The organism is Parvibaculum lavamentivorans DS-1 (assembly GCF_000017565.1).
Taxonomy (GTDB): Bacteria; Pseudomonadota; Alphaproteobacteria; order Parvibaculales; family Parvibaculaceae; genus Parvibaculum; species Parvibaculum lavamentivorans.
The window spans coordinates 3,038,252-3,094,490 of record NC_009719.1 but is presented as its reverse complement, the minus strand read 5'-3'; the positions used below and the strand labels follow the sequence as shown (position 1 = coordinate 3,094,490).

The 56,239-nt window shown below is 61.9% G+C and carries 59 protein-coding genes and 1 tRNA gene (2 of these 60 cut by a window edge); 22 read left to right on the top strand and 38 right to left on the bottom strand.

Annotated elements, in window-relative coordinates:
* Both PLAV_RS14680 and PLAV_RS14675 read right to left on the bottom strand, forming a co-directional pair.
* Positions 1-310: the 5' portion of an ExbD/TolR family protein gene (locus tag PLAV_RS14680; RefSeq protein ID WP_012111814.1), read on the bottom strand. The gene continues 98 nt to the left of window position 1, outside the view; the window shows 310 of its 408 coding nt (coding positions 1-310); its start codon is at positions 308-310; its stop codon lies beyond the left edge, outside the window.
* A gap of 21 nt (positions 311-331) precedes the next feature.
* Entirely contained in the window at positions 332-1,105 is a 774-nt protein-coding gene (locus tag PLAV_RS14675; protein WP_012111813.1) for a MotA/TolQ/ExbB proton channel family protein, read from the bottom strand.
* A gap of 253 nt (positions 1,106-1,358) precedes the next feature.
* Here PLAV_RS14675 and PLAV_RS19080 point away from each other — a divergent pair, with 253 nt between their 5' ends.
* The gene (locus PLAV_RS19080; RefSeq protein WP_012111812.1) at positions 1,359-1,862 is read left to right on the top strand and encodes a MarR family winged helix-turn-helix transcriptional regulator; all 504 of its coding nucleotides are present in this window, start codon (positions 1,359-1,361) and stop codon (positions 1,860-1,862) included.
* A gap of 6 nt (positions 1,863-1,868) precedes the next feature.
* Here the strand turns inward: PLAV_RS19080 and PLAV_RS14665 are convergent, their stop codons facing one another.
* Complete coding sequence (locus PLAV_RS14665) at positions 1,869-2,387, bottom strand: flavin reductase family protein (RefSeq protein ID WP_012111811.1); 519 nt, start codon at positions 2,385-2,387, stop codon at positions 1,869-1,871.
* A 273-nt stretch (positions 2,388-2,660) separates the two neighbouring features.
* Here PLAV_RS14665 and motA point away from each other — a divergent pair, with 273 nt between their 5' ends.
* From motA to PLAV_RS14620, 9 genes are all read left to right on the top strand, one after another.
* Positions 2,661-3,524, top strand: a complete 864-nt coding sequence (gene motA / locus PLAV_RS14660) for a flagellar motor stator protein MotA (RefSeq protein ID WP_041536041.1) — start codon at positions 2,661-2,663, stop codon at positions 3,522-3,524.
* Positions 3,525-3,539: 15 nt separating this feature from the next.
* Positions 3,540-4,436, top strand: a complete 897-nt coding sequence (locus PLAV_RS14655) for a flagellar motor protein MotB (RefSeq protein ID WP_012111809.1) — start codon at positions 3,540-3,542, stop codon at positions 4,434-4,436.
* A 79-nt stretch (positions 4,437-4,515) separates the two neighbouring features.
* Entirely contained in the window at positions 4,516-4,995 is a 480-nt protein-coding gene (locus tag PLAV_RS14650) for an RDD family protein (protein ID WP_041536040.1), read from the top strand.
* Between the two features lie 98 nt (positions 4,996-5,093).
* Positions 5,094-6,953, top strand: a complete 1,860-nt coding sequence (locus tag PLAV_RS14645) for an SLC13 family permease (protein WP_012111807.1) — start codon at positions 5,094-5,096, stop codon at positions 6,951-6,953.
* 32 nt (positions 6,954-6,985) lie between these two features.
* On the top strand, positions 6,986-7,711 hold the full coding sequence (locus PLAV_RS14640) for an arginyltransferase (protein ID WP_012111806.1): 726 nt from the start codon (positions 6,986-6,988) through the stop codon (positions 7,709-7,711).
* A 118-nt stretch (positions 7,712-7,829) separates the two neighbouring features.
* Positions 7,830-8,903, top strand: coding sequence for a TRAP transporter substrate-binding protein (locus PLAV_RS14635; protein ID WP_012111805.1), 1,074 nt, complete (start codon positions 7,830-7,832; stop codon positions 8,901-8,903).
* Between the two features lie 14 nt (positions 8,904-8,917).
* Positions 8,918-9,457 (top strand): TRAP transporter small permease subunit, encoded by a 540-nt coding sequence (locus PLAV_RS14630; RefSeq protein ID WP_012111804.1) that lies wholly within the window; start codon positions 8,918-8,920, stop codon positions 9,455-9,457.
* A 10-nt stretch (positions 9,458-9,467) separates the two neighbouring features.
* Entirely contained in the window at positions 9,468-11,042 is a 1,575-nt protein-coding gene (locus PLAV_RS14625) for a TRAP transporter large permease (RefSeq protein WP_012111803.1), read from the top strand.
* A gap of 5 nt (positions 11,043-11,047) precedes the next feature.
* Positions 11,048-11,539, top strand: a complete 492-nt coding sequence (locus PLAV_RS14620; protein ID WP_012111802.1) for a hypothetical protein — start codon at positions 11,048-11,050, stop codon at positions 11,537-11,539.
* Positions 11,540-11,621: 82 nt separating this feature from the next.
* On the opposite strand, the gene PLAV_RS14615 is transcribed toward PLAV_RS14620, so the two are convergent.
* From PLAV_RS14615 to folK, 13 genes are all read right to left on the bottom strand, one after another.
* Positions 11,622-11,909 (bottom strand): GIY-YIG nuclease family protein, encoded by a 288-nt coding sequence (locus PLAV_RS14615; protein ID WP_012111801.1) that lies wholly within the window; start codon positions 11,907-11,909, stop codon positions 11,622-11,624.
* A gap of 159 nt (positions 11,910-12,068) precedes the next feature.
* On the bottom strand, positions 12,069-14,315 hold the full coding sequence (parC, locus tag PLAV_RS14610) for a DNA topoisomerase IV subunit A (protein WP_012111800.1): 2,247 nt from the start codon (positions 14,313-14,315) through the stop codon (positions 12,069-12,071).
* A gap of 185 nt (positions 14,316-14,500) precedes the next feature.
* On the bottom strand, positions 14,501-15,229 hold the full coding sequence (gene recO, locus PLAV_RS14605; RefSeq protein ID WP_041536039.1) for a DNA repair protein RecO: 729 nt from the start codon (positions 15,227-15,229) through the stop codon (positions 14,501-14,503).
* A gap of 87 nt (positions 15,230-15,316) precedes the next feature.
* Complete coding sequence (gene era, locus PLAV_RS14600) at positions 15,317-16,273, bottom strand: GTPase Era (RefSeq protein WP_012111798.1); 957 nt, start codon at positions 16,271-16,273, stop codon at positions 15,317-15,319.
* A 40-nt stretch (positions 16,274-16,313) separates the two neighbouring features.
* The gene (gene rnc / locus PLAV_RS14595) at positions 16,314-16,994 is read right to left on the bottom strand and encodes a ribonuclease III (RefSeq protein ID WP_012111797.1); all 681 of its coding nucleotides are present in this window, start codon (positions 16,992-16,994) and stop codon (positions 16,314-16,316) included.
* Positions 16,982-17,734: a signal peptidase I gene (gene lepB, locus PLAV_RS14590; RefSeq protein WP_041536770.1), complete on the bottom strand. Its 753-nt coding sequence runs from the start codon at positions 17,732-17,734 to the stop codon at positions 16,982-16,984. The genes rnc and lepB overlap by 13 nt, the downstream gene beginning before the upstream one ends.
* A gap of 92 nt (positions 17,735-17,826) precedes the next feature.
* The gene (gene acpS / locus PLAV_RS14585) at positions 17,827-18,228 is read right to left on the bottom strand and encodes a holo-ACP synthase (protein ID WP_012111795.1); all 402 of its coding nucleotides are present in this window, start codon (positions 18,226-18,228) and stop codon (positions 17,827-17,829) included.
* A complete protein-coding gene (locus PLAV_RS14580) occupies positions 18,225-19,046 on the bottom strand; it encodes a pyridoxine 5'-phosphate synthase (protein WP_049767797.1) in 822 nt (273 codons plus the stop codon). The genes acpS and PLAV_RS14580 overlap by 4 nt, the downstream gene beginning before the upstream one ends.
* The gene (locus tag PLAV_RS14575) at positions 19,019-19,645 is read right to left on the bottom strand and encodes a DUF2062 domain-containing protein (protein ID WP_012111793.1); all 627 of its coding nucleotides are present in this window, start codon (positions 19,643-19,645) and stop codon (positions 19,019-19,021) included. Before PLAV_RS14575 ends, PLAV_RS14580 begins: the two co-directional genes overlap by 28 nt.
* A gap of 12 nt (positions 19,646-19,657) precedes the next feature.
* Positions 19,658-20,242: an orotate phosphoribosyltransferase gene (gene pyrE, locus PLAV_RS14570; RefSeq protein WP_012111792.1), complete on the bottom strand. Its 585-nt coding sequence runs from the start codon at positions 20,240-20,242 to the stop codon at positions 19,658-19,660.
* Between the two features lie 35 nt (positions 20,243-20,277).
* Complete coding sequence (locus tag PLAV_RS14565; RefSeq protein WP_012111791.1) at positions 20,278-22,437, bottom strand: RelA/SpoT family protein; 2,160 nt, start codon at positions 22,435-22,437, stop codon at positions 20,278-20,280.
* Positions 22,438-22,584: 147 nt separating this feature from the next.
* Positions 22,585-23,010 (bottom strand): DNA-directed RNA polymerase subunit omega, encoded by a 426-nt coding sequence (rpoZ, locus tag PLAV_RS14560; protein WP_012111789.1) that lies wholly within the window; start codon positions 23,008-23,010, stop codon positions 22,585-22,587.
* Between the two features lie 103 nt (positions 23,011-23,113).
* Positions 23,114-23,677, bottom strand: coding sequence for a 2-amino-4-hydroxy-6-hydroxymethyldihydropteridine diphosphokinase (gene folK / locus PLAV_RS14555; RefSeq protein ID WP_012111788.1), 564 nt, complete (start codon positions 23,675-23,677; stop codon positions 23,114-23,116).
* A 139-nt stretch (positions 23,678-23,816) separates the two neighbouring features.
* Here folK and PLAV_RS14550 point away from each other — a divergent pair, with 139 nt between their 5' ends.
* Positions 23,817-24,434 carry a LabA-like NYN domain-containing protein gene (locus PLAV_RS14550; protein WP_049767880.1) on the top strand — a complete coding sequence of 206 codons (618 nt, stop codon included), beginning with the start codon at positions 23,817-23,819 and terminating at the stop codon, positions 24,432-24,434.
* Between the two features lie 11 nt (positions 24,435-24,445).
* Positions 24,446-25,117, top strand: a complete 672-nt coding sequence (locus PLAV_RS14545) for a uracil-DNA glycosylase (RefSeq protein ID WP_012111786.1) — start codon at positions 24,446-24,448, stop codon at positions 25,115-25,117.
* On the opposite strand, the gene smpB is transcribed toward PLAV_RS14545, so the two are convergent.
* Positions 25,114-25,611 carry an SsrA-binding protein SmpB gene (smpB, locus tag PLAV_RS14540; RefSeq protein WP_012111785.1) on the bottom strand — a complete coding sequence of 166 codons (498 nt, stop codon included), beginning with the start codon at positions 25,609-25,611 and terminating at the stop codon, positions 25,114-25,116. The genes PLAV_RS14545 and smpB overlap by 4 nt on opposite strands.
* Before the next feature lie 26 nt (positions 25,612-25,637).
* On the bottom strand, positions 25,638-26,513 hold the full coding sequence (gene dapA / locus PLAV_RS14535; protein WP_012111783.1) for a 4-hydroxy-tetrahydrodipicolinate synthase: 876 nt from the start codon (positions 26,511-26,513) through the stop codon (positions 25,638-25,640).
* Positions 26,514-26,846: 333 nt separating this feature from the next.
* Here dapA and PLAV_RS14530 point away from each other — a divergent pair, with 333 nt between their 5' ends.
* Positions 26,847-29,099 (top strand): lytic transglycosylase domain-containing protein, encoded by a 2,253-nt coding sequence (locus tag PLAV_RS14530; protein WP_168713207.1) that lies wholly within the window; start codon positions 26,847-26,849, stop codon positions 29,097-29,099.
* Positions 29,100-29,177: 78 nt separating this feature from the next.
* Positions 29,178-30,050 carry an alpha/beta fold hydrolase gene (locus PLAV_RS14525; RefSeq protein ID WP_012111781.1) on the top strand — a complete coding sequence of 291 codons (873 nt, stop codon included), beginning with the start codon at positions 29,178-29,180 and terminating at the stop codon, positions 30,048-30,050.
* A gap of 1 nt (position 30,051) precedes the next feature.
* On the opposite strand, the gene PLAV_RS19075 is transcribed toward PLAV_RS14525, so the two are convergent.
* The 6 genes from PLAV_RS19075 to PLAV_RS14495 form a co-directional block, all read right to left on the bottom strand.
* Positions 30,052-31,716: a Na/Pi cotransporter family protein gene (locus PLAV_RS19075; RefSeq protein ID WP_012111780.1), complete on the bottom strand. Its 1,665-nt coding sequence runs from the start codon at positions 31,714-31,716 to the stop codon at positions 30,052-30,054.
* 60 nt (positions 31,717-31,776) lie between these two features.
* The gene (locus PLAV_RS19535) at positions 31,777-32,556 is read right to left on the bottom strand and encodes an SAM-dependent methyltransferase (RefSeq protein ID WP_143710233.1); all 780 of its coding nucleotides are present in this window, start codon (positions 32,554-32,556) and stop codon (positions 31,777-31,779) included.
* 168 nt (positions 32,557-32,724) lie between these two features.
* The gene (locus PLAV_RS19920) at positions 32,725-33,564 is read right to left on the bottom strand and encodes an SAM-dependent methyltransferase (protein ID WP_012111778.1); all 840 of its coding nucleotides are present in this window, start codon (positions 33,562-33,564) and stop codon (positions 32,725-32,727) included.
* Positions 33,551-34,360: a glycine/sarcosine N-methyltransferase gene (locus PLAV_RS19915; RefSeq protein ID WP_012111777.1), complete on the bottom strand. Its 810-nt coding sequence runs from the start codon at positions 34,358-34,360 to the stop codon at positions 33,551-33,553. The genes PLAV_RS19920 and PLAV_RS19915 overlap by 14 nt, the downstream gene beginning before the upstream one ends.
* Positions 34,361-34,707: 347 nt before the next feature.
* On the bottom strand, positions 34,708-35,832 hold the full coding sequence (locus PLAV_RS14500; protein ID WP_012111776.1) for a mechanosensitive ion channel family protein: 1,125 nt from the start codon (positions 35,830-35,832) through the stop codon (positions 34,708-34,710).
* A 219-nt stretch (positions 35,833-36,051) separates the two neighbouring features.
* Positions 36,052-36,753 carry a trimeric intracellular cation channel family protein gene (locus PLAV_RS14495; RefSeq protein WP_168713206.1) on the bottom strand — a complete coding sequence of 234 codons (702 nt, stop codon included), beginning with the start codon at positions 36,751-36,753 and terminating at the stop codon, positions 36,052-36,054.
* Positions 36,754-36,826: 73 nt separating this feature from the next.
* Here PLAV_RS14495 and PLAV_RS14490 point away from each other — a divergent pair, with 73 nt between their 5' ends.
* Positions 36,827-38,284, top strand: a complete 1,458-nt coding sequence (locus PLAV_RS14490) for an MFS transporter (protein WP_012111774.1) — start codon at positions 36,827-36,829, stop codon at positions 38,282-38,284.
* 22 nt (positions 38,285-38,306) lie between these two features.
* Here the strand turns inward: PLAV_RS14490 and PLAV_RS14485 are convergent, their stop codons facing one another.
* The 12 genes from PLAV_RS14485 to gatC all read right to left on the bottom strand — a co-directional run bounded on the left by PLAV_RS14485 (position 38,307) and on the right by gatC (position 47,501).
* Entirely contained in the window at positions 38,307-39,200 is an 894-nt protein-coding gene (locus PLAV_RS14485; protein ID WP_012111773.1) for an alpha/beta hydrolase, read from the bottom strand.
* Between the two features lie 55 nt (positions 39,201-39,255).
* Entirely contained in the window at positions 39,256-39,870 is a 615-nt protein-coding gene (locus PLAV_RS14480; RefSeq protein ID WP_012111772.1) for a TetR/AcrR family transcriptional regulator, read from the bottom strand.
* A 37-nt stretch (positions 39,871-39,907) separates the two neighbouring features.
* A tRNA-Ser gene (locus PLAV_RS14475) sits at positions 39,908-40,000 on the bottom strand.
* 67 nt (positions 40,001-40,067) lie between these two features.
* The gene (gene tesB / locus PLAV_RS14470) at positions 40,068-40,958 is read right to left on the bottom strand and encodes an acyl-CoA thioesterase II (protein ID WP_012111771.1); all 891 of its coding nucleotides are present in this window, start codon (positions 40,956-40,958) and stop codon (positions 40,068-40,070) included.
* Positions 40,959-41,064: 106 nt separating this feature from the next.
* A complete protein-coding gene (locus PLAV_RS14465; protein ID WP_012111770.1) occupies positions 41,065-41,334 on the bottom strand; it encodes an SEL1-like repeat protein in 270 nt (89 codons plus the stop codon).
* Positions 41,335-41,510: 176 nt separating this feature from the next.
* Positions 41,511-42,143 carry a glutathione S-transferase N-terminal domain-containing protein gene (locus tag PLAV_RS14460; RefSeq protein ID WP_041536038.1) on the bottom strand — a complete coding sequence of 211 codons (633 nt, stop codon included), beginning with the start codon at positions 42,141-42,143 and terminating at the stop codon, positions 41,511-41,513.
* Between the two features lie 124 nt (positions 42,144-42,267).
* On the bottom strand, positions 42,268-42,609 hold the full coding sequence (locus PLAV_RS14455) for a hypothetical protein (protein WP_012111768.1): 342 nt from the start codon (positions 42,607-42,609) through the stop codon (positions 42,268-42,270).
* A 111-nt stretch (positions 42,610-42,720) separates the two neighbouring features.
* On the bottom strand, positions 42,721-43,512 hold the full coding sequence (locus PLAV_RS14450) for a glutathione S-transferase N-terminal domain-containing protein (protein ID WP_012111767.1): 792 nt from the start codon (positions 43,510-43,512) through the stop codon (positions 42,721-42,723).
* Positions 43,513-43,521: 9 nt separating this feature from the next.
* Positions 43,522-43,998, bottom strand: coding sequence for a histone H1-like repetitive region-containing protein (locus PLAV_RS14445; RefSeq protein WP_012111766.1), 477 nt, complete (start codon positions 43,996-43,998; stop codon positions 43,522-43,524).
* A gap of 219 nt (positions 43,999-44,217) precedes the next feature.
* Positions 44,218-45,735: an Asp-tRNA(Asn)/Glu-tRNA(Gln) amidotransferase subunit GatB gene (gene gatB, locus PLAV_RS14440; protein WP_012111765.1), complete on the bottom strand. Its 1,518-nt coding sequence runs from the start codon at positions 45,733-45,735 to the stop codon at positions 44,218-44,220.
* Positions 45,732-47,210, bottom strand: coding sequence for an Asp-tRNA(Asn)/Glu-tRNA(Gln) amidotransferase subunit GatA (gene gatA, locus PLAV_RS14435; RefSeq protein WP_012111764.1), 1,479 nt, complete (start codon positions 47,208-47,210; stop codon positions 45,732-45,734). Before gatA ends, gatB begins: the two co-directional genes overlap by 4 nt.
* A 3-nt stretch (positions 47,211-47,213) precedes the next feature.
* Positions 47,214-47,501, bottom strand: coding sequence for an Asp-tRNA(Asn)/Glu-tRNA(Gln) amidotransferase subunit GatC (gene gatC, locus PLAV_RS14430; protein ID WP_041536037.1), 288 nt, complete (start codon positions 47,499-47,501; stop codon positions 47,214-47,216).
* A gap of 208 nt (positions 47,502-47,709) precedes the next feature.
* Here gatC and ruvX point away from each other — a divergent pair, with 208 nt between their 5' ends.
* The 3 genes from ruvX (at position 47,710) to PLAV_RS14415 (ending at position 50,249) form a co-directional block, all read left to right on the top strand.
* Positions 47,710-48,180, top strand: a complete 471-nt coding sequence (ruvX, locus tag PLAV_RS14425) for a Holliday junction resolvase RuvX (protein ID WP_041536036.1) — start codon at positions 47,710-47,712, stop codon at positions 48,178-48,180.
* Between the two features lie 24 nt (positions 48,181-48,204).
* Complete coding sequence (locus PLAV_RS14420) at positions 48,205-49,119, top strand: AEC family transporter (RefSeq protein ID WP_012111761.1); 915 nt, start codon at positions 48,205-48,207, stop codon at positions 49,117-49,119.
* A 101-nt stretch (positions 49,120-49,220) separates the two neighbouring features.
* Positions 49,221-50,249 (top strand): IS1595-like element ISPla1 family transposase, encoded by a 1,029-nt coding sequence (locus PLAV_RS14415; protein WP_012110165.1) that lies wholly within the window; start codon positions 49,221-49,223, stop codon positions 50,247-50,249.
* A 37-nt stretch (positions 50,250-50,286) separates the two neighbouring features.
* Here PLAV_RS14415 and PLAV_RS14410 read toward each other — a convergent pair whose 3' ends face one another.
* Both PLAV_RS14410 and PLAV_RS14405 read right to left on the bottom strand, forming a co-directional pair.
* Entirely contained in the window at positions 50,287-51,129 is an 843-nt protein-coding gene (locus tag PLAV_RS14410; protein WP_012111760.1) for a DUF429 domain-containing protein, read from the bottom strand.
* Positions 51,130-51,132: 3 nt separating this feature from the next.
* Positions 51,133-52,824 (bottom strand): isovaleryl-CoA dehydrogenase, encoded by a 1,692-nt coding sequence (locus PLAV_RS14405; RefSeq protein ID WP_012111759.1) that lies wholly within the window; start codon positions 52,822-52,824, stop codon positions 51,133-51,135.
* Positions 52,825-52,936: 112 nt separating this feature from the next.
* Here PLAV_RS14405 and PLAV_RS14400 point away from each other — a divergent pair, with 112 nt between their 5' ends.
* The 4 genes in view from PLAV_RS14400 to dprA are tightly spaced (at most 25 nt apart) and all read left to right on the top strand, a layout consistent with a single transcriptional unit that may run on beyond the window.
* Positions 52,937-53,920: an aspartate carbamoyltransferase catalytic subunit gene (locus tag PLAV_RS14400; protein WP_041536035.1), complete on the top strand. Its 984-nt coding sequence runs from the start codon at positions 52,937-52,939 to the stop codon at positions 53,918-53,920.
* Entirely contained in the window at positions 53,917-55,218 is a 1,302-nt protein-coding gene (gene pyrC, locus PLAV_RS14395; RefSeq protein WP_012111757.1) for a dihydroorotase, read from the top strand. Before PLAV_RS14400 ends, pyrC begins: the two co-directional genes overlap by 4 nt.
* A gap of 25 nt (positions 55,219-55,243) precedes the next feature.
* Positions 55,244-55,888, top strand: coding sequence for a glycerol-3-phosphate 1-O-acyltransferase PlsY (gene plsY / locus PLAV_RS14390; protein WP_012111756.1), 645 nt, complete (start codon positions 55,244-55,246; stop codon positions 55,886-55,888).
* A 6-nt stretch (positions 55,889-55,894) separates the two neighbouring features.
* On the top strand, positions 55,895-56,239 hold the 5' portion of the coding sequence (dprA, locus tag PLAV_RS14385) for a DNA-processing protein DprA (RefSeq protein ID WP_012111755.1). Its footprint extends 774 nt past the window's final position; 345 of the gene's 1,119 nt are visible here — the first part of the coding sequence; its start codon is at positions 55,895-55,897; its stop codon lies off the right edge, out of view.

The window sequence follows — 56,239 nt, the reverse complement described above, 5'->3', positions numbered from 1 at the left end:
CCTTTTCGGCGAGGATCGTGACGGTCATGTCCTTGCGCTCGCCGATGGCTTCGCGGAGAGACGCCGTCAGCGCCGTCCGCTCCACGGGCTTGCCGTCAAGCCTGAGCGTGCCGTCGCCCATCAGCCATATTTCGACAACGCGCGCATCGGTGGGCAGTTCGTCCGCGCTCGGCGCCGGCGTCACCACCGACAGCGATTGCGTCTGCATGAACGAAGTCGTCAGCATGAAAAAGATGAGCAGCAGAAACACCACGTCGATAAGCGGCGTCAGACTGGCCATCCCCCTGCGTCGAACGGGTTCCTCGAACATGGGTTTTGCTCCCTTTCGAGGCTACTGCGCCGCCTTCGACTGTGTCGGCCCTTGCCGCGCATGCAGCGCCGCAATCACACGGGCCGAGGCATCGCGCATCGACAGCCGCACCTGATCGATCTTGCCTTCGAGCAGGTTGAGCGCGGTGATGGCCGGCAACGCCACGATAAGGCCCACGGCCGTCGTCAGCAGGGCCACCCAGATGCCGCCCGAAAGCAGCGCCGGGTCCACCTGCGTTCCCGCCTCTTCGAGGCTCTGGAAGGCGTTGATCATGCCGATAACCGTGCCAAGTAGGCCGAGCAGCGGCGAGATATTGCCGATGACTTCGAGCCAGCGGAGATAGCGTTGCAGCGAACCGATCTCCATCGTGCCGACACGAACGATTTCCGACGCCACGTCCTCGTCGCGCAGGTCGCCGCGCATTTTTGCGCGCACCCCCGCCGCCATCGCCCGGGCAAGCGGCGTCCGCTGCTTCTTCAGCACCTCAAGCGAACTGGCGAGGTCGCCGCTTTCGATCTTGTCGAGCGCCGGCTCCACAAAAGCCCGCTTGGAAAGCCCGGCGGACCAGAACTGGAAGATCTTGAGCAGGATGATCGCCGCCGAAATGACCGACAGCACAAGCAGGATGGCCACGATGGGGCCGCCCTTGTCGAGCAGCGAGCCCAATGAATACCAGGTATCCCCGCCCCCGGAGGTGGCGATGATATCGGCCGCGTTGGTCATCGTGTCGCCCGCGCCTGCGGCCGCTTCCGGCGCGCCATTGGCGCCGCCGACTGTCGATTCTTCTTCCGGCATACTACGCTCCCTCCCGAAAGCAACTGTCCCCTCCCAGCTCTTCGCTGGACTCCGGTCTTGTTTTTATCAATGACCCGAGATCGTCTTTTTAGTAAATTTTCGTTACGAAATCACCGCTGCGCTCCAAGGTCAAGCGGTTCGCTCGGCCCGGCGTCATTTTTAATGTTGGTAAATACACTGGGGCGCCGCACTGATACCCTCGATATACATGCATCCGGCAGCAGGCGGGTGAGACAACAGGGAATGGTGGGGCATGTCGCAAACGAAAAATACCGCCGTAGAGGTCGCGGACACCGCCGGAGACGATCTCTTTCTTCCCGATCATTTCCTGAAGGCGATCAACGATGTCGGCACAATGCTGGCAACCATCTACGACCGTCGCACTGGCCTCACCCGCAACCAGACACGAATCGTCATCGCACTCCTCGAAACGGATGGGCAGACGCAGACCGAGCTTGCAAACGCGCTCAGCATCCACAAGGTCTCCGTCGGGATCTATCTGAACGAGCTGGAATCGCTCGGCCTTGTCGAACGTCGCATCCATCCGACGGACGGCCGCGCCAAATGCATTTATCTCACGCCCCTGCTCCACGCGAGCAAGCACATCGCGCGCGATCACTACGCCGCTATCCATAGTGAGGCGATCGCGGGGATCAATGAGAAGGACTACATCGCCATGCTGAGATGCATGGACAAGATGCGCAAGAACCTGGAAGTGCTCGATACGAAAGACCGCAAGGCCCGCCGCAAGGGGTGATGCGCCTTATATGACCGGCGGCAACATCTGATAGGCGCCGCGGTGATAGAGCAGCGGCCGCCCTTCTTCCACATAATCGAACTTCACGACACGCCCCACCATGATGACATGGTCGCCCGCATCGTGCCGCGCTTCGATTTCGCATTCGAAATGGGCGAGCGCCTCGGCAAGCGCGGGGCTGCCGCTTTCGCCTTCCCGCACGTCCATGCCGGCAAGGCTGTGATCGCCTTTCCGTGCCAGCCGCGCGGAGAGGTCCTGGTGCTCCTCCCGCAAAACATTGACCGTGAAATGCGTCGCCTGCTCGAACGCCGCCAGCGTGTCTGACTTCTTGTCGAGGCACCAGAGCACGAGCGGCGGATCGAGCGAAACCGATGAAAACGAGTTCACGGTAATGCCGAAGGGCTCGCCGCCCTTCACACGTGTCGTGATGACGGCAACACCGGTCGCGAACCAGCCAAGCGCATTACGGAACTTGCGAATATCGTGGGCGCCGCCCTGCTCTATCGTCTCTTCGCCGCTCGCCATGGCGCGCCTAACTCCTCGAAAATGCGGGTTCCCGCCTTCGTCCGCGCCCGCCGGTGGCCCATTTCGTCAACCGGTCGTTAACGTCCATGCCCGGTTTAAGCCACGCGGCCTCGCCCGCGCAACACCATCTGGCGCAAATCCAGAGATTTTCACGCAAAACAGATTGGTTAAACCCGCTGTTAAGACGCGCGCAGCAAGATGGCGGCTGAGGCGGGGCGGGCCTGCTGCGCGGCTGGATGGCCGTGGATCACGTACAAGAGAGTGCTTGGGCATATGCGGCTCATTGTCGGCATCGCGGTAGTATTGTTGAGTGTGTTCGGGGGCTACGCCGCTATGGGCGGCCACCTCGAGGTACTTTGGCAGCCATTCGAGGCTGTCATCATCCTCGGTGCCGCCTTCGGCGCATTCTGCATCGCCAATCCGCCTTCTGTGCTGAAGGCGGTCGGCGGCATTTTCGGCACCCTTTTCAAAGGCCCCCGCTACGACAAGGCCGCCTTCCTTGAACTGCTCGGCCTTCAATACACCCTCTTCAAGCTCGCCAAGAGCAAAGGCAACCTTGCCCTCGAAGCCCATGTCGAAAACCCCGGCGAAAGCACCATCTTCGCCCAGTTCCCCAAATTCTCCGCCGACCATCACGCCGTTGAATTCATGTGCGACTACCTGCGCATGATCACGCTTGGCACCGAAAACGCGCATGAGCTCGAGTCGCTGATGGACGAGGAACTCGAAACCCATCACCAGGAACGTGAGCGCATCGTCAGCGCCATGCAGGCGCTCGCCGACGGTACACCCGCTCTCGGCATCGTCGCCGCCGTGCTCGGCGTCATCAAGACCATGGGCTCGATCGACCAGCCGCCCTCCGTTCTCGGCGGCCTTATCGGCGGCGCCCTTGTCGGCACCTTCCTCGGCGTCTTCGTCGCCTACGGCTTCTTCGGCCCAATGGCGCAGTCGCTCCGCAATACCTACGAAGCGGAATCGAAATATTTTCTCTCGATGAAGGCGGGCCTCCTCGCCCACATGGCCGGCTACGCGCCGGCCGTCTCCATCGAATTCGCGCGCAAGGCGCTGATGTCGGAAGTCCGTCCCACCTTCATCGAAGTGGAACAGTCCACCGCCGCCCTGCAGCCCGCCGCCTGACGGAGCTGACAAAAAATGGCGACGCCAAACCAGCAGCCGATCATCCTCAAGAAGGTCAAGAAGGTCGTCCACGGCCATCATGGCGGTGCGTGGAAGATCGCCTATGCCGACTTCGTGACGGCGATGATGGCCTTCTTCCTGTTGATGTGGCTCATCAGCATGACGACGCCGGAGCAGAAGCAGGGCCTCGCCGATTATTTCGCCCCCTCGAATGTCAGCCGCTCCACAAGCGGTGCCGGCGGCATCATGGGCGGCACCGCCTTCGACGAGGAAGGTGCGCGCATGCCGGGCACCAAGCCGCAGGTCGTCATGACCATCTCGACGCCCGCCCAGCCCAAGAGCCCGGAGACGGCTGAAGAGAAGGCCGCCGCTGCGCAGGTCGACAAGCTCCTTAAGGAAAAATCCGCCCGCGACGAAAGGAACTTCCGCAGCGCCGCCGAAAGCATCCGCCAGGCAATGCGCGAGAACCCCGACCTCGCCGAACTTTCCCGCAACGTCATCATCGACGAGACGCCGGAAGGCCTCCGCATCCAGATCGTCGACCAGGACGGCCGCTCCATGTTCCCCTCCGGCAATGCGGAACCATACGAGCGCACCCGGCAGTTGATCGAAGAAGTCTCGAACATCCTCATCAAACTGCCCAACCGCGTCAGCATCTCGGGTCACACGGATGCGAACCCGGTCGAAGGCCGTCCCGGCTATTCGAACTGGGAACTCACCGCCGACCGCGCCAATGCCACCCGTCGCATCCTCGCGGGAGCGGGCCTTTCCAACGACCGCATCTATCAGGTCATCGGCAAGGCCGATTCGGAGCCCCTCTTCCCCGAAGACCCCTATATGGCCGCCAACCGGCGACTTTCGATCGTCCTTCTCCGTGAAGCTTCGGTCACACCGCCCGGCTTCAGCCCCTGATCCGGCAGACACTCCGCTTGCCTTCCGCTTTTTGACGTCTTATGTGAAACGGGCTGGTTTTCACAGGGACGGGAAAAACATGAGCGAAAGCAATCAGGTAGCGCCAACAGGCCTCTCCGCCTCGGAAAGCTTCCAGTGGCCCGCGGGTTCCTTTGACGGCGTTATCGCCGCACGTTGCCTCGCCTTCCTCGCCGACCTCCTCGCCGTCTGCATCCTGCTGGTGCTGGCGACAATCGCTTTCGGCGTCCTCGGTATCCTGACCTTCGGCCTCCTCTGGCCCGGCGCCGCGCTCTCGCCCCTCATTGCCCTTGCCTATTTCACCTTCACGCTCGGCGGCCGTCATTCGGCAACGCCCGGCATGCGCTGGCAGGGCATCGAACTCCGCGCCTGGAACGGCCGCCGTCCCGGGTACCTTCAGGCCGCGCTGCAAACCATCCTCTTTTACGCGAGCGTCGCCATCGGCACGGTCCTTGTCCTGCTGGTGCCCTTCTTCAACGAGCAGCGCCGCTGTCTCCACGACTATCTTTGCGGTACTGTCTTCGTCCGCCGTTCCGTCTGAACCGAGGCCGCTTCGCGTAACGCCTGCTGATCCTTTCTTTTAATCTCCGGGCGCACCGCCGGCTTGCCGTGCTGTGCGCTCCCTGACTAGATGCGCGCATGGAAATCGCTTTCGCCTGGCAGATGTGGGTGACCTATGGCCTGATCCTGGTCGCGGTCCTGCTTTTCAGCATTGAACGGATTTCGCTCGAGCTCTCCGCGCTCGGCATTCTCGTTTTCCTGCTCGTCTTCTTCTATCTCTTCCCCGTCACCGGCCCGGCGGGACAAAACCTCTTGAGTTCCACCGCATTGCTGGCGGGCTTCGCCAATCCCGCACTCATCGCCGTCCTCGCGCTCCTGGTCGTCGGCCACGGCATGTTCCAGACCGGCGCGCTCGATGGCGCCGCGCGTTCCGTCGCCGATCTCGGCTCCACGCGCCCTGGCCTCACCATCTTCTGCACCTTCCTTCTGGTCGCCGTCATCAGCGCCTTCCTGAACAACACCCCGGTCGCGGTGATGTTCATCCCCGTCCTCGCCACGCTGGCGGGCCGCTTCGGCCAGCGCGCGCCGAAGGTGATGATGACCTTGAGCTTCGTCTCGATCCTCGGTGGCATGACAACGCTTATCGGCTCCTCGACAAACCTCCTCGCGGCGGGCGTCGTGATGACATCGCACCTCCCGCCCATCGGCATTTTCGACTTTGTCGTCCCCGGTATGTTTCTCGCCGCGATCGGCTTCCTCTACGCCACGCTCGTCGTGCCGCATCTCCTGCCGGATCGCGGCGGCGCCGTCGATCTCTCGGGCCCTGAAGCCGGGGGCGGCAAGCAATATATCGCCCAGCTCGAAATCACCTCCGGCCATCCCCTTGTCGGCGTCAGTTCCGTTGCCGGCCTCTTCCCGCCGCTCCGCGACATGACGGTCCGCATGATCCAGCGCGGCGAACACCCGATCCTGCCGCCCTTCGAGGACGTGACGCTCGTCCCCGGCGATGTCGTCATCGTCGCCGCCACCCGCCAGACATTGACCGAAGCCCTGAAGTCCGGCTCGCGCATATTCGAAGGCATGCTTGAGGAGCGTTTCGCCGAAGGTCTCGACACGAGCGAAGGCCCCGCGAAGCCCGGCGGCGAGCTCGTCCTTGCCGAAACCGTGGTCGCGCCCGGCTCCCGCATGATCGGCCAGACCATCGAGCAGATCGCCTTCCGCCACCAGACCGGCTGCATCGTTCTCGGCATCCAGCGCCGCAGCCGCATGATCCGCACCCTGCTGAACGACATTCGGCTCGAAGCGGGCGACGTGCTGCTCGTTCTCGGCAAGGGCGCCCAGGTGCAGGACCTCCGGCACAATCGCGACGTCCTCCTCCTCGAATGGTCGGCAACCGAACTGCCGGACCCGAAATTCGCCCGCCGCGCCCTCGCCGTCTTCGGCATCATGGTCGCCACCGTCTTGACCGGCCTTGTCCCCATCGAGATCGCCGCCGTTGGCGCCGCCGCCGCCATCATCGCAACCGGCGTCCTCAACGTGCGCCAGGCCGCCCGCGCGATAGACCGGCGGATATTTCTCATGGTCGGTGCCATGCTCGGCGTCGCCGCCGCCCTCGACGCGACAGGCGGCGCCCGCGCCATCGCCGAGGCATCGGTGCTGGTCTTTGCCGGCTACGGCGTCCCGGTCATTCTCTCGGCCTTCTTCTTCGCCACCGCCCTCACCACCAACGTCCTCACCAACAATGCCACCGCCGTCCTGTTCACACCCATTGCCATCAGCACGGCAACGCAGCTCGGCGTCGATCCCCTGATCTTCGTCTACGCGGTCATCTTCGCCGCCAACTGCTCCTTCGCCACACCCATGGGCTACCAGACCAATCTTCTGGTTATGGGACCTGGCCATTATGAATTCAGGGATTTCGTCCGCGCCGGAACACCCCTCGTCATTCTGCTCTGGCTGGCCTATTCTTTCTTCGCGCCCTGGTATTATGGGCTCTGAACCGGAAATGTGACCGCGAGCGCGAGAAGGCAGTGACAGACCAGTCCCGCACGAGATTTCCGCAGTTCTACATCACGGCGCCGCAGCCGTGCCCCTACCTGCTCGGCCGCTACGAAAAGAAGGTCTTCACCCACCTTCTCGGCGACGAGCCCGTCTCCCTCAACAACGCGCTCACCCAGGCCGGCTTCCGCCGCAGCCAGAACATCGCCTATCGCCCCGCCTGCGACGATTGCCAGGCCTGCGTCTCCGTCCGTGTCGTCGTGAAGGATTTCCAGCCCGGCCGCACGTTCCGCCGCATCCTCGCGCGCAACGCCGATCTCCGCTCCACGCCGCAGCCTGCCCGCGCCACCGATGAGCAATACACGCTGCTGCGCCGCTACCTCGACGCCCGCCACGCCGAAGGCGGCATGGCCGACATGTCGCGCCTCGATTACGTCGCCATGGTCGAGGATACGACCATCGCCACCCGCCTCTTTGAATATCGCCGCCCGGACGGCACGCTCACCGCCGCCGCCCTCACCGACATGCTCGATGACGGCCTGTCGATGGTCTACAGCTTCTACGAACCCGGCGAGCCGGGCCGCAGCCTCGGCACATGGATGGTCCTCGAGCATATAGAGAGGGCCCGCGCCCTCAGCCTCCCTTACGTCTATCTCGGCTACTGGGTCGATGGCAGCCGCAAGATGGCCTACAAGACCCGCTTCCGCCCCCTCGAAGCCCTGACCATGGAGGGCTGGCGCGCGCATCCCGCTTCCTGAGCGGTCGCTGTTGCGCCGCGCGCCCGCGCGCCTATACTGGCCGCAAATTGTACCCCTTCAATCAGGGGTCAGGCGGCCGGAGAGGGCCGCGCCGGGGAAGTAAATCGGGGAGTCGTCCATGAAACGCCGTTCGTTCTTGACGGGCGCTGGCACAGCCGCCATCGCCGCCGCCGCCATGCCCGCGCCTGCCGTGGCGCAGGGCAAGCGCCAGCTCAAGATGGTCACCACCTGGCCGAAGAATTATCCCGGCCTCGGTGTCTCCGCCGAACGCCTCGCCACCCGCATCCGCGACATGACGGACGGCCAGATCGACATCAAGGTCTACGCCGCCGGTGAACTCGTCCCCGCGCTCGAATCCTTCGATACCGTTTCAAGCGGTGCCGCCGACATCTATCACGGCGCGGAATATTACTGGCAGGGCAAGTCCAAGGCGTTCAACTTCTTCACTGCTGTTCCCTTCGGCATGACGGCCGCCGAAATCAACGGCTGGATCTATCATGGCGGCGGACAGGAGCTCTGGGACGGCCTCTCCAAAGGCTTCAACATCAAACCCCTCATGACCGCCAATACCGGCGTGCAGCTCGCTGGCTGGTATCGCAACGAGATCAAGTCGCTGGACGACCTGAAGGGCCTCAAGATCCGCATGCCCGGTCTCGGCGGCGAGGTCATGCGCCGCCTCGGCGCCGCCGCCGTCACGCTCGCCGGACCGGATATTTTCCCCGCCCTCCAGAACGGCACCATCGACGCCGCCGAATGGGTCGCGCCCTGGAACGACATGGCCTTCGGTTTCTACCGCATCGCCAAATTCTACTACTGGCCGGGCTTCCACGAGCCGGGATCGAGCCTCGCCGCCGGCTTCAATCTCTCCGTCTGGGAGTCCTTCACCAAGCCGCAACAAGCGATTGTCCGCGCCGCCTGCGCTGCCGAAAACGACTACACCCTCGCCGAATACACCCATCACAATGGCCGCGCCCTGAAGACGCTGGTCGATGAGCATGGCGTACAGATGCGGAAATTCCCCGACGATGTCCTCGCTGCTCTCAAGAAGGCGTCGCGCGAAGTCCTCGAAGACGCCGCCAAAAGCGATGCCGCCACCGCGAAGATCTATGAAAGCTTCCGCGAGGCGCTCGCCATCTCCGAAGAGTGGACGCGGATCGGCGATGAAGGTTTCGTGGAGGCCCGCCGCGGCTGACGCGGGCCACCATCATGAACAAGCTTTGGCATCTCGCAACGCTGATCGATTCCCTGAACGAAACCATAGGCCGCGCGGTCGCATGGCTCGCGCTCCTGATGGTGCTGACGCAGTTCGTCGTCGTGCTGATGCGTTATGTCTTTGGCGTCGGCTCCGTCTGGGCGCAGGAGTCGATCGTCTACATGCATGGCACCATGTTCATGCTCGCCGCCGGCTACACCCTCCTGCATAACGGCCATGTCCGGGTCGACGTCATTTATCGCGCCGCCTCTCCCGCCTTCAAGGCATGGGTGGACCTTCTCGGCACCGTTTTCCTTCTCCTGCCTGTCTGCTTTCTGATCTTCTATGTCGGCCTCCCCTATGTCGAAAGTTCGTGGAGCAGCTTTGAAGGCAGCCGCGAGACGAGCGGCATTCAGGGCGTCTATCTTCTGAAAAGCGTGATCCTCGTTTTCGTCGTGCTTCTCGCGCTGCAAGGCCTCTCCACCATCATTCACGCGTTGCGCGTTCTCGCCGGGCAGGAAAAGCCGGTCGAGGAAGCCGCGACCATTCTCTAGGCGCCGCCGGATGGATCTTCGCGAATCTCTCGACGTCCTGATGTTCATCGCCGTCTGCGCGGTACTGCTCACCGGCTTCCCCGTCGCATTCACGCTGGCCGGCGTCGCGCTCGTCTTCGGCCTCCTCGGCATGGCCTTCGGCGTCTTCGACTTCGGCTTCATGGCTGCGCTGCCGCAACGCATCTACGGCAACATGACGAACGACGTGCTGATCGCCGTGCCGCTTTTCGTCTTCATGGGCACCATGCTGGAGCGTTCCAAGGTCGCGGAGGAACTGCTCGAAAACATGGGCCGCCTCTTCGGCCATTTGCGCGGCGGCCTCGGCATCTCTGTCTCCATCGTCGGCGCGCTCCTCGCCGCCTCCACAGGCATCGTCGGCGCAACCGTGGTGACGATGGGGCTCCTCGCTCTCCCCACCATGCTGCGCCGCGGCTACGATCCCGCCCTCGCCTCCGGCTCCATCGCGGCCGCCGGCACGCTCGGGCAGATCATCCCGCCCTCCATTGTCCTCGTGCTGCTCGGCGACACACTCGCCAACGCCTACCAGAAGGCACAGCTCGAACAGAACAACTGGATGCCGGATACGCTCTCGGTCGGCGATCTCTTCGCGGGCGCGCTGCTGCCCGGCCTCATGCTGGTCGGCTTCTACATCCTCTATCAGGTCGTCCGCGCCGCGCTCGATCCGAAGTCCTCCCCCGCCATGCCGGTCGATGACAGCGTCACCACCGCCGAACTCTATCGCCGCACGCTGCGCGCTCTTCTCCCGCCCGTCGCGCTCATCGTCGCCGTCATGGGCTCGATCCTCGGCGGCATCGCAACGCCGACGGAAGCCGCTGCGCTCGGCGCCATCGGCTCCATCCTCCTCGCGGGCGACCGCGCGGGCGGCCTCAAGCTTCCCGTCCGCATGGCCGCCGCCGCGCTGGCCGCCTTGCTGCTGCTCACCTCCTTTGTGGATCTTCGGACCGCGCGCAGCGAAATCTCCGGCAGCGACTGGCTTGCCATCTGGTTCGCCTATGCGCTCTGCGCCGTCGTTGCCTGGGGTCTCTTCGCCAGCATCTTCCGCCTCTGGGGCAGCGGCGTCATAGGCGAGGTCACACAAAGCACCGCGCGCATCACCTCAATGGTCTTCATCATCCTGATCGGCGCCGCGCTTTTCAGCCTCGTCTTCCGTGGCCTCGGCGGCGACGACACGGTGCATGAATTCCTGAATTCCATGCCGGGCGGCGCCACCGGCGCGGTCATCACCGTCATGCTCATCATGTTCGCGCTCGGCTTCTTTCTCGATTTCATCGAGATCATCTTCGTCGTGGTGCCGATCGTCGCTCCGATCCTGCTGATGATGGACGTCAATCCCATCTGGCTCGGCGTCATGATGGCGGTCAATCTGCAGACCTCCTTCCTCACGCCGCCCTTCGGCTTCGCCCTCTTCTATCTGCGCGGCGTCGCGCCTGAGAGCGTCAGCACCATGCAGATTTATCGCGGCGCCGTTCCCTTCGTCCTGCTGCAGCTTCTGGCGCTCGGCGTCATCGCCCTTTTCCCCGCCCTCGCCACATGGTTGCCGGGCGTCCTCTTCGGCGGTATGTAATCCACATGGCAAAACGTCCCACAACAGAAGCGGCCGAGGAAGCAGGCCGCAACATGATGCGCTTCGCGCTCGTCGCCCTTGCGATGGTCGGCGTCGTCATGTTCTTCATCGTCACCGGCCGCGTCGATATGAGCGAGCCGGTCGAACTCACCGCCCGCTTGAGCCAGCCCGCGACCTACAGCGCCACCTCGCTGACAACGCTTGATGTAAGCCTCACCCTCGCCAACAACACCGACGAGGCGCTGCCGCTGGAACTCCGCTCCCAATGCGATATTTTCCGCTGGTTCGTCACCGATGAAGACAAGAACCTCGTCCAGTCGCAGCGCGACGACGAGCCTTGCGTCAATCTGCCGGTAACGGGCGCGCTCGAACCGAAGACGAACATGACCGGCAACTACACGCTGAACCTCGATCCCACTCGCGTAACGCCCGGCGACTACATCCTCTTCATCCGCTACTGGGGCTACGAAATCCGCGAGCCCCTGACGATAAACTGAACGTCCTTGCTTCAGAAAATTCGTCATTGCGAGGAGCGAAGCGACGCGGCAATCCATGAAGCGGTAGGGATCGCCCCAAACCTCAGATCAACTCCTCATACAAATCCCGCCATTCGGGATTCCCGCTTTGGATGAGATCGATCTTCTTTTGCCTCGTACCGGCCTTGATCTGCTTCTCGCGTGCAATCGCATATTCCATCTCGTCTAGCATTTCGTACCAGACGAGCATCTTGCAGCCATAGCGTTTTGAGAAACCGGATAGCACTCCTTCTCGATGCTCATAGATGCGCCGCTCCAGATGTGATGTCACGCCGGTATAGATGGTTCCGTTCCGCTTGTTTGCGACAATGTAGACGGCCGGACGCTTCATTTGTCACTCCCGCTAGCCGCCCCACCCTGTCGCAGGCGCCCTATGGATTGCTTCGCTTCGCTCGCAATGACGTGTTTGAGATATGAAATCAAACTAACCACGTCATTGCGAGGAGCGAAGCGACGCGGCAATCCATGAAGCCGCAAACTCGGACTTCGCTCACACCGCCCCGAACGGCCCCCCGAACTTCCGCTCGCTCGTGAAGCCCTTGGGCGGCAAGCGTCCGGCCTGCGCCCGCGCGCCCACCCAGTCCTTGAGGTCCGGGAAGTTCCGCTGCCTGCCGCTCTTGTCGTAAACAGTCAGCCCCTCTTTCAGGTTGAAGGTCTTCACATCCGCGAGCCCGCCATCGGCATAGCGTTGCAGCCGCACGCCCTTGCCGCGCGTCATCTCGTTCACCTCTTTCACCGGGAAGATCAGCAGCTTCCGGTTGTCGCCGATCACCGCCACATGCGTTCCCTGCACCGGCGCGCAGGCAATCGCCTCGTCCTTGCCGGTCACGTTCAGCACCTGCTTGCCCGCCCGGCGCATCGCCACCACCTCGTCTTCCGGCACGATGAAGCCATTGCCTTCATGCGACGCGACGATGAGCTTCCGCCCCGGCTGGTGTACGAAGAGCTCCACCACCTCGTGGCTCTCGTCGAGGTCGATCATCAGCCGCACCGGCTCGCCATTGCCGCGCCCGCCCGGCAGCTTGGTCACGTCGAGTGTGTAGAAGCGCCCATCCGTCGCAAACAGCAAAACCTTGTCGGTCGTTTCCGCGTGAAGCAGGAAGCGTCCCGCATCGCCTTCTTTGAACTTGATCTCCGTATCAGGCCCGACATGCCCCTTCATCGTGCGGATCCAGCCCTTCTTGGAGCAGACGACCGTCACCGGCTCCTTCTCGATCATCGCTTCCATCGGCACATATTCGATCGCCGGCGCATCGGAGAATTTCGTCCGCCGCGCGCCGAGCGCCGTCTTCGGTCCGAACAGCGCCTTCACTTCCTTGATCTCGTCCGCGACACGCGCCCATTGCTTGTCCTCGGATTTGACGAGCGACTTCAGCGCCTTCTGCTCCGCCGACAGTTCCTTGTGCTCGCCGCGAATTTCCATCTCCTCCAGCTTGCGTAAAGATCGCAGCCGCATGTTGAGAATGGCTTCCGCCTGGTTGTCAGTGAGCTTGAACTTCTTGATGAGCGCCGGCTTCGGCTCATCCTCCTGCCGGATGATGCGGATCACCTCGTCGAGATTGAGATAGGCCTTGAGATAGCCTTCCAGCACTTCGAGCCGCTTCTCGATCTTGTCGAGCCGGAAGTTCGAGCGCCGCACCAGCACAACCTTGCGATGCTCAAGCCATGCCCGCAGCACGCCGCGTAGCGACATCACGCCCGGCACCTGCCCGGCGGAGAGCACGTTCATGTTGAGCGGAAAGCGGTTCTCCAGCTCGGTCGAACGGAAAAGCGACTCCATCAGATGCGCCGGATCGACGGTCCTCGCCTTCGGCACCAGCACGAGGCGGATTTCCTCCGCGCTCTCGTCGCGCACATCTTCCAGCAGCGGCAGCTTGCGGGCCTGCAACAGCTCGGCGATCTTCTCCACCAGCTTCGACTTCTGCACCTGATAGGGAATTTCCGTGACGACGATCTGGTAGCCGCCGCGCGGCAGCTCTTCCTGCTCCCACCGCGCCCTCACGCGAAAGCCGCCGCGCCCCGTCTCGTAAGCCTCGAGCATCGCCGCCCTCGGTTCCACGATGATGCCGCCCGTCGGAAAGTCCGGCCCCTTCACGAATTCGACCAGCTTCTCCGTCTTCGCATTCGGATGCTTGATGAGATAAAGCGCCGCGTCGCAAAGCTCGGCCGCATTATGTGGCGGAATGCTGGTCGCCATGCCGACCGCGATCCCCGCCGCGCCATTCGCCAGCAATTGCGGAAAGGCGCCGGGCAGCACCGTCGGCTCGCTGTCCTCGCCGTCATAGGTGTCGCGAAAATCGACCGTGTCCTCGTCGATCCCGTTCAGCAGCTGCGCCGCAACTTCCGTCAGCCGCGCTTCGGTGTAGCGCATCGCCGCCGCGTTATCGCCGTCCACATTGCCGAAATTGCCCTGCCCGTCGACCAGCGGATAGCGCACCGAAAAACTCTGCGCCAGCCGCACCAGCGCGTCATAGACCGACTGGTCGCCATGCGGATGGTAGCGGCCGATGACATCGCCCACCACGCGCGCCGATTTCTTGAACCCCGACCCCGGATCGAGTTTCAGCTGCCGCATCGCGAACAGTACGCGCCGATGCACCGGCTTCAGCCCGTCCCGCACATCCGGCAGCGCCCGATGCATGATCGTCGAGAGCGCATAAGCGAGATACCGCTCCTCCAGCGCCTCCCGCAAATTGATCTCGTGTTCCGGCTCCGGCGGCGGTGCAACTTTGGTCATCGGCAAATCTTCTCGTTACTTGGTCGTCATTGCGAGGCCTTCGCCTCTTCCCACCCTCCCCTGGGGGGAGGGTCGAAATTTGAGTAGCGTCAGCGAAACAAATTTCGGGGCGGGGGCTCTGCCTCACCGGGCCGAACGCGCAAACGGCATTCTCCCGCGCGCCGACTATACCAGCGATTCGCCGCTCACTCCGCCCTCGCCGCCATCTTCTCCATGAGCCTGATCCGCGCATCCGGCAGGTGCCGCTCATGCGCCGCGAAGAGATGCCGCTCCAGAAAATGTCCCGTCAGCCGCAGGCCTTCCGCCACATCCGCCGCCTCCGCCGCGCCCGCCTGGCTCCCCACCAGAAAGCCCGGCAGCCGGAAGAGCCGCTCCTTGTAGATTTCGCCCGCCCCCCGGCTCACCGCGCTCCCGCTCCGCGGCGACACATAGGCGAGATCGTCGCGGCTTCCCGTCGCCGCGCATTGCGTGAGGTCGAGCCCGAAGCCCAGCTCTTGCAAAAGCCCCAGCTCCCAGCGCACAAACACCGCCGGCCACACATCCTCGTCCCGCATCGTGTCGAGCAGCACTTCATAGCCGTCGTAAAGTGCCGGATGCGCCTCCCGTTCCGGCAGGATGCTGCAAATGGCGCTCGCCGCGCTCAGGCCCAGCAGCGCCAGCGGATCGTCCATCAAAAGCCCCGCCAGCGGCTTCACCAGCTCCACCTGATAGGTGCCGAGATGTTCGGAAAGCCGCCCCCGCCAATGCGCCGCCAGCTTGTTGCCCGGCTGCAGCACGCTCCGCATCCGCCGCCCCGCGCCGCCATGCACAAGCCCGAGATGCCGCCCCTGCTCCCGCGTGAAAAGCTCCAGGATCGCGCCCGTCTCGCCATGAGCCCGCGCCGACAACACAATCCCTTCGTCCCGCCACTCCACGATCCGGCAACCTTTCGTCCATGCGATCCGCTTTGTAGCATGGCCGGGCGTGAGAGAGGACAATCTGCGGGCGCGGCGGAGGACGATCTAGTCCTTCGGAAAGTCGAGTCCCATCTCGCGGTAGCGTTCGCGGTCGTCCGACCAGTTCTCGCGCACCTTCACGAACAGGAAGAGATGCACTTTCGTTTCCAGCATCTCCTGCAGTTCCTCGCGCGCAAGCTGGCCGACCGTCTTGATGGTCTGCCCGCCCTTGCCGAGCGCGATCTTCTTCTGGCTGTCCCGCTCCACGAAAATCACCTGCGCGATGCGGATCGAGCCATCCTTCTTCTGCTCCCAGCTTTCCGTCTCGACCGTCAGCGAATAGGGCAGCTCGTCATGCAGCCGCAGGAAGAGCTTCTCGCGCGTCACCTCCGAGGCAAGCGAGCGCAGCGGCACATCCGCCGCCTGGTCTTCGGGATAATGCCAGGGGCCCGGCGGCATCAGCCCGGCGAGGTATTTCTTCAGATCCGCCACCCCGTCGCCCTTCAGCGCCGAGATCATGAAGGTCTCGGTGAAGATGCCGGTCTCGTTCAGCGCCGCCGCTGTCTTCAGCAGCTTTTCGCGGGGACAGGCATCCACCTTGTTCAGCACGAGGATGGCTTTCCGTCCCTGCGACTTCAGCCCCTCGAGAATCCGGTCCACATCGCTGTCGCGGCCGCTCTCCATGTCGACCATCAGGACGATCAGATCGGAGTCCCCCGCCCCGCCCCAGGCCGCATCCACCATCGCCCTGTCGAGCCGCCGCTTCGGCTTGAAGATGCCGGGCGTGTCGACGAAGACGATCTGGGTATTCCCCTCCATCGCGATGCCGCGGATGCGCGAGCGCGTCGTCTGCACCTTGTGGGTGACGATCGCGACCTTCGATCCGACGAGCTGATTCAGCAGCGTGGATTTCCCCGCATTGGGCGCGCCGATGATCGCGACGAAGCCGCAGCGGGTTATCCCCGCTTCAGCGTCGCGGGCACCGTTTTCCAGGTGCGTCTCTTTCGGGGTCTCATTTGTCATTGTGACGGTTTCTTTGCAGTTTGATGACAGTCACCTGTTTTCAGTCCTTCGCGGGCCATACGCCCAGTGCTTCAAGCAGCGCGCGAGCGGCCGTTTGCTCTGCCTGCCGTTTGGAATTTCCTTGTGCCCTCAAGGGCTTGGCCTTGCCGGCCGAGACCTCGACCGTGAATTCCGGTGCGTGGTCCGGCCCGCTTCTGCCGACCAGCGTATATGTCGGCACGCCTTGCCCGCGCGCCTGCGCCCATTCCTGCAATGCGGTCTTCGCGTCCTGCGGAATTTCGCTAGACTTTTCAACGAGATAGGCCCATTCCGTCTCGATGAACCGCCGCGCCGCCTGTAGTCCGCCATCGGTATAGAGCGCCGCGATCACCGCCTCGCAGGCATCGGCAAGAATGGCGGGTTTCCGCCTTCCGCCGGCTTTTTCCTCGCCCGCACCCATGGTGATGCAGGCGCCGAGGCCGATCCGTTCCGCCACCTCCGCGCAGGCTTCCTTTCGGACTAACGCGTTGTAACGAATGGCTAATTCGCCTTCATCCGCCTGCGGAAAATCGCGCAGCAGCCAGTCCGCGATGACGAGACCGAGCACGCGGTCGCCGAGAAATTCAAATCGCTGGTAGTTCGCGCCATCCGCGCTTGGATGAGTGAGCGCCCGAGAAAGAAGCCCCAAGTCCTTGAAATCATGGGCTAAACGGACTTGAAGCGCGGCGTTCAATCGACCCATCTGGCGATACGGTCCCAACGGATCGCGGACGGCCACTTCCAGACTTGCCAGAACGACGCGCTGCCATCCGCCGAGAAGAAAGTGATCTGCGCCTTGCCGATCAGGTTTTCAAAAGGCACGTAACCCACTGAATCCGCTACACGACTGTCGCTGGAATTGTCGCGATTGTCGCCCATCATGAAGTAGTGGCCCTGCGGCACGATATAGATGCCGGTATTGTCCCACACGCTGTTCCTGTTCATGTCGAGCGTGATGTAGGACACGCCATTCGGCAGCGTTTCCTTGTATTGCGGCACCCGCCGCACATTCCCTGCCATGTCGCGATAGATGAAATCGTCGACGCGGACGCGCGGCACCGCGCGGTCGTTGAGATAGAGAACGCCCTCTTTCATCTGCACGGAGTCGCCCGGTAACCCTATGACGCGCTTGATGAAATCGGTGTGGTTGTCGCTCGGCTGCTTGAACACCGCAATGTCCCCGCGCTCCGGCTGCGCACCCATGATGCGCCCGCTGAAGAGCGGCGGGCTGAACGGCAGCGAATGCTTGGAATAGCCATAACTGTATTTGGAAACGAACAGATAGTCGCCCACCAGCAGCGTCGACTCCATCGAGCTCGACGGAATGAAGAACGGCTGAAACAGGAAAGCCCGGATAAAAAGGGCGATAAGCAGCGCGTAAATGATCGTGCGCAGGTTTTCAGCCACCGAGCTGCTGCGCAGTTTTTTCGCGTTCTCGCTCATCGTCATCTTCCAGCTCCTGCCCGCCATTGGGCCGTTTCCTCCCGAAAACGGCGGACCATACCACAATAAAACCGCCCGTCTCCCCCAATGACTCAGGGCTTGGGCACCACCGAAATAATGACGAAAGCCTGCGCCTGCGGGTGATCGTCGGTAATCGTCAGGTGAATGACGGCCTCCGTGCCCTCCGGCGTCATCTCCTTCAGCCGCTCCAGGGCGCCCCCTGTCAGCGCCATGGTCGGCTGCCCGCCCCGCAGGTTCACGACCCCCATATCCTTCCAGAAAACGCCGCGCCGCATCCCGGTCCCGAGCGCCTTGGAGCAGGCCTCTTTCGCCGCAAACCTCTTGGCATAAGAGGCCGCCCGCATCCGCCGCCCTTCCGACTTCGCCTTCTCGACCTCGGTGAATATCCGCTCGATGAAACGGTCGCCGAAACGGTCCAGCGTCTTCTGAACCCGGCGGATATCGATGATGTCGTTGCCGATACCGATAATCATGCGCCGCCCTTCCCGCCTGCCGCACCATCCGCCGCCAGGCTCTTTCGAGCTTCATCCATCGCCGCCCGCATCTGCTTGATGCTCGCATCGAGGCCGATAAAAATCGCCTCGCCGACGAGGAAGTGCCCGATATTGAGCTCCGCGAGCTCCGGCAGTGCCGCCACCGGAGTCACCGTGTCAAAGGTCAATCCATGTCCCGCATGAACCTCGAGGCCGAGTTCGGCTCCCTCCCGCGCTGCCATGGCCAGGCGCGCCAGTTCCGCATCGCGCTTGGCACTCTCCCGCGCCACCGCCGCATCGCAATAGGCCCCTGTATGAAGCTCAACCACCGGCGCCCCGAGCGAGCAGGCCGCCTCCAACTGGCGTCGATCCGCATTGATGAAAAGCGAAACGCGAATGCCGGCATCGCCAAGCCGCTGCACAATCGGCTTCAGGTGGTTGTGAAGGCCCGCCGCATCGAGCCCCCCCTCCGTCGTCACTTCCTCGCGCCGCTCCGGCACAATGCAACAGGCATGAGGCACATGCCTGAGCGCTATGTTGAGCATTTCGGGCGTTGCCGCCATTTCCAAGTTGAGCGGCAGGCCGATCTCGCCCTTGAGCCGCGCAATGTCCGCGTCCCTGATGTGGCGCCGGTCCTCGCGTAAATGGGCCGTGATGCCGTCGGCGCCTGCGGCAGCCGCCACTTCCGCCGCGCGCACGGGATCGGGATGATCGCCGCCCCGCGCATTCCGTATTGTCGCCACATGGTCGATATTGACGCCAAGCCTGAGGTATCCGGACGAATTTAGAGTCACCTTGTGTCTCCCCCGTTCAACCATGGGTCATTTGCCGCGCTGTCGCTCTCGGATGAGACGCCGGGCTCTCTGCTGACGGCCTGCCTCAGCAACACCCTTTCGGTGAGCATTTTTCGCCGCTGCCCCTGATAGGCCTCAACGCCGCTCCGAACCACGATGTAGGAAACGCCGCCGAGCATGATACCCACCGGGATCGATCCCACGGTCAGCGGCACCAACAGCGGCAATATCATGTCGAAGGCGCGTTCGCTTTGCAGTGTCTCCGCAATGTCCGGGTCCGCAGGGGTGGGTGACCCTATGATGAAGTGGCCAGCCTCATAGACCACGAACCAGATTGCAGGAAAAGTCAGTGGGTTCCCGACAAACGTCCCAATCGCCGAGGCAATCAAATTGCCGCGTAAAACCCATGCGACCAGCATCGCCAGCAGAATATGAAACCCGAGAAAAGGTGTGCAGGAGGAAAAGGCTCCCGCCGCGACGCCGAGCGCTATGGCATGCGGCGTGCCCGAAAGCCGCCAGACGCGCCGCCACCCATATTGCAGCGTGCGCTTCCATCCGGAGCGCGGCCAGAAAATCTCCCGGATTTTCTGAATCGGGTGAAGCTCAACTCTACGGCGAAACAAATAAGGCGCTCCTCACGCGATGTGTCGGCTGCCCGGCTTTTCCGCCGGAAGCGCCGCAAGTTCCTTGGGCAACTTGTCCGGCGCATAAGCTGGAATGGCGATCCGCGCGAGCGAGATGAGCTTCGTACCGACCTTTGCCTTGCCGCCCGACCTGTCGATCAGACAAGCGGCCGCCACTACTTTTGCTCCTGTTTTCCCGATCGCCTCAATGCACTCGCGCGAGGAAAGTCCCGTCGTCACAATGTCTTCCACCATCACAACCCGCATTCCCTTCGTCAGGGGAAATCCGCGCCGCAGAACGAATTCGCCCTGCTCCCGCTCGACATACATCGCCGGCACCTTCATATAGCGCGCGGTCTCGTAGCCGGGGATAATGCCGCCAACTGCGGGCGAAACGATGGCATCGATCGGCCCTTTGACTTCCTGCCGGATTTTTTCCGCCAGCGCCTTGCAGAGCCGTCCAGTCCTTTGCGGATTCATGAAAACCAGGGCTTTCTGCAGGAAAACCGGGCTGTGAAGCCCGGACGACAGGATGAAGTGCCCTCTCAGCAACGCTCCGGCCTTCTCGAATTCCTTGAGAACCTTTTCTTGATCCATTTTTATCGCTCTTGTCTTGGGGGAAAGGAACGCCGTCAGCGGCGCGGACGGACAACACTGTTGACGCAAGACAAACCGTTCAAAGCCGACATGACGCGCGTCAAATGTTTAAGGTCGCGGACCTCCAGATCGATCTGGATATCGTAGAAATCCGTGTCGCGTTGCGTCAGCGAAAGGTTGGCGATGTTGCTGCCATAATCGGCGATAAGCGTGGAGATGTTAGCCAGCGATCCGACTTCGTTTCGGGCTGTAACGCGCAACCGCGCCGGGAATGTCTGTGGATGATCGGGGTCGATGTCCCATGTTGCATCGATCCAGCGCAGCGGCTCGCCATCAAATTCTTCAAGCGCGGGAGTATCGATCGGATAGATCGTTATGCCTTCGCCCGGCATCATGATGCCGACAATCCGCTCGCCCGGCAGCGGAAACATGTCCGGTGCAAAACGGGTCACAAGCCCCGCCGCGCGGCCGGTAACACGAACGGAGCCACCGCGCTCGTCCTTGCCATTCATCTTCGCCCCGCGCTTCCGGCCATCCTTCGGCGTCGGCTCGGTCGGATAGACAACCTGCAAGACCTGAGGCGCGCTTAATGTTCCGTCGCCGACCGAAGCAAGAAGTTCATTGAGATCGCTCTTCCGAAGCGGTCCGATCGCGCGCTCCAGCAGAGTGTCGGTCGCTTCCTTGCCCGCTTGCTCGAAAGCGCTCTTCAGAATTTGCCTGCCGAGCCGGCTGAATTCCGCCTGCTTCGTCGCGCGGATGGATCGGCGGATGGCTGAACGCGCCTTCCCGGTCGCAACGAACGCTTCCCATGCAGGAGCCGGACGTTGTGCCTGCGAGCGAATGATTTCGACTTCGTCGCCATTCTCGAGATGCGTGCGAAGCGGCATGTGACGCCCGTTTATCTTGCAGCCGACACAGGTGTCGCCAACTTCAGTATGGACCGCATACGCAAAGTCGATAGGCGTCGCGCCGCGCGGCAGCGTAATTAGAAGTCCATTGGGCGTGAAACAAAAGACCTGGTCCGAGAACATCTGGAGCTTGGTGTGTTCCAGAAACTCTTCCGGCGTCCCGCCATGCTCCAACATCTCGATAAGCTGCCGCAACCAGCGGAATGTTCCTGCGAAATCACCGGATGTCTCGTCGTCCTCGCCGCCGGCTGGCGCCTCCTTGTAGAGCCAGTGCGCGGCAATGCCATATTCGGCCACTTCATGCATTTTCCGCGTGCGTATCTGCACTTCGGCGCGCTTCTTCTGCGGCCCGATCATCGTCGTATGCACGGAGCGGTAACCGTTCGCCTTGGGTGTCGAGATGTAGTCCTTGAATCTTCCGGGCACCATCGGCCAGTTGGTGTGAAGAATGCCGACGGCGCGGTAGCAATCCGGCACCTCGTCGACCACGACCCGGAAACCAAAAATATCCGAAAGTTGTTCGAGCGAAATCGCGCGGCGCTCCATCTTGCGCCACATCGAGTAGGGCCGCTTCTCGCGCCCGATTACCTCGCAGGAAAGCCCCTCCTCGTTGAGCTTTGCCTTGATCTCGTCGGCAATAAGCTTGACCGTATCCCCGCTCGCCTCACGGAACTCATTCAGCCGCTTCAGCAATGTCTCGCGCGCTTCCGGGTTCAGCTCCTTGAACGCAAGGTCTTCCAGTTCCTCACGCACTTCCTGGATACCCATGCGGCCCGCGAGGGGGGCATAGATTTCCATCGTCTCAAGCGCGATGCGCTGCCGCTTGTCGGCCGAAGAAATGAAGTGGAGGGTCCGCATGTTATGCAGGCGGTCGGCGAGCTTCACGAGCAGAACGCGAATATCGTTCGACATGGCCAGCAGGAACTTCCGAAAGTTTTCCGCTTGCTTCGACCGTTCCGAGGTGAGTTCGAGACGCGTGAGCTTCGTCACGCCGTCGACAAGCCCTGCCACCTGCGCGCCGAAAAGCTTGGTCAGCTCCTCCATCGTCGACCCGGTATCTTCGATGGTGTCGTGCAGCAACGCCGTGACGATCGTCGCGGTGTCGAGCTTGAGGTCGGTCAGAATGCCGGCCACTTCGATCGGGTGAGAGAAATAGGGATCGCCGCTGGCGCGCTTCTGGCTGCCATGCTGTTTCATGGCATAGACATAGGCACGGTTTATCAGGGCTTCGTCCGCCTTCGGATCGTAGCCGAGCACGCGATCTACGAGCTCATACTGACGTAACATGCCTGTTAGTCTCCTGCGGCCTCTCTTGCGAACTTCCTAACGCTCGTTCCACGCCTCAAACAAAAAGCGCCGCCCCTCACCTTCCGGCCGGGCGGCGCTCAAACCGATTGACGTCTGCGTTGGGCCGAAAGCCCGTTCCGCTCGTTCTCAGTCTTCCCCGTCCATATCGTCGGCATCGGCGGACTTCTGCTGCGGCGAGTCGATCTGGCTCTGAATGGCCCGCAGCAGGTCTTCCTCGCTCATCCGCTCGCCACCGCCTTCGGCCGCACCGAACGTATCTTTCACTTCGCCGGCCGCTTCGCCCGACATCAGAAGCTGCATCTGCTCGACTTCCGGCTCTTCGGTCTCGACGCGGCTCTGCATGCTGCCGATCAGCTCTTCGCGGAGATCTTCCGGCATGATGGTCCGGTCGGCAATTTCGCGCAGCGCAACGACCGGGTTCTTGTCATTGTCGCGATCGACAGTGAGTTCGGCACCCGCCGACATGGCGCGCGCCCGGTGCCCCGCGAGCAGAACGAGCTCAAAGCGGTTCGGCACCTTGTCGACGCAATCTTCCACGGTCACTCGGGCCATTGCAAAACTCCAGTATGGCAGGATCCTGATTGGCCCTGTATGTAGGGGCTGGATCACCAGAAAGCAAGCAGTAACAGGCTCTTACGAGCGTATCTGCGACAATTCAACTACCCGTCCGCTCAATTCCGGCCAGACCACCGGGCCCCAATGCGGCAATCAAGCGGTCGACACTTTCTCCCGTTACCGGGTGCCGCCATTCAGGCGCCACATCGCGGAGCGGCAGAAGCACGAAGCCTCGCAGCGCGATTCCCGGATGCGGCAGCGCAAGCGGCAATTTTCCCGCTCCCGCATCGGCGCCACGGGGTCCCGCAGCCGGCATAATCATTCCCCGGTAGTCCAGCAGATCGAGATCGAGGGGCCGGGACGCCCATCGCTCCCGCCGCACCCGGCCGAAGATAGCTTCGATCCGGTGCAGGATATTGAGAAGATCCGCGGGCGGCAGGGCCGTCTCGATGGAGACGACAGAATTAACGTAATCAGGCTGTACATAAGAGGAAAGCGCCGGCGTCTTGTATAGATGCGCACATTTCACGACGCGAATGCCGAACCCGGGCATCACTGCCAGCGCAGCCTCCAGCGTCTTCACGGGGCTGCCATGCACGGTGGCCAGGTTGCCGCCCAGTGCCACAAGAATGCCGGGAATATGTGGCCTGATATCAGACATCATAAATGCTTCCCTTCATGCGCCACTGCATTACTTGCGGTTTACGCGCCCCGGTCGTAACTCTCATGGTGCTTGTCGGCCCATTACGGCATTCAGCATAGAATTTCTTAGCATAATCATTCTATTACAGGAGTTTTCAGTGATTTTTTATCCGAACGAACGCATTGCTCTCTTCATCGATGGCGCCAATCTCTACTCCGCCGCCCGGGGCCTCGGCTTCGATATCGATTACAAGCGCCTTCTGGATCACTTTCGCTCGAAAGGCGTCCTCGTCCGGGCTTTCTACTACACAGCCCTCCTTGAGGATCAGGAATATTCTCCCCTTCGCCCGTTGATCGACTGGCTCGATTACAATGGCTATGCGGTTGTTACCAAGCCCGCCAAGGAATTCACCGACGCCACCGGCCGCCGCCGAATCAAAGGCAACATGGATATCGAACTGGCGATCGATGCGCTCGAAATAGCGGACAAGCTCGACCACCTCGTCCTCTTCTCCGGTGACGGCGACTTCCGGCGCCTGGTTGATGCCGTCCAGCGCAAGGGCAAGCGCGTCACGGTCGTCTCGACGATGCGCAGCCAGCCTCCCATGATCGCGGACGAGCTTCGCCGCCAGGCGGATCAATACGTCGAACTTGAATCCATGCGCGATGCCATCGGCCGCAGCCACTCCGACCGTCCGGCCGCACCGCTCCGCAACGATGATGATTTCGAGTATGACGACGAAGAAGACGACGAGATCGAACGCCCGGCGCGCGCCTGATCGTGAGCTCCTTGGCCCCCTCCTCAGGTCTGTCGGCGACCATCCCTGAAGCGCCGCTCGACTGCCCGCTCTGCCCGCGTCTCGTTGCCTATCGGCAAGACAATGACAGGGCGCACCCGGACTGGTTCAACGCGCCTGTCCCATCCTTCGGCACCGGCAATGCTCGCCTGCTGATTGTCGGCCTGGCGCCGGGCGTTCAGGGAGCGAACCGTACCGGCCGGCCTTTCACGGGCGACTATGCGGGCGATCTCCTCTACGCCACGCTGCTCGAATTCGGCTTCGCGCGCGGCACCTACGACGCCCGCCCCGATGACGGGCTCGAGCTGGTCGGCGCGATGATTACCAATGCCGTGCGGTGCGTGCCGCCGCAAAACAAGCCGACGCCCGCCGAGGCCAAAACCTGTCTTCGGTTCCTGTCTGCCCGCATTGAGGCCCTGCCGGACCTTCAGGCCGTTCTGGCCCTCGGACGCATCGCCCACGACGCGGTGCTCTCGGCGCGGGAGTTGAAACGCTCATCCGCACCATTCGGCCACGGCGCGCAACACGATCTCGGGCAGGGTTTAAGGCTTTTCGACAGCTATCATTGCTCTCGATACAACACGAATACGCGGCGTCTCACACCGGATATGTTTCGGAGCGTCTTCAGCGATGTCAGGGCCTATCTCGACGGCAAGGGCCGCTAGCCCTTCTCCCGCATCAGCCGTGCCTTGTCGCGCTCCCAGCTCCGCTCTTTCAGCGTTTCGCGCTTGTCCGCAAGCTTCTTGCCCTGCGCAAGACCGATCTCGACCTTCACGCGCCCCTTGTCGGTGAAATACATCCGCAGCGGCACGACGGTCATGCCCTGCCGCTGCACCGCCGCGGCCAGCTTCTCGATTTCCCGTTTGTGCAGCAGCAACTTTCGGGGCCGGCGGGTCTCGTGGTTGAACTGGTTCGCCTGCAGGTAAATCGGGATATAGGCGTTGACGAGCATTACTTCGCCCGTGCGCGTCACCTGGGCATAAGCCTCATTGAGGCTTCCCTGTCCGGTCCGAAGCGATTTGACCTCGCTTCCCTTGAGCTCGATCCCGGCTTCGAACGTCTCGCCGATGCTGTAGTTGAAGCGCGCCTTGCGGTTATCCGCGATGATTTTCCGGCCGTCTCCGGCCTTCTTCTTGGCGCCGCCGCTCTTGGAGGACATAGCTCCTCAATTTCCCTTCCGGCGCATCAGTTGAGAAGCCCGGCACTGCGCATGGCGCCCAGAACCTTCTGCTCAGCCGCGGCACTTGCCGGGACGAGTGGCAGCCTCAATTCGTTGGCGCAGAGCCCCAGCAGGTTTGCCGCATACTTTACGGGCGCCGGATTCGGGTCCACGAACAGCGCGTTGTGAAGCGGCATCAGCCGGTCCTGGATTTCCAGCGCCTTCCTGTAGTCCCCGTCGAGCGTCGCTTCCTGAAACGCCGAGCAGAGCGCCGGCGCAACATTGGCCGTCACCGAAATGCAGCCCACGCCACCATGTGCGTTGAAGCCAAGCGCCGTCGCGTCTTCACCCGACAACTGGCAGAACTCCGCCCCCATTTCCTGCCGCTGCAGGCTGACCCGCGCCAGATTGGCCGTCGCGTCCTTCACCCCGACCACGTTCTTCAACTCGAAAAGCCGCGTCATGGTCTCGAGCGTGATATCAACGATGGTACGCCCGGGGATATTGTAAAGAATGATGGGAATATCGACCGCATCATTCACTGCCTTGAAGTGGGCAAAAATGCCTTCCTGGGACGGCTTGTTGTAGTAACCGGTCACGCTCAGAACGGCGTCCGCCCCGACCTTCTTGGCAAACCGGGTCAGTTCGATCGCTTCCACCGTATTGTTGGAGCCTGCCCCGGCAATGACCGGCACCCGCCCCTTCGCGGTCTTGACGCACAATTCGACGACGCGCTTGTGCTCGTCATGGCTGAGTGTGGGCGACTCGCCGGTCGTCCCGCACGGGACGAGCCCGTGGGTGCCCTGCTCGATCTGCCATTCCACAAGTTTCACGAATGCAGCCTCATCCACCGCGCCGTTCTTGAACGGCGTTATGAGCGCGACATACGATCCCTTGAACATGACTTAGGCTCCGTTGCCCCGCTTGCGGCGGGCGAATTTCAATCGGGTGGTTCCGAAGGCGCGCAAGATAACCATAAGTAGCGACGCCAGCAAGAAAACTGCCCTTGGTCCCGCTTGCGGCCTATTGCGACGCCTGTTAGCACATAGGTAGTCTCGATAGTGGAGAATCCGATGCTGCGAGGTCTTTCGCATCGGGCTGTCCGGTGCGGTAGCGGCGATCCGGAGGCCCTTCATCAGGAGAAGCCTCGGGCGGATCGGGAACTTCGGATTTTTCGGGTTTTGCAGGTGGGCTATTCGTCCCGGTTGAGTTATTTCCCCGTTCTGGCTGCCCTCGTGGCGGCGAGCTTCGCCTTATGCGCTGAAGCCGGCGCTTCCACCTTGCCCATACCCCGGCCCGACGCAGGCGATCCGCCCGCACGCCTCTCGGTGGTATCTAGCGCTCCCACCGCAGCCGCAACTCCCGGCAACACCCTATCCCGCCTGGGCGCCGCTGAACTCGCGGCGCTACGCAACGCCCTGTCTGAAGCGGACCGAGGCAACTGGAGCGCCGCCAGCCGGCATATGGCCGGGGTCTCCGATCCGGCTGCGATCAAACTCGTCACCTGGACGCGGCTCATCGCCGATAGCAGTAATGCCACTTTTGCAGAACTGGTCGCCTTTCGAGAGCAAAACCACGACTGGCCGCGCCGTCATGTGCTGGCTCTTCGGGCCGAAACAGCACTCCTCTCTTATCCCATGTCCGCCGACGATGTAATTGCCTGGTTTAGCGCCAATCCTCCCCAAACCGGCGAGGGACGCATCCGCTATGGCAAAACCCTGGTCGAGGCTGGCCGCGAAAAAGAGGGCGCTGAATGGATTCGCAAAGCATGGATCGAGAATGATTTTTCCACTCGCCGCCAACAGGAAATACTCAAATCTTTCGGGAAATATCTGACGGCAGACGCGCAGCAATCAAGGCTTGCACGTCTCTTGTGGGAGCAGCGGACAGGCGACGCGCAAACGACGGCTGCGTTGATGGGAGCCGAAGTGCGCGCACTTGCCGATGCTCGCATCCAGCTCATTTCCGGCTCGAGCAAGGCTCAAGCGGCCCTTTCTCAGGTTCCCCCCGCACTCCGCGCCGATCCCGGCCTTCTGTATGATCAGGTTCGGTATGAACGCCGCAGGGGTAACGACCATACGGCCTTGCCGCTGCTCCTTACCGCACCGACCGAACCTCACAAGATGGTCCGGCCCGACAGCTGGTGGGTCGAGCGCAAAATTCTCGCCCGCAAGGCCATGTCGGATGGCCTCTATGCCGAGGCTTACAAGATTTCCGCAGGCAGCGGTCTTACCGAAGGCGTGGGTTTCGCGGAAGCGGAATTCATGGCCGGCTGGCTCGCGCTTCAATATCTGAACAAGGCGGACACCGCACTTGCTCACTTCAAAAAGCTGGGCGCGGGCGTGTCCACGCCGATCAGCAAATCACGCGCCGAGTATTGGTCCGGCCGGGCCGCATCTGCTGCGGGACGTAAAGATGAAGCAACCGCCTACTACCGTGCCGCAGCCGCTTATCCCACCACCTTCTATGGGCAGCTCGCCACGGCCGCTCTCGGCTCCACGGGCGGCGACGGCAAGCTTCGCCTACCGAACGACCCGGCACATTCCGCCGATGCCAAAACGCGCTTTGCAAAACGCGAGCTGGTCCATGTTGCGAACATCCTGCAGGATCTCGATCGGCAACAGCAGCGCTGGGTCTTCATGTTGCATCTCGCAGACATCATCGATGATCCCGAGGAACTGGCCGCCCTGTCCGAAATGGCCCTGAAGTCCGGCGATCAGAAACTCTCGCTCCGCATGGCAAAGGCCACATCGCTCCGCAACATTGTATTGCCTGGCTATGCCTACCCGACGGCTGCAATGCCGCAATGGACACACAGGGGGCCGCCCGTCGAAAAGGCGCTGGTTTATGGTCTTTCGCGTCAGGAAAGCGAGTTCGATCCTCAGGCGCTGAGCCCGGCGGGTGCTCGCGGCATCATGCAGCTTATGCCGACGACGGCACGCATGGTGGCAAAGCAGGTCGGCCTTCCCTATTCTCCGGCCAAGCTTACCGATCCCGTCTACAACGCCACCCTTGGCGCCGCCCATCTCGGCGATCTTGTAGAGAACGAGTTCGGTGGCTCCTACATCATGAGCATTGCCGCCTACAACGCCGGCTCCTCTCGTGTACGCCAATGGGTCACCCAATATGGCGACCCGCGCTCGACCGCTGTTGATCCCATCGACTGGATCGAGAGCATTCCCTTCTCCGAGACACGCAACTACGTGCAACGTGTCATCGAGAACATGGAAGTTTACCGCAGCCGCCTGAGCGGCGATGTCGAACCCGTCCGTATCGACGAGGACTTGCGTCGTCATACCGGCGCACCGATCTCGACTCCGGCGCCCACACCACGCCTGACCAATGTTCCCCTCGCGCCTCCTTCCGCAGCGCCAGCCATGACCACACCCGCCGCGAATGCACCCGCCCCGGTCGCACCACCTGGCTCCGTGAGGATGGCACCTGTTGTCGAAGCGGAAGATGGGCGCGCGTCGACTACGGTTCGTTAAAGCAGCGAGCCATCTTGCTGCCGCCGCATTGGTTGCACATGATCCCCCCGTCACATGCTGTCCGGAGACTGATCCCCCATGGCGCTTCCCTATCGCGAGCTATTCTATACCAGTCAGGACGGCCTCCGGCTTTTCGCCCGGGACTATGGCGACCGAACCTCTCCCGGTACGCCGGTTATTTGCCTGCCGGGCCTGACCCGAAATTCAAAGGACTTCGAAGCGCTGGCGGTTCACCTCTCATCCCGCCACCGTGTCCTCTGCCCGGACCTGCGCGGCAGGGGGCTTTCGGAATATTGTCAGAACTGGTCCGACTACACGCCGGCCCACGAGATGATGGACACTCTCGACCTCATGGCCGCAGCCGGCGTTGCGCAAGCGATCTTTGTGGGCACGTCGCGCGGCGGCCTCATCATCATGGCGCTTGCCGCCTTTCGCCCGAATGTCATCAAGGCCGCGATCCTGAACGATGTTGGTCCGGAGCTCGACCCAAAAGGCATTGAGCGGATCGCCGGCTATGTCGGCATCATGGAGACACCCGCCACCTGGGACGAAGCGGCGGTCAAGCTTCGCATGATGAATGAGCGCGAATTTCCAAATCTGTCGAGCGACGACTGGCGTGCTTTCTCCCGCCGCACATTTGCCGAGGAAAGCGGCGCACCAAAGATGGACTACGACCCGAAGATAGGGACCGCCATGCGAAAGGGCATGGACGCCGCGAAGGGCGAAATTCCAACCCTGTGGCCGCAATTCAAGGCACTCGCCCAGATGCCTGTGCTGGTTGTTCGAGGTGAATACTCAGACCTTCTGACGGCAGAAATCGTGGCGCGAATGACCGAAGAGCATCCCCTGATGAAAACCATCGTCGCGAAGGATCGCGGTCACGCACCATTCCTCGATGAGCCGGAAGTACTCGCCGCCATCGACGCGTTTCTGCAGAACGACATCACCTGATTTATTCGTTGGATTGAACAGCCTCGGGTGCCTCCGGCTGGGTCTTGCCGGGAGGGGAAGCAATAATATCCTGCGCCGCCTGCAAACGCATGGCCCCCCGAACGGCATGATGGGCGATGCGACGCATGAGATCTGCCTCGCGCATGGCATCATCGAGATAGGCGAGGTAAACGAAATCGCCTCTCGATGCCGCCGACAGGACAACCTGCTTTATCTCCTGATATTGCCCTTCAAATCGATTTCCCGCCGCCGTCAGCCATTCGACATCGGTATGCGCAGCGTAGTTTTGTGGATCAGCCAGAAAAGCGGCCACGGCCTGCCTGTAATCCGCGAGCGCCCGGCGCGCGCTATCCGGCATCCGCGCCTCAGTCGCCGTATATGTCATCAACGCTTCGAGCTCGTGTACTGTCCCATTGCAATGCTGCAGGGCGCGCAGCGCATGTGCGAGGGCGTCCGGCAGTCCGGTAGGCAATCGCGCTTCCGACAGGTCGGCCGCATATTCCCTGATCGTTTCCGCAAGCCGCGAAGCGACCAGGAACCTCTGGCGTAGATACGCCGCCTTGCCCGCGGGATCCCGCAAATAACTCGCTCCTGCTTCCGCTACAATCGCTTCAAGCCTTTGCAATTCCAGCAAAAGGCTGGGCACCGCAAGCGAGGGCACGTCCCGCAACGTCTGATCCAGGTACCGCGCTCTGGCTTCGTTTTCGTCCTCGGAGACAAATAGCGTCTCAAGCTTGGCGATCAGCCGATCGGTCAGTCCCCAGAACAGTACGACCCCCAGAACATTGAACAGGGTGTGAAAGAGCGCGAGAACGGCTGCCGCACCAAGTGCCAACTCGGTAACCGCGAGCCACGAAATGATCGCAACGAAGCCAGGCAGTATGAGAAATGCGATCGCACCTGTCGCAAGATTGAAGATCAGATGACTGGCCGCCACCCGCTTGGCGTTCGAAGTGGCATTGAGAACGGCGAGAAGCCCCGTCACGGTGGTGCCGAGATTGGCCCCGATAACCATGGCGGCTCCCGTCTCCAGCCCGATCAACCCGCTGGACACAGCAGAGAGCGCAATCGCAATGGACGCACTGGACGACTGCGCCAATGCCGTGATGAAAAACCCGGCCAGTACGAACAAAAAATCCTGCATGAAGCCGTCGGAAAGCGCATCGACAGAAAGCCCTGCCGCTATGCCGCCGAAGCTGTCTTTCAGTACCGCCACCCCGAGGAAGAACAAGCCGAATCCGGTCAGAGCTTCTCCCAACGCTCCGCGTGCAGACCCCGGGGATGTCAACCGCACCATCATCCCGACGCCCACCAGCGGCAGCGCGAGAAATTCGATATTCACGTTGAAACCGATGATCGCCACCATCCATCCGGTCATGGTAGTGCCGACATTGCTGCCGAAGATTACCCATACCGCCTGTCTGAGCGTCAGCACCCCCGCGTTGACGAAGCCGATCGTAGCGACCGTAACAGCACTGGAAGACTGCACCAGCGCCGTCACGGCAAAGCCGGAGACCAGCCCTCTAAGCCGGGTGTTCGTCCATCGCTCAAGCAAGGCTTTCAGCGAGGGGCCCGCCGCAACCTTCAGCCCTTCCGTCATGAGCCACATGCCCACCAGAAAGAGGCCGACGCCGCCGACAAGACCGGTCACACTTTCGATGCTCATGGGGTCCCCTTCACACTCGCCGTGTGCAGTATCGCAATTTCCTCCCGTCGTTGGATAGGGCTACCCGCGCGACACTTTGAGCATCCGCGTCGCTCCCGCTTGAAACTCAAACGGCACCGTCACCAGTTCCGGACGCGCTCCATCCGCCGACAGCGCCTCGATGATACCGGGAAGGTGGCTTGATGGCCTGCCATCGAGATTGATGAGCGGAAACACCCGCACCTCAGCTGCCACCCGCAAAAGTTCTTTCATCCCTGCCAGGTGAAATGCGAAGTCGAGATCGTCGCCATACAGAAACAGTAGATGCGACGAAACCGCCAGCCTGAATGCTTTGTCCGGAAAAGGCAGAAAGGGCAGCGAGGCCGGTATATAGCGCCCTTCCCTTTTCCCCGCTTCAAAATCGGCAAGAAACAGGTTGAGCGCCTCTCTCCTCAGCGCGTGTACTGCGTCTTCCGAGCGGTAATAGCTCCACTTGAAGCGATATGCGGCACGGCGCATGCCAGCCCGCATGGCAAGCGCCACCTCTTCAAATCTTCCCCGGATTTCCGCTCCGGAAAAGCGGTACAAAGGATCGGCCGCAACCACAAGCGATCCTCGGGCAGCAGCTTCAGCCGCAAAAGACGAAGGTCCGCCGCCAGCGTCCAATATCGGAGACATGTCACCGAGGCGCTCCAATCCGAGAAATGCCTCATACTCACAGAGGCGGCGACCCCATGGCACAACGCCATCCAGCTCGAATTCATTTCGTGAGGCTTGTTCGAACTTTCTCATCTTTCCAGCACCTCCAGGCGCATTGGAGCCACCCCGGAGAAGGCGCTCTTTCGATGAGAATTTCTGCAAACGAAAAGGCCGCCTCCATTAGGGGCGGCCTTTCCGGTTAGTCGTCAGACGACGGAGCGGGGCCACCCTTCAGGTGGTCCACCACGCGCCGATCATGACAAACGAAGTCATCATTTCATCCTCTTCACCCGGAACATCGACGGGCGAGAGAAATCTATGCCCGCCGTGTCACTTTGCCAAGCGGTAATGCATGACACCCCAGGCAAGATAACCCTTGTCTGCTCCGTCCACCCAGTGGCCGAGTCCTTTGATCATATTGTCGAGATAGGTCGTGCTTGCCCCCTTGGACAAGCGCTCGTAGTTCGCCTTCAATTCCTCGCCGACACGCCAGTAATGCCGCCGCAGCTGATGCGTCAGTACCTTGACTTCGACCTTCTTGAAATCCCTGCGGCCAAGCTCCCTGTCGTAGAAATCGAAGCTGCCCAGTGTTTCCAGATGTATGCGATCGAGAATGGGCTGCAACACGCCTTCGGGGCAATCATCGGCCTGCATTGGATCGGTAAAAATGAACTGGCCACCGGGCTTCAATACGCGCTTGACCTCATCCAGTACGCGCGGACGGTTCCCGCTGTGGAGTATCGCGTCCTGCGACCATACGACGTCCATGCTCTCGTCATCCGCAGGAATATTCTCGAAATCGCCATGAACGACGTCGACGCGCTCTTCCAGTCCCGCTTTCCTGTTCAGCTCACGGTTGAGCTTGTTCTGCGTCTCGCTGATGTTGACACACGTTACATGACAACCTCGTGTCTTCGCGAGATGCCGCGCTGCACCGCCATAACCTGCACCGATATCGAGCACCTTTGACGTTTCACCGATGCCTTGCAGCATCGAAGCCAGAGTTTCGTCATTGCGATGGCTTGCCGGAACGATCGCTTCATTATCGTCCTTGTACATCCCGATATGGATATCCTCCCCGCCCCATATCGTGAAGTAGAAGGAATCTGCGTCCGGGCTGTCGTAGTAAGCTTCGGCCTGTGCGACCGCACTGGACTTATTCGCCTTCATGGTAGGTCTTCTCCGCGACGTGAATAAAGAAATCGGTGTCTTCGTCCTTGTACTTGTCCTGGAAGTCTCCATAGGTGGACACCTTCTGGAACCCGATTTCATGCATGAGACGCCGCGTGTAATTCTTCCGTAGAGGAAACATGTTCAGGTGATAGACGCTGTCGTCCGGAAACGTGTAGCGGAAGCGGGCAAGTGTCTCATCGACATGCTCCGGTTCAGCCGTAACCTTGTCACCGCAATAGTAGTATTTGTGTTTGGAGCTGAATCCGTGATCCAGAATCGCGTCATAGTTGCGCTGATCAAGTATGAGAATGCCGTCATGCTTCAGCGCCGCATAAAACTCCGCCAGCGCCCGCCGCCGGTCCTTTTCTTCGAAAAGATGCGTAAATGAATTGCCAAGGCAGATAATCGCGTCGAATTTTCCATGCACATCCTTGTTCAGCCAGCGCCAATCGGCATGAACCGTCTGCATGACAAAACTGTGATCCCGGGCATTTGCGAAAGCCTTTGAAAGCATCTCGGCATTGCCGTCGACGCTCGTAACGTCGAATCCCGCTTTCAGCAGCTGCACGGAGTTGAAGCCCGTTCCGGTCGCAACATCCAGCACCTTGTGCTTTCCGCGCTCCTTCAGAATATCGATGAAAAAGTGCCCCTCGCTCTCGGCCCGGCTGTCCCAATCGATGAGATCGTCCCATTTATCTACGAACGACTCGACATATTCGTTCTGGTAGTTGTCCGTCTCCCGCCTCGCCAGCGGGTCATCGCCAAATTCTTGTTCCCTTTTCAGTTGTTTCACGATGACTTCCTCCGGAATGAATGACGGCGACCTGCGCGCATGTCTGCGCTGCCGTCAAAATGCACAAACGGCACCGGCTAAATCGCCGCCGGCAACCTATGAATTCGGTTTCGAAAGCCCGCAAGATAAGCCGCGCACACGCACGAAACGGGCCGCGTCCAAAATACGCCGACGAAACATCGACAAGGTGACTGGAGTCACAGGACGCGACTGGGGACCGCGCTGCATCTTGTGATACCGCGCGCAATATGCCCTCTCAGCTGACGCAAGCTAACAAAGCTGATCGTCAGTATCAACCGCAAGCCGAAGAAAATTAAAAAACCGCCGTCCTGTAAGGATTTCTTTGATCATGCTTCATCTGCAACGACGCCATCTACCCTGCGCTTCCCGTTGAGGTTTTCTTCATCGAGATATCGCGACCGCACTTGCGGTAGAGAATCCGGATGACGCTCTCGCAAATATGAAACAAGTTTCTCTCGTACATAGCAGCGCAGATCCCAGGCTTGCGGTGAAGTGGCCGCACTCACCAGTGCGCGAATTTCGATGGAACGGTCACCGGCATCCGTCACCTGGAGGTTGACTACCTTGCCATCCCATAGAGGGGACGACTTTGCCACTTCGTTCAGATGCTCCCTTAGCTCGTCGACTGGAAGGTTATAATCCGTATAAAGATAGACGGTCCCTATGATCGATGCGCTCTCTCTGGTCCAGTTGGTGAACGGGTTCTGGATGAAATAGGACAGCGGCACAATCAGCCGCCTCCAGTCCCAAATGCGGATCACAACATAGGTGCCGTTTATTTCCTCGATCCACCCCCACTCCCCTTCGACCACCACCGCATCGTCGATTCGGATGGGCTGTGTTATGGCGATCTGTATGCCCGCAATGAGGTTTTCCAGCACGGGGCGCGCAGCAAATCCCAGCACAAGGCCCGCAGCACCTGCCGAGGCAAAAACACTGATCCCATACTGGCGCACGGACTCAAACGACATCAGCCCCGCGCCCAGCGTCAGCAAGACGACAAGCGTGTCCGCTACACGGCGAAGGATGCGTAGCTGCGTCACATGTTTTCGGGCGAGAAGATTGTCCGCAACGTCCAGCTCGAAGCGAGCCATGTAAATGTCGGCAGCGATATGGGTCGCCACCAGCACGGACCAGCCGATAATTACGATAAGGCAGGCACCCAGAATGGAGGAGATAACGGAAAGGCTTTCATCCGAAAGCGGGGCCATCTGAATGGCGAGGGACGCTGCAATAAAAACCGCAATCGCGCAGGTTAGAAGCCGGGTTCTGCGCACCAATGTTTGCACATAAATCGCACGCTGCGAAAACAGCGTTGTGAACACTCTGATCGCGATCGCGTGTGCGACAATGGCGAAGATCGCCCCCATAGCCACCAGAAGTATCGTGGCGCTCCATGCGGGCATCCAACCAAGAATTTCATAGAAGAGCGAAATTTGGGGGTCGGACAAGGCAGCTTCCGTTGATCTGGTAGGGTTCTGCCAATAGAGCTAGGGCGCTACATCCCCAGAGCAAGCTCTAGGTGTTTGAGCTTGAAGGGCATCGTCCGGAGCGTGCCGCGCAGTGCATTCATCTGGGCTGCAACTGTTTCGTCAAATCTTCCGCATGTAAGGAACTTGGCAGGCCGCTTGGCCAGCGCCGCCACACGTCTGCCCCTTGTTCCTCCCGGCTCAGTCCTGCTCTCCTGGTTCGACCTTCAACGTCGGGATCGACCAATTGTAGAAGATCGCGAGAAGCCGGATTATCAGCACCACACCGCTTGAAATCCAGAATGTCAGCAGAGGAGGCAGGCCCATCCAGTCTGCAAACACAAACAGCAATGCGCCGCAAAGCGCGGCAAGAGCATAAACCTCCTTGCGCAGGATAGTCGGCGTCCGGTTCGCCAGCACATCGCGGATGACACCTCCCGCGATGCCTGTAATGACACCCATAACGACAGCGACGAAGCCTGACGTCTCCATCTCGAGCGCCTTGCGCGTGCCGAGTGATACAAAAACCGCAAGTCCTACGGCATCTGCAATCGCGACCGGCCGCCTGACCCGGTGCGCAAAGCGCGCAAAAGGAATAGTGGCGAGCGCAACACAGCCCGCCAGCAAAACGTACCACGGGGCCGCCATCCAGAAGACCGGCACGTCGAGCAACAGGTCGCGCACGGTCCCGCCACCCACGGCGACGATAACGCCCAGCACCATGACGCCGAACCAATCCATCTGACGTTCTCCGGCGACAAGCGCCCCCGAAACCGCGAAGGCGGCAATACCGATGAACTGCAGCAACATGAGGATTTCGACATGGGTCATGCAGCCAAATCTATGCGGTGGCAAAGGCAAATGCCAGCCGTGGACTTCGGCATGCTGCACCGCACCGGACAAGAGAATGCCTCCTTGCCCGCACGCTCCGTGCCCCGCTACTCTCCTCCGCACAGAAATTATCCTAGAAGGTCATATGCGTTACGAACGCAGCATCCGCCACGGCAAGCTCGGCGTCCGGACCAAGCTCAGCCAGGGCATCGGAGCAGTGCCCGATACCATCAAGAATTGGGTGTTCAATACCTTCACCCTGCTTTTCTACAATCAGGTGCTCGGTGTCGACGCCTTCATGGTCTCTGTCGCCTTGGCCATCGCCATCGTCTTCGATGCCGTCACGGACCCGATGGTGGCGACCCTGTCGGACAATCTTCACACCCGCTGGGGCCGCCGCCACCCCCTTATGCTGATCGCATCGATACCGCTCGGCCTGTGTCTCTTCGCCGTCTTCGTACCGCCTGCCGGTCTCGGGCCGGCCGGCCTCTTCGGCTGGCTGCTGACCTTCACGATACTGACGCGCGGCTTTATGACCCTCTACTTCGTGCCATGGGCCGCCATCGCCGCGGAACTGTCCGACGATTATGTGGAGCGCACCTCTGTCATGGCCTATCGCTTCGCGATCGGCTGGACCGTCGGTGTGTCATTTCCCCTCATCGTCTTCAGCGTATTCATGGTGAGCACCGAAGCCTATCCTGTCGGCCAGCTCAATCCGGCTGGATACCCCGCCATGGCGGCCCTCGCAGGCTGCCTCATGGCATCTGGCGCCCTCGCCACAACGCTCCTCACCTGGCGCGAAATCCCCTATCTGCGCAAGCATGCCGACGCTCCGCCCGCCTTCGGCTTTGTGCAAATCCTGCGCGAGCTCGGGGCGGCGTTGCGCTACGACCAGTTCGCACTGATTTTCGTGATCCTGTTGATGATCGGCGCGATCGGCGGCACGACGGCGAATATCGGCATCTACATGATGACATTTTTCTGGGGCTTGTCGGGAGAACATCTCCGATGGTTCGCCTTTTCGGCCTTGGGCGCCGTCTTGGCGTTTCCTCTCGTCGCCATCGTTCAGCGCCGCTGGGAGAAGAAGCAGATACTTTTCACCTGCGCGATAATCGGCCTCGCGGACGGGATCATCCTGGTTCTTCTCCGCTTCATGGGTATTCTGCCGGAGAATGGCGATCCGCTTCTGCTCGTAATCCTCGTCTGTGCCGGCGCGCTTTCCGCCGGCATCGCCGTCATCCAGGGCATCATCGGTGCATCGATCATCGCCGACCTGCTGGACGAGCATGAACTCAACACCGGCCAGCGTCAGGAGGCGATGTTCAATGCCGCTCTGTCATTCTCCGGCAAGGCGACATCGGGCCTCGGCGTTCTTGTCGGCGGATTGGTCATCACGATGATCGCATTTCCCACGCAACTGGCCCCGGCGGAGATAACCCCGGACAAGGTTTTTCATCTCGGCCTTGTGGTGGGCATCCTCGTTCCCCTCCTTTATCTCATTCCTGCCAGCCTGATCCGGAAATACCGGATCACCCGGGCACGCCACGCCGAAATCCGCGCCGCCCTCGCCGCACGAGCGGCAGCCACCTCAGACCTCGCGTGAAGGAGGTTTCGGGGGAGCAGAACTATCCAGCGACAAAAAGATGCGTCTTGAGAAAGGCGATCTGATCCCGCAGCACCATGTCTCGAATATCCTCTCTGTATATTTCGAAGTGGCGGATGGGATAGCGGCGAAGCTCGCCACGCGGCGCCTTTTCCGCAAGCTCGCGCACGGTTTCCGGCGGCGTCTCCTTGTCGCCTTCCGCCATGCAAACCAGCAGCGGTGCAGATACAAACGGCGCAAAATTTCCCGGCTTGTAGAAGACCATTTCCAGCAGAATGCGCGGCGCCACCTTATTTTGCCAGGTCGTAGCGCCTCCTCCGCTCATCGCTTCGACGGCAGCGGCCGCATCGTCTGACGCCATAACCGCAAATTCTCCTTTATGGCCCACAGCGGCCATGTAGACCGGTGAAAGCCCCAGCTTGCCGCGCAACCAGTCTTTCAGCATGGCTCCAACGATCTGCCTTCGGCGCCCGGCGGTCATTCCCTCCACCTTCTTCGGAAAACCGTTAAAGGGTACTTGGGAAATCACCGCTGCTACGCGTTTGTCACGCGCGGCAGCGACAACCACATGCCCGCCGCCAAGCGACGAGCCCCACAGCACAACTTTCCCGCTGTCGATATTGCTCTGTGCCCTGACGAAAGCAATGGCCGCTGCGATGTCGTTGAGCTGCCGCTCGATCGAAATCACCTGCCTGGGCTTCCCGCCGCTCTCGCCGAAATTCCGGTAGTCGAAAGTGAGCACCGCGAAACCCGCCTCGCTGAAAGCCGCTGCATGGTCCTGCAGCCGATCCATCGTCCCGCTGAAGCCATGGCACATGACGAGGCAGGCAAATGGCGGTGCCCCTGCCGGCTCATGCAGGTATCCCTTGAGCGTCCACTTCCCGGATTTGAACGAAACTGGCCGCCGCGTCCCCATTCGCCTACCTCCTGGCCCTATTAATACGATACAGATATGTATCGTATTAAAGCCTTCAAGGGGCACCCTGGCGCAAAATCTCCTTGAGCCCGAGTGCCGCCACCAGCCGCCTCAGATAGGCGCGGGCCTGAGCCTCGGTTGGCGGCTCGGTTCGCAGCAGCAGCAGATTTGTGAATGCACCCGCCATCATCGCATGCAGCATCTTCGTATCGACGGAGCGGGGAATGAGGCCGTCGCGTTGCGCCTGGTCGAGCAGCAACTGGAACGCCGCCATGCGCGGCGCCAGAACGCCGTCATAGTAGATTTTGAAAAGCTCAGGCGCGGCCAGAAGTTGCGCCGCCAGCGGCCGTGCCATCGGCTGCGCCATCAAGCGCGGCACTTCTTTGATCGTCAGCTTGAGAACATCCGGCAGCGACAATCCGCGCCAGTCATCCGCTGCCGCCTCGGTCGCCAGCCGCACGGACGCGACCGCATCGGCCAGCAATTCATTCTTGGACGTCCACCGCCGGTAAAGCGTGGTGCGGGCGACGCCGGCTCGCTTCGCTACTTCTTCGACCGTCGTACCCGCCGCGCCCCGCTCTATGAAAATCTCGAGCGCGGCCCCGAGGATCGCGGCATCCGCGGCCTGATCGCGCGGGCGTCCCGGCCCCGATTTGCCGCTTACGGTCATGGAATCCGGTTCGACTTGTCTGACATGGACTGGAAAATGGCGGAGAGGATGGGATTCGAACCCACGGTACAGCTTTACACTGTACAACGGTTTAGCAAACCGCCGCCTTCAGCCACTCGGCCACCTCTCCGGCTCCCCGTGTATGCCCAAGATTGCGCGCCGCATCAAGCGCGATTCCGCGGGTATCAGGCGTCAGGTCAGGCTTTCGGCTTGCCGTGGTAGCGAATAAGCCCTTCCTGCGCCACAGAGGCGACAAGCTTGCCGTCCCGCGTATAGAGGCTGCCCCGGTTGAAGCCGCGTGCCCCGGACGCGCTGGGACTGTCCTGGGTATAGAGCAGCCACTCATCGCTGCGAAACGGCGCATGGAACCACATGGCATGGTCGAGGCTGGCAGACTGCAGCTTTCCCGACACCCAGCTTACGCCGTGGGGCCGGATGCATGTGTCGAGCAGCGTCATGTCGGAGGCATAGGCCACGATGCACTGGTTCAACGCCACATCGTCGCCGACGCTTTTGCGCGCGCGAAACCAGACATGCTGGAACGGCTCCATTGGTTCCGGATCGATATAGTCCTGCGGATTGACCGGGCGGATCTCAATGGGTCTCGGTCTGGAGAAGTGCTTCGCGATTTCGGGGGGGAGGCGCGATTCAATCGCGCGCCGCAGCTCCCGTTCGTTCGGCAGGTCTTCCGGCTGCGGCACGTCCGGCATCGTGCTCTGATGCTCGAAACCCGTCTCGGGCGACTGGAAAGAGGCCGCCAGGTTGAAAATCTGCTTACCGTGCTGGATGGCAACGACGCGCCGCGTGGTGAAGCTCTTGCCGTCGCGCGCCCTGTCCACCTCATAGACGATCGGTACTTTCGGATCGCCCGGACGGATGAAATAGGCATGAAGAGAATGGCAAACCCGCTCCTCGACGGTCCGGTAGGCAGCCACGAGTGCTTGCCCGATCACCTGCCCGCCGAACACGCGCTGCCAGCTCACATCCGGGCTGTGGCCGCGGAACAGATTCATCTCGATCCTCTCCAGGTCGAGAAGTTCGATCAGGTCTTCGACGGCATTTTTATCGGCTTCGGGGGAATCGGTCATGGCCTCTCCTGCGGCGCGGGCGCTACGGAAGGCGGAACATAAGCGCAAGGGCCGGCGCTGTCACCGGCTTTGGCTGGACCGAAGAACAGGAATGAATAAGGCGGTTTTACTGGGTGGTGAGCCACTCGCGCGCCTGGCGCTGCGCCTCGGCAATCTGCGCCGGCGTCATCTCAACCGTCAGTTCCGCCCGGCATGTCCGCGCGGGCAGGCTGCCTTGCATCGCCGCCAGGTTGAACCATTTGTGAGCCGTAACGAGGTCCACCTCGACGCCGTTTCCGGTCGAATACATCAGCCCCAGATTATAAAGCGCATCACACTTGCCACCTTCGGCGGCAAGCTCGCCTCTCTCGAGCGTATCGAGTTGCATGCGAGCCATGTGCTTTTCTCCTCAGGATATCGGCTTCAAGCCCAGTGATTGCCGTATCGGCGGAACATCGCGTTCCATCCCCGCAATCAATTTCCATGACCCCGCTGAAAAAATGGTTAACGCCAGCCTCACCATGAGAAACATGTGCGCCATCGTTAATAAACTTTGAGAGCAGGCGCAGGTCCTCAAACCTTCGGCACCGCCATGCCACGCTCCACCGTCGGCCGCGCGCCGACCGCGGCGAGCCAGCGTCTCACATTCAGGCCCTCGCCCGCGATTTCGGGTTTGCTTTGCGCGATCAAGTCAAATGCAACCTTGAGCCAGGGATATGTCGCCATGTCGGCAATGGAGTAATCGCCGCCCATATATTCGGCTTCGCCAAGCCGCGTATCGAGCACCTTGATGAGGCGCGCCGCTTCGGAAGTGTAACGATCGATGGCATAGGGAATTTTCTCTGGCGCCGCGTTGATGAAGTGGTTGGCCTGCCCGAGCATCGGCCCGACGCCGCCCATTTGCCACATCAGCCATTCCAGCGTCTTGGCGCGCTGCGCGCCCTTAGGCGCGAGAAACTTGCCCGTCTTCTCGGCGAGATAGATCAGGATTGCACCGGACTCGAATACGGAAAGCCCGGCGCCTCCGCCCTCCCGGTCCACGATTGCGGGAATGCGGTTGTTCGGACTGATCTTCAGAAAAGCCGGTTCGAATTGCTCATTCTTGCCGATGTTGACGGCATGGACTTCGTAGGGAAGCCCCGTCTCCTCGAGCATGATGGAGACCTTGCGGCCATTCGGCGTCGTCCATGTGTAAAGATCGATCATCGGTCTAGCCTTTCGCATATGCGAGAGGCCGCGCGCCGCGCCGCTCTCGCTGGGTGTCCATGGCGGCAATATGGGGAGGAGATGGTGCGCCTGCGAGTTTCAAAGCCGGCGCAGAGGCAGATCGTCAGTACTCGACGGTCACTTCCACGTGATGATGCCGATGCTTGGCGCAGACATAGGGCTTGAGGCTGTAGCTGCCGGCCGCCAGCTCGAAGCCGACGGCTTGTTGCGGCAGCAGAAAATCCGCGACCGTTTCTCCCTCCGCATCCACGATTGAGAAGCCGTAAGTGGCATCCATTACACGCACAACCTTGCCCGCGCGCGGCAGTACCAGTGTCCGGCCCCAGCCTTTTTCCGTGCCATACGCATCCTTCATCTGCAGCGTACCCGTCGCCGTGATGGTTTCCGCCGAGGCCGCGCCGGCGGCGATGGCGCAGAGAATTGCGGCAATCAGCGATGTTCGCATAAGGCAACCTCGGACAGGAAAAACAGTCGGCAAAAGGACAAACAGCGCCTCCGGTTTGCCGGAGGCGCTGCAAGCCTATCACATGGAGAAGGGACGTTAAGCCCCACTCCCTTATTGTGCGCGTTGTCCGAAGAGGATCTTGCGAGCCTCTTCGGCCTCTTTCGACTTGTCACCGATGGTGCCCCGGCGCCATTCGCGACCGAGGGCAAATCCTCGTTTGACCGCCGGACGGGCGCTAACCCGCTCAAACCAGTCTTTGAGGAATGGAAAATCGTCGAGCTGCTGGCCCTGGTTTTTATAGGGTACGACCCAGCCCCAGCAGGCCATGTCCGCGATCGAGTAGCGGCCGGCGAGATAGTCCCGGTCCTTGAGGCGCTTGTTCATCACGCCATAGAGCCGGTTTACCTCGTCGGTATATCGTTTGATCGCGTATGGGATTTTTTCCTGGGCATACTGACGAAAATGATGGGCTTGGCCCGCCATCGGACCAAGCCCAGCCATCTGCCAGAACAGCCATTGGTCGACCTCAACTCTCGTACGTTCGCTGGCGGGATAAAACTTGCCCGTCTTGCGCCCGAGATATTGAAGGATAGCCCCCGACTCGAAGATCGAAATCGGTTTCCCCCCTGGACCGTCAGGGTCCACGATGGCTGGCATCCGATTGTTCGGCGCGATCTTCAAAAAGGACCGCTTGAACTGGTCGCCAATCCCGATATTCACCGGCCTGACCCTGTAGGGCAGCAGACATTCTTCAAGCATGACCGAAATCTTCCAGCCGTTTGGTGTCGGCCAATAATAGATGTCGATCGGCTTGGCTTTGTCCCGCGTTTCCGCGGGACGCCGCCCACCTGAAGAATGCTTTGCCGCTGCCCTTGCAGGCTTTGGCCGGCGATTCTCGGTCATAGCGGCGCTTTAGGCCGCCTTCTTGCGAGCTGCGGGCTTCCGCTTCGCAGCAGGCTTCTTCGCGGCGGGCTTGCGCTTCGCCGGTGCCTTCTTGGCTGCGGTCTTCTTTGCAGCCGGCTTCTTCGCCGCAGGCTTCCGCTTGGCGGGCGCCTTTTTCGCAGTGGTCTTCTTTGCGGCGGGCTTGCGAGCCGCGGTCTTCTTCGCAGCCGGCTTCTTCTTCGCTGCGGGTTTGCGCTTCGCAGGGGCCTTCTTGGCGACGGTCTTCTTCGCCACGGCCTTCTTCACGGTCTTCTTGGCAGCGGGCTTCTTCTTCGCTGCCGGCTTCTTCTTGGCCGGGGCCTTCTTCGCTGCGGTGGTCTTGGCCGCGAGCTTCTTCACTGTCTTCTTCGCGGCGGGCTTCTTCTTCGCCGCAGCAGGCTTCTTGGCAGCCGGCTTTTTGGCCGCAGCGGCCTTCGGCTTAGCTTTCGTCTTCGTGGTGGTAGCCATGTTTCTCTAGCTCCTGATGTGCCGTTTCGTTTGGCGACAATTCGTTTACTCGCAACGCACACATTGCTGGCGCCCTCGTACCCCTCAGGCGCACGTGAATAATATGAGCGCCGAATTTGCGCTCGGCAACACAATGCAAAGTTTTTGTGCAAGCGCGCCCGCCCCACTCTCCCGGGAAAGTGGTTTACAAACGGTTCACTTCAGGCCTGGAAAATTTCGTCAGCCTTCGGACGATAGCCCCAGTTTTCGCGCAAGAATTTCATTCACGACGCGCGGATTAGCCTTGCCAGACGTGGATTTCATGATTTGGCCGACAAACCACGCCGCAAGTTGAGGCTTGACTTTTGTTTGCTCGACTTTATCGGGGTTCGCCGCGATGACGGCGTCGATTGCGGCCTCGATTTCTCCAAAATCCGTGACTTGCTGCAGGCCTTCATCTTCGACGATTTTGGCCGGGTCACGGCCCGTTTTGTACATCGAATCAAAAACCTGCTTCGCGATTCGCCCCGAGATCGTCCCGTCGGAGATGAGGTCGATGAGCTCTCCGAGCTGTTTCGCGGTCACCGGAGTGTCCTCGATCGAGTGTCCTTCGCGGTTCAGCGCCCCGAAGAAATCGCCCGTCACCCAGTTCGCCGCGAGCTTCGCGTCGCGCCCTTTTGCAACCGCCTCGAAGAAGTCCGCGCGGGCGCCTTCGCTTACCAGAACGGTCGCGTCGTAGGGCGACAGCCCGTAGTCGGAGATCAGTCGCGCCTTTTTTTCGTCCGGCAGTTCCGGCAGCGACGTCCGGATGGCGTCCACATCGTCCTGCAGTAGTTCCAGCGGCAGAAGATCGGGATCGGGGAAGTAGCGATAGTCATGCGCCTCTTCCTTGGAGCGCATCGAGCGCGTTTCACCCGTCTTCGGATCGAAAAGTCGCGTCTCCTGGTCGATCTTGCCGCCCTCTTCGAGGATTTCTATCTGCCGCCGCGCTTCGTATTCGATCGCCTGCCCGATGAAACGGATCGAGTTCACGTTCTTGATTTCGCAGCGCGTGCCGAGCGGGGCGCCGACCTTTCGCACAGAAACATTAACGTCGGCGCGCAGACTTCCCTCTTCCATGTTGCCGTCGCAGGTACCGAGATAGCGCAGGATTGTTCTCAGCTTCGTCACGTAAGCCCTTGCTTCGTCTGCGGAACGCATGTCCGGCTTTGAGACAATCTCCATCAGCGCAACGCCCGAACGATTGAGGTCGACGAAGCTCATCGCGGGGTGCTGGTCGTGCAGGCTCTTGCCCGCGTCCTGTTCCAGATGCAGCCGCTCAATGCCGACGATCACCGTCCGCCCGTCCTTCATGTCGAGCACGACCTCGCCCTCGCCCACGATCGGATGCTTGTACTGGGAGATCTGGTAGCCCTGCGGCAGGTCCGGGTAGAAATAGTTCTTCCGGTCGAACACCGAGCGCAGGTTGATCTGCGCCTTGAGGCCGAGCCCCGTGCGCACCGCCTGTTCCACGCAGTAGCGGTTGATGACCGGCAGCATTCCCGGCATCGCCGCGTCCACGAAGCTCACCTGCGTGTTCTGTTCCGCGCCGAACTTGGTGGAAGAAGCCGAGAAAAGCTTGGCGTTCGACGTCACCTGGGCATGGACTTCGAGCCCGAGAATGATCTCCCAGTCGCCTGTCTGCCCTTTGATCAGGTCTTCCGGCCGCGCCTCGCGCTTGCGCATCGTGCGCTCGAAATCGCTCACCATCGTTGTCATGCTTTCCACCACGCTTCGGGTGCCGCCTTGAAATCCGCCGCCTGCTCGATTGCATAGGCCGCCTTCAGCAGCGTCTCTTCGTCGAATGTCCGTCCGATCAGCTGCAATCCGAGCGGCAGCCCCTCGCCCGACAGCCCGGCCGGAACCGAAATCCCCGGCAGCCCGGCAAGGTTCACCGGCACCGTGAAGACGTCGTTCAGGTACATAGACAGCGGATCGTCGCTCTTCTCGCCAATGGCGAAGGCCGCCGAAGGCGCCGTCGGCGTCAGCAGCACGTCCACCTCGGAGAACGCAGACGCAAAGTCCTGCGCGATCAGCGACCGCACCTTCTGCGCCTTCAGGTAATAGGCATCGTAATAGCCCGCCGACAGCACATAGGTGCCCATCAGCACGCGCCGCCGCACTTCCGCGCCGAAGCCCGCCGCCCTCGTCTTCTCATACATGTCCGTGATGTCGCGGCCATCCACGCGCAGCCCGTAGCGCACGCCGTCATAGCGCGCGAGGTTGGAGGAGCATTCCGCCGGCGCCACGATGTAATAGGTCGGCAGCGCGTATTTGGTGTGCGGCAGGCTCACTTCCTTCACAGTCGCCCCCGCCGCCTTCAGCCACTCGATGCCGCGCGACCAGAGCTCGTCGATCTCGCCCGGCATGCCGTCCACCCGGTATTCCTTCGGAATGCCGACGCTGAGGCCCTTGATGCTCTGCCCGAGCACCGCCTCATAGTCCGGCACCGCGCGGTCGACGCTCGTCGTGTCCTTCTCGTCATGTCCGGCCATGGAACCCAGCATGATCGCCGTGTCGCGCACGTCGCGGCCGATCGGCCCCGCTTGGTCGAGCGACGAGGCGAACGCCACGATCCCCCAGCGCGAGCAGCGTCCATAGGTCGGCTTCAGGCCCACGGTGCCCGTGAACGCCGCCGGCTGGCGGATCGAGCCGCCCGTATCCGTCGCCGTCGCCGCGAGGCAGAGATTGGCCGCCACCGCCGCCGACGATCCGCCTGACGAGCCGCCGGGCACCAGCTTCGCATCCGATCCCTTGCGCCGCCATGGATTGACGACGGAGCCGTAATGGCTCGTCTCGTTCGACGAGCCCATGGCAAACTCGTCATTGTTGAGCTTACCGAGCATGACGGCCCCATCGCGCCACAGATTGCTCGTTACCGTCGACTCGTAAGCCGGCTTGAAGCCATCGAGAATGTGGCTGCATGCTGTCGTCAGCACGTCCTTGGTGCAATAGAGATCCTTGATGCCGAGCGGCAGCCCTTCCAGCGCTCCGCCCTCGCCCTTGGCGAGCTTCGCGTCGGACGCCTTCGCCATCTCCATCGCCTTGTCGGCCGTCACCGTCACATAGGCATTGAGCGCCGCAGCCGCCTCCATCTCCTTGAGATAGGCGCCGGTCAGCTCCGTGGAGGTGATCTCTTTCTTCTTCAGCGCGTCGCGCGCACCGGCGAGCGTCAGTTTTGTCAGGTCGCTCATCGCTTACTCCACCACCTTCGGCACCACGTAGAACCCGTCTTCGGAGCCGGGCGCGTTGCGCGTCACCTCCGCCTGAAGGTTCTGAACCTCCACCACGTCGTCCCGCATCTTCATGGCGACGGCAACGGCGCTCGTCATCGGCTCCACACCGGACGTGTCCACCTCGCCGAGTTGCTCCACCCAGTCGAGAATGCCGTTGAGTTCCTTGGCCAGCGCTTCCAGCTCATCGTCCCGCACGGCTATCCGCGCAAGCCGGGCGATGTGCCGGACCGTTTTCTGATCGACCGACATGGGTCCGCCTTTGTTGGTGGTCTGAAAGGGGCCGGCGAGGCATGAAGCCTGCGGACACCCCTTGCTCGTTGAATCGCGAGGGAACATAACAAGGCGAGGCCCCGCGCTGCAACGTCACTGCACTATATATATGTGGATAGCCGATTGCGCCGCTCCCGGCCCTCTCCTATGGTCCGCCCGAACGGGATTTTTCAAGGAAAGCAATCGCTTGAGCGGCAATCTGAAGCCTCTTGCGGAACTTAAGGTAGGCTTGGGCCGCAACCGGCGCCTGATCGGCGTCGATCTTGGGTCGAAAACCATCGGCCTCGCCCTCTCGGACGTCTCCCTTTCGATCGCGAGCCCCCTCGAAACCATCAGGCGGACGAAGTTCACCGCCGATGCCGAACGCCTCATCGCGCTGGCGAAGGAACATGACGCCGGCGCCCTCGTCTTCGGCTTGCCCCTCAACATGGACGGCACCGAGGGGCCCCGCTGCCAGTCCACCCGCGCCTTCATCCGCAATCTCGAAAAGCTGACGGATCTGCCCATCGCCTTCTGGGACGAACGCCTCTCCACCATGGCCGTCACCCGCACCCTGCTCGACGCCGATGCCAGCCGCGCCCGCCGCGCCGAACTCGTGGACAAGATGGCCGCCGCCTACATCCTGCAGGGCGCGCTCGACCGCCTGCGGAAGCTCTGAGCAAAACGAGAAGAAGAAAATCCCATGCTCCCCATCCTGAACGCCCTCGTCCCCGTCTTCCTCGTCATCGCGCTCGGCTTCGTTATCCGCCGCAAGGATTTCCCGGGCGAGGGACTGTGGGTGCCGCTTGACCAGATCAACTACTACGTCCTCTTCCCCGCCCTCCTTTGCTACACGCTCGCCGTCGCCGACATCGTGCTCGGCGAAGTCGGCGCGATGGCCGCCGCGCTCGCTGCCGGCATGTTGGCAATGGTCGTGCTGCTGATGCTCTCGAAACGCCTCCTGCCCATGACCGGCGCGGAATTCTCGAGCGTCTTCCAGGGCGCCGCGCGCTGGAACAGTTTTGTGGCGCTCGCTGCCATCGCCTCTCTCTGGGGAAAGCCCGGCCTCACGCTCGCCGCCGTCGCGGTCGCGGTCATGGTGCCCATCGCGAATATCGTCTCCGTCACCGTGCTGACGCGTTATGCGGGCTCAACACCCGCCGGCCCCGCCACGGTCGCGAAGCTCCTCTCGCGAAATCCGCTGATCCTCGCCTGCGCGGCCGGCATCGCTCTCAACCTCACCGGCATCGGCCTGCCCGGTCCCCTCGCCACGACCTTCAAGATCGTCGGCGACGCCTCGCTCACCCTCGGCCTCCTCGCCGTCGGCGCCGGGCTTCAGATCGTGAACGTGCTCGAAAAGAAATGGATCGTCCTCTACACGAGCTTCCTGAAGCTCATCGCGATGCCCTTCATCATGATGGGCTTCTGCCTCCTCTTCGGCGTCGAAGGCCTGCCGCGCCTCGTCGTCCTCATCTGCGCCGCCGTCCCCGGCGCCACCTCCTCCTACATGCTCGCCCGCCAGCTCGGCGGCGACATGCACCTGATGGCCAGCCTCATCACCGGCGGAACGATCCTCGCCGTGGTTACGATGCCGCTGATGCTGTGGTTGCTGGGGTAAATCAAAAGGCGCAATTCTACTTAAGTGTGGATGAGCGCCAGAATGTATTGTTTTAGAAAGGTTTGGGCCATAGCGTTGTCTCTCCGCTTACGGAGGGGCCCATGGACGCCGTCCGGTTCGAACGCCTGAAGGCGCGAGTTGCGAGAGAACTGACGCCCGAGCAGTGCGTCGAGCTCGGGGAGGTGGTCCAGGCCGCCGCCGCATCGCGGCTGGCCGATGTCGCGCTTGCGCGCCGTTCGGCGGCCGTGAGCAGCCGACGCGGATGTCCGCATTGCGGTCATGACGACATCGTGAAACACGGCCGCGATCGCGGAGGCAGGCAGCGATTTCGCTGCCGCCGGAGCGGCTCATCCGGCTGCGGCCAAACCTTCAACGCCCTCACCGGCACCGCCTTCACCCGTATGCGCAAGCCGGAGAAGTGGGCTGCCTACGCCCGCATGATGGCCACCGGCTTCAAGTCGGTCGACGACGTGAAGACGAGCGGGCTTGGCATCTCGCGGCTGACCGCCTGGCGCTGGCGTCATCGCCTCTTGCGCGCCCAGGCGCTGCGGCAGGCCGAACGGGTGGGAGGCGTCATCGAGGCCGATGAAACCTACTTTTTGAGTTCCTACAAGGGACACCGGGGCTGGCAGAACGGGAATCCGCCGGAGAACCGCCCGCCGCGCTACCGCGGAGGCCCGGCCATCAACAGGGGACTCTCCAGCGAGCAAATCCCCGTGCTCACGGCGCTCGACAACGCCGGCGGCATCATCGAGGAAGTGCTGCCAAACCGCGCCGCCATCGCTCCCGCGCTTCAGGGGCGTATCGCGCCGGGCTCCGTTCTCTGCTCCGACGGGCACAAGGCCTATGTCAGCGCAGCGGTGAAAGCGGGCTCGGAACATCGCCGCATCATGACCCCGAAGAAGACGCAGGCAACGAAGGCCGTTGGCGGAAAACCTCGCCGCCCCGGACGGCTCGGGCTCGGTCATGTGAATGCCCATCACGAGCGCACGAAGACCTTCGTCAACCGGCAGGTGCGCGGCGTCTCGACCCGGCATCTTCCGTTCTATCTCGGCTGGCTTCGGGCGCTCCGGAGGCCCGACTTCTCGCCGGAGGCCCTCATCGATGAGGCGTTATCCACACTTAAGTAGAATTGCGCCAATCAAAAAACAGGTGTCATCGCGGGATTTATTCCCGCGATCCACTCGCCTCTCCACTTGCCGTGGCAGTCAGAGGTTTCGGTATCCAGATCGCAGAGTCATTGTCGCCGAAAGGCATGGCGCGCCCCTCAATCGCACATATCCCTACCCATGCGCAGACAACCGCGTCGAGCATGTCTTCATAAGCTTTTAGGAGTGCCCCACTAGTCGACGGTTCGATGGCAGGAAAGGCTGCAGCAACGCCATCTATTTCCTCATTCAATGCAGTCACGATCTTTTCCCACTCTGAGCAGAGGTTGATGCGTCTTTGAGCGAGCGGCAGTCCCTTCCAGTATTTGCCTGCCCTCGAAATCTTGTAAGGCAGACGTTTCGGAGCGCTCGTGAGTTCGATCAATGCCGGGTGAGGGTAGACTTCGATCAAGCCCGGACAGGAGATGTCAGAGGTCAACAAAGGAAATCCGGCGATCGAAAACTCCTTGGTGAAAGCGTTGCTCACCAGCCCCGGACGGGTGCTACTAGGCGAATGCGTTCCCGCGCTACGCCCACCATATGCCCTTGAGACCGCGTTATCGGAAGAGCGACGCCCCTCGATTTGGGAACGCGCAAGGGGCATATCGACTGCAACCAAATCCAAGGAGCAATTCGATAGACGTTCGGCGGCGGCAAGCAGCGCCGCAACATCGGGCCGCGACCCTAAGGGGCGAGTTTCAGGTTGCAGCGATGAGTCAGCCAAAGCAAGGAAACGTTGGTAAGAAGCTGCGACGGCGACTAGACGCCATTGCCGATGCTGGCCGGCGACAAGGGCAACACCGCTCGGCTGCGTCAGGGTCCATGCCGCGTCTATCCCCATAACACAGCGTGGGTTAGCCATCGTTTATGCCACTCTTGCCCGCTCCACGATCGCGGCAATATCCGCCCCCGCCGGCAGCGTTCCATACAAATCCCCCCAGTCGCGCCCGAGCCGCGTCGCGCAATAGGCGTCCGACACGAACGAAGGCGCGTGCTGCAGCAGCACCGAACCCGCCGCCACCTTCGCCATCTGCTCCACCACCTGCCTTGAGCGCCCCTCCAGCGAGCCGAAATCCGCGAACGCCTCCTTCAGCGCGTCGAGCGCACCGTCATAAGCCGCATTCGCACCCTTCGCCCTGTCGAGTTCCGCGAACACGACATCGAGCGCCTGCGGCTCGCGCATCAGCGCGCGCAACACATCGAGGCACATGACGTTCCCCGACCCTTCCCAGATCGCGTTCACCGGCATCTCGCGATAGATGCGCCCCGCGATCCCTTCTTCCACATAGCCATTGCCGCCGAGGCACTCCATCGCCTCATAGGCGAGGTTCGGCGCGCGCTTACAGACCCAGTATTTCGCAACCGGCGTCATGATCCGCCGGAACGCCGCCTCCGCCTCGTCCTCATGCGCCCGGTCGAACGAGCGCGCGACGCGGAAGGACAGCGCCGTTGCCGCCTCCGTCTCAAGCGCGAGATCGGCCAGCACATTCGCCATCAACGGCTGGTCGATCAGCTTCTTCTGGAACACGGTGCGATACGAACAATGATGCACGGCCTGGGAAACCGCCTGCCGCATCATCCCCGCCGTCGCCACCGCGCAGTCGAGCCGCGTATAGGTCGCCATCTCGATGATGTTGCGCACACCGCGCCCCTCCTCGCCGATCAGCCAGCCGCTCGCCGCCTGGAACTCGACCTCAGAAGACGCATTCGACTTGTTCCCCACCTTGTCCTTCAGCCGCTGAATGCGGATTGCGTTCGGCTCGCCGTCCGGCGTGAATCGCGGCATGAGAAAGCATGAGATTCCGTTCGGCGCCTGCGCCAAAACCAGAAACGCATCGCACATCGGCGCCGAGAAGAACCATTTATGCCCGGTGATGCGATATTCCGCCCCCGGCCCGCCGCCATTGACCGGCACAGCCTCGGTCGTATTGGCGCGCACATCCGTCCCGCCCTGCTTCTCCGTCATCCCCATGCCGAGCGTCACACCCGCCTTCTCCCCCGCTGGAATGAACCGCTCGTCATATTCACGGGAGAGAATCCGCGGGATCCATTCCTTCGCCAGCGACGGCTGGAACAGCAGCGCCGGCACGGAAGCATTCGTCATGGTGATCGGGCAGCCATGCCCCGCCTCCACCTGCGTCATCATGTAGGTGCCTGCGAGCCGCGCCACGACGGCGCCGGGCTTGGGGCTAGCGTCGAGCCCATTCTTCAGATGGTCCCACGGCGACCCATGCAGCCCCTGCGCAACCGAAATCGCCATCAGCTTGTGGTACGATGGATGAAACTCCACCCGGTCCGCCCGGTGCCCGAACCGGTCGAAGCTCTTCAGCACCGGTAGATAGGCATTCGCCTGCCGCCCGAGATCGATCGTCTCTGCGCTCCCGACAATCTTCCCGAACGCCGTCAGCGAAGCCTCCGCATCGCCCGCGCCCTCCCGCGCCACCGTCTCCCGCAGCGCCTTGTCGGACGTAAAGAGGTTCACATCCTCCAGCGGCGGCGGCTGGTTGAACACCTCATGGGTCGCGAAATCCGCAGGCGTTTCCACATGCTTGTCCATCGGGCGCTCCTCTTCTTGCGAAAGGTCGTTAATGAAGCCTAACACCCGCCCTCCGGCCCGGCCAATTCCACCTTGCCGCACTCCGGAATCGGCCCTATACAATGCGGCTTTAATGACCAGCGCTGAAAAACAGCTCCAGCCCCTCTTCCCGCACCGGCATCTGCTGGGAATAGAGGGCCTTTCCCCCACCGACATCACAAGCCTTCTCGACCTCGCCGACACCTATGTCGAGCAGAACCGCCAGGTCGACAAGAAGGGCTCCGTCCTTCGCGGCCGCACCCAGATCAATCTCTTCTTCGAGGCCTCCACCCGCACCCAAAGCTCCTTCGAGCTGGCGGGCAAGCGCCTCGGCGCCGACGTCATGAACATGTCCGTCTCCTCCTCCTCCGTGAAAAAGGGCGAGACGCTGATCGACACGGCGGTGACGCTGAACGCGATGCACCCCGACCTCATCATCATTCGTCACCAGAACTCCGGCGCCGTCGAACTTCTCGCGCAGAAGGTCTCCTGCTCGGTCATCAATGCGGGCGATGGCGCGCATGAGCATCCGACCCAGGCATTGCTCGATGCGCTCACCATCCGCCGCCGCAAGGGCCGCCTGCAGGGCCTCATCGTCGCCATCTGCGGTGACATCCTCCACAGCCGCGTCGCCCGCTCCAACATCCTGCTGCTGAACGCCATGGGCGCGCGCGTCCGCGTCGTCGCACCGCCGACGCTCCTGCCCGCCGGCATCGAACGTCTCGGCGTCGAGGTCTTCCACGACATGGCCAAGGGCCTCGAAGGCGTCGACATCGTCATGATGCTCCGCCTTCAGCTTGAGCGCATGGCCGGCTCCTACGTGCCGAGCCAGCGCGAATATTTCCATTTCTACGGCCTCGACTACGCCAAGCTCGCCCACGCCAAGCCGGATGCACTCGTCATGCATCCGGGCCCGATGAACCGCGGCGTCGAGATCGACAGCGCCGTCGCCGACGACATCGACCGCAGCCTCATCCGCGAGCAGGTCGAGATGGGCGTCGCCGTCCGCATGGCCGTGCTCGATGCGCTCTCGCGGAACCTGCCCAATGAGCTTCCCCTCGCCGGAGGCCGCTCATGAGCCGCACCGCCTTCATCAACGCCCGCCTGATCGACCCCGCCAGCGGCTATGACTCCACCGGCAGCCTCCTTGTCGAGGATGGCCGCATCGCCGATCTCGGTCCGCAGCTCTTCAATGACGGCCTGCCGGAAGGCGCCGAAATCGTGGATTGCAATGGCCGCGTCCTCGCCCCCGGCCTCATCGATTGCCGCGTCTTCACCGGCGAGCCCGGCGCCGAGCACCGCGAAACGCTCGCGCTTTCCAGCCAGGCGGCAGCGGCGGGCGGCGTCACCACCATGATCGTGATGCCGAACACCGATCCCGTCATCGACGATGTCGCCCTTGTCGATTTCATCGAGCGCCGCGCCCGCGCCACAGGCGTCGTCAACGTCCACACCATGGCCGCGCTCACCAAGGGCCTCCATGGCGAACAGATGACCGAGATCGGCCTCCTGCGGAATGCCGGCGCGGTCGGCTTCACCGATGGCGTGAAATCGGTGGCAAGCGCGCAGCTCATGCGCCGCGCCTTGAGTTACGCCGCCCACTTCAACGCCCTCGTCGTCCAGCATGCCGAGGAGCCGACGCTCGCCACCGGCGTCATGAACGAAAGCGAGCTCGCCGGCCGCCTCGGCCTCGCCGGCATCCCCGCCATCTCCGAAACCATCGTGATCGAGCGCGACCTCCGCCTGCTCGAAACCACCGGCGGCCGCTATCACGTCTCGCAGGTCTCCTGCGAAGCCTCGGTAGACATCATCCGCCGCGCCAAGACGCGCGGGCTGCCCGTCACCTGCGGCGTCTCCGCGGCCCATCTCCAGCTCAACGAAAACGACGTCCAGAGCTATCGCACCTTCTTCAAGCTCTCGCCGCCGCTCCGCTCCGAACAGGACCGCAAGGCGCTCGTCGCCGGCCTCGCCGACGGCACCATCGACGTTGTCGTCTCAGGCCACGATCCGCAGGACCCGGAAGTGAAGCGCCGCCCCTTCGCGGAAGCGAATTTCGGTGCCATCGGCCTCGAGACGCTGCTGCCCGCCTCCCTCGCGCTTGTGCATAACGGGGATCTGCCCCTCGGCCGTCTTCTCGCCGCCCTCACCTGCATCCCGTCCGACCTGCTCGGCCTCGGCCGCGGCCGTCTCGCCACCGGCCTCCCCGCCGACCTCGTTCTCATCGATACGGAAGTGCCGTGGCGCCTCGAACCCGCTAAGCTCAAATCCATCTCGAAGAATACGCCCTTCGAGGACCGCCTCTTCCAGGGCCGCGCCTTGCGCACCATGGTAGGCGGCCACACGGTCTATGTTCACGGGGAAGACGCAGACCGATAATCTGCCGGGGGAGGACACTGGAACAATGCCGACCGAAATCGATCTCATGGCAGCCACGCCGTTGCTGCTTGTCGTCCTTGCGCTCGGCTACCTGCTGGGCTCCATCCCCTTCGGCCTGTTGCTCACAAAAGCCGCCGGCCTCGGCGACATCCGCGACATCGGCTCCGGCAATATCGGCGCGACCAATGCCCTGCGCACCGGCAACCGCTGGGTCGCCATCGGCACATTGATCGGCGACGCTGCCAAGGGCGCCGTCGCCGTCCTCATCGCAGGCGTCCTCGCCTCACGCACCGGCGGCGACGCAACATGGATGATGAGCCTCGCAGCACTTGGCGCCTTCCTCGGCCACCTCTTTCCCGTCTGGCTCGGTTTCAAGGGCGGCAAGGGCGTGTCGACCTTCATCGGCATCCTGCTTGCCCTTTACTGGCCGGTCGGCCTTCTCTTCTGCGCCACCTGGGCCATTGTCGCCGCCGTCGCGCGCTACTCCTCGCTCTCCGCCCTCGTCGCCGCCCTGCTCACGCCCGTCTATCTCGCCTGGCTCGATCAGTGGCATCTCGTCGGCCTCGGCGTCCTGCTGGTCATCCTCATCTACATCGCGCACCGCGATAACATCTCGCGCCTCCTCTCCGGCACGGAGTCGCGCATCGGCCAGAAGAAAACCGAGGCCTGACAGCCAATGACATCGCCGCTCTCCCCTGCAGAGCGGCTGGCCCGTCTCCGCCTCGCCCGCAGCGAAAATGTCGGGCCAGTCACCTTCCGCGACCTTCTTGAGCATTTCGGCAATGCGCTCGCCGCGCTGGATGCACTGCCGGATCTCGCCTCGCGCGGCGGCGCCCGCCGCTCGATAAAAATAGCCAGCGCCGCCGACGCCGAAGCCGAACTCGCGAAGACGGAAAAGACCGGCGCAAGAATTCTGGTCCTCGGCGACGAGGATTTTCCGCCCCGCCTTGCCGCCGTCGATCCGCCGCCGCCCGTCATCTCGGTCGCGGGTGACGTCGCCCTCCTCGCGCGCAAATCCATC

Coding starts and splice junctions, on each gene's coding strand:
- PLAV_RS14675 (WP_012111813.1), bottom strand. CDS start 1,105: ATGCCGGAAGAAGAATCGACAGTCGGCGGCGCCAATGGCGCGCCGGAA.
- PLAV_RS14650 (WP_041536040.1), top strand. CDS start 4,516: ATGAGCGAAAGCAATCAGGTAGCGCCAACAGGCCTCTCCGCCTCGGAA.
- PLAV_RS14480 (WP_012111772.1), bottom strand. CDS start 39,870: ATGACCGTAAGCGGCAAATCGGGGCCGGGACGCCCGCGCGATCAGGCC.
- rpoZ (WP_012111789.1), bottom strand. CDS start 23,010: ATGGCCCGAGTGACCGTGGAAGATTGCGTCGACAAGGTGCCGAACCGC.
- pyrE (WP_012111792.1), bottom strand. CDS start 20,242: ATGGATCAAGAAAAGGTTCTCAAGGAATTCGAGAAGGCCGGAGCGTTG.
- PLAV_RS14405 (WP_012111759.1), bottom strand. CDS start 52,824: ATGGACAAGCATGTGGAAACGCCTGCGGATTTCGCGACCCATGAGGTG.
- gatA (WP_012111764.1), bottom strand. CDS start 47,210: ATGAGCGACCTGACAAAACTGACGCTCGCCGGTGCGCGCGACGCGCTG.
- smpB (WP_012111785.1), bottom strand. CDS start 25,611: ATGTCCTCCAAGAGCGGCGGCGCCAAGAAGAAGGCCGGAGACGGCCGG.
- PLAV_RS14655 (WP_012111809.1), top strand. CDS start 3,540: ATGGCGACGCCAAACCAGCAGCCGATCATCCTCAAGAAGGTCAAGAAG.
- PLAV_RS14485 (WP_012111773.1), bottom strand. CDS start 39,200: ATGGGGACGCGGCGGCCAGTTTCGTTCAAATCCGGGAAGTGGACGCTC.
- gatB (WP_012111765.1), bottom strand. CDS start 45,735: ATGACAACGATGGTGAGCGATTTCGAGCGCACGATGCGCAAGCGCGAG.
- acpS (WP_012111795.1), bottom strand. CDS start 18,228: ATGATTATCGGTATCGGCAACGACATCATCGATATCCGCCGGGTTCAG.
- parC (WP_012111800.1), bottom strand. CDS start 14,315: ATGACCAAAGTTGCACCGCCGCCGGAGCCGGAACACGAGATCAATTTG.
- PLAV_RS14665 (WP_012111811.1), bottom strand. CDS start 2,387: ATGGCGAGCGGCGAAGAGACGATAGAGCAGGGCGGCGCCCACGATATT.
- PLAV_RS14445 (WP_012111766.1), bottom strand. CDS start 43,998: ATGGCTACCACCACGAAGACGAAAGCTAAGCCGAAGGCCGCTGCGGCC.
- PLAV_RS14620 (WP_012111802.1), top strand. CDS start 11,048: ATGGCAAAACGTCCCACAACAGAAGCGGCCGAGGAAGCAGGCCGCAAC.
- PLAV_RS14615 (WP_012111801.1), bottom strand. CDS start 11,909: ATGAAGCGTCCGGCCGTCTACATTGTCGCAAACAAGCGGAACGGAACC.
- PLAV_RS19920 (WP_012111778.1), bottom strand. CDS start 33,564: ATGAAGGCGAATAAGTCCAGTGCGGTCGCACAGGCCGAAGCTTACTAC.
- tesB (WP_012111771.1), bottom strand. CDS start 40,958: ATGACCGATTCCCCCGAAGCCGATAAAAATGCCGTCGAAGACCTGATC.
- PLAV_RS19075 (WP_012111780.1), bottom strand. CDS start 31,716: ATGAGCATCGAAAGTGTGACCGGTCTTGTCGGCGGCGTCGGCCTCTTT.
- PLAV_RS14400 (WP_041536035.1), top strand. CDS start 52,937: ATGACCAGCGCTGAAAAACAGCTCCAGCCCCTCTTCCCGCACCGGCAT.
- rnc (WP_012111797.1), bottom strand. CDS start 16,994: ATGGGTCGATTGAACGCCGCGCTTCAAGTCCGTTTAGCCCATGATTTC.
- PLAV_RS14410 (WP_012111760.1), bottom strand. CDS start 51,129: ATGGCTAACCCACGCTGTGTTATGGGGATAGACGCGGCATGGACCCTG.
- PLAV_RS14415 (WP_012110165.1), top strand. CDS start 49,221: ATGGACGCCGTCCGGTTCGAACGCCTGAAGGCGCGAGTTGCGAGAGAA.
- plsY (WP_012111756.1), top strand. CDS start 55,244: ATGCCGACCGAAATCGATCTCATGGCAGCCACGCCGTTGCTGCTTGTC.
- PLAV_RS14465 (WP_012111770.1), bottom strand. CDS start 41,334: ATGGCTCGCATGCAACTCGATACGCTCGAGAGAGGCGAGCTTGCCGCC.
- folK (WP_012111788.1), bottom strand. CDS start 23,677: ATGATGTCTGATATCAGGCCACATATTCCCGGCATTCTTGTGGCACTG.
- era (WP_012111798.1), bottom strand. CDS start 16,273: ATGACAAATGAGACCCCGAAAGAGACGCACCTGGAAAACGGTGCCCGC.
- motA (WP_041536041.1), top strand. CDS start 2,661: ATGCGGCTCATTGTCGGCATCGCGGTAGTATTGTTGAGTGTGTTCGGG.
- dapA (WP_012111783.1), bottom strand. CDS start 26,513: ATGTTCAAGGGATCGTATGTCGCGCTCATAACGCCGTTCAAGAACGGC.
- PLAV_RS14490 (WP_012111774.1), top strand. CDS start 36,827: ATGCGTTACGAACGCAGCATCCGCCACGGCAAGCTCGGCGTCCGGACC.
- PLAV_RS14450 (WP_012111767.1), bottom strand. CDS start 43,512: ATGACCGAGAATCGCCGGCCAAAGCCTGCAAGGGCAGCGGCAAAGCAT.
- PLAV_RS14630 (WP_012111804.1), top strand. CDS start 8,918: ATGAACAAGCTTTGGCATCTCGCAACGCTGATCGATTCCCTGAACGAA.
- PLAV_RS14580 (WP_049767797.1), bottom strand. CDS start 19,046: ATGGTTGAACGGGGGAGACACAAGGTGACTCTAAATTCGTCCGGATAC.
- PLAV_RS14455 (WP_012111768.1), bottom strand. CDS start 42,609: ATGCGAACATCGCTGATTGCCGCAATTCTCTGCGCCATCGCCGCCGGC.
- PLAV_RS14525 (WP_012111781.1), top strand. CDS start 29,178: ATGGCGCTTCCCTATCGCGAGCTATTCTATACCAGTCAGGACGGCCTC.
- PLAV_RS14420 (WP_012111761.1), top strand. CDS start 48,205: ATGCTCCCCATCCTGAACGCCCTCGTCCCCGTCTTCCTCGTCATCGCG.
- PLAV_RS19080 (WP_012111812.1), top strand. CDS start 1,359: ATGTCGCAAACGAAAAATACCGCCGTAGAGGTCGCGGACACCGCCGGA.
- gatC (WP_041536037.1), bottom strand. CDS start 47,501: ATGTCGGTCGATCAGAAAACGGTCCGGCACATCGCCCGGCTTGCGCGG.
- PLAV_RS14625 (WP_012111803.1), top strand. CDS start 9,468: ATGGATCTTCGCGAATCTCTCGACGTCCTGATGTTCATCGCCGTCTGC.
- lepB (WP_041536770.1), bottom strand. CDS start 17,734: ATGAGCGAGAACGCGAAAAAACTGCGCAGCAGCTCGGTGGCTGAAAAC.
- pyrC (WP_012111757.1), top strand. CDS start 53,917: ATGAGCCGCACCGCCTTCATCAACGCCCGCCTGATCGACCCCGCCAGC.
- PLAV_RS14645 (WP_012111807.1), top strand. CDS start 5,094: ATGGAAATCGCTTTCGCCTGGCAGATGTGGGTGACCTATGGCCTGATC.
- PLAV_RS14565 (WP_012111791.1), bottom strand. CDS start 22,437: ATGTTACGTCAGTATGAGCTCGTAGATCGCGTGCTCGGCTACGATCCG.
- PLAV_RS14460 (WP_041536038.1), bottom strand. CDS start 42,143: ATGATCGATCTTTACACATGGACGACGCCGAATGGCCGCAAGGTCTCC.
- PLAV_RS14635 (WP_012111805.1), top strand. CDS start 7,830: ATGAAACGCCGTTCGTTCTTGACGGGCGCTGGCACAGCCGCCATCGCC.